General features: G+C 71.2%; 56 protein-coding genes and 3 pseudogenes (2 of these 59 cut by a window edge). 24 read left to right on the top strand and 35 right to left on the bottom strand.

Going from position 1 to position 54448, the window contains the following annotated elements:
• A protein-coding gene (locus IEY91_RS12655) for a LysR family transcriptional regulator (RefSeq protein WP_189174018.1) crosses the window boundary here: on the bottom strand, positions 1–99 show its start. It extends 1041 nt beyond the left edge of the window; only the first 99 of its 1140 coding nucleotides appear in the window; its start codon is at positions 97–99; its stop codon lies off the left edge, out of view.
• Between the two features lie 211 nt (positions 100–310).
• Between IEY91_RS12655 and snpA the strand changes: the two genes are divergently transcribed.
• Complete coding sequence (snpA, locus tag IEY91_RS12650) at positions 311–985, top strand: snapalysin (RefSeq protein ID WP_164322740.1); 675 nt, start codon at positions 311–313, stop codon at positions 983–985.
• 149 nt (positions 986–1134) lie between these two features.
• On the top strand, positions 1135–3267 hold the full coding sequence (locus IEY91_RS41760; RefSeq protein WP_229696911.1) for an FUSC family protein: 2133 nt from the start codon (positions 1135–1137) through the stop codon (positions 3265–3267).
• Positions 3268–3497: 230 nt separating this feature from the next.
• Here the strand turns inward: IEY91_RS41760 and IEY91_RS12635 are convergent, their stop codons facing one another.
• The gene (locus IEY91_RS12635) at positions 3498–3929 is read right to left on the bottom strand and encodes a hypothetical protein (RefSeq protein WP_229696910.1); all 432 of its coding nucleotides are present in this window, start codon (positions 3927–3929) and stop codon (positions 3498–3500) included.
• Between the two features lie 104 nt (positions 3930–4033).
• A complete protein-coding gene (locus tag IEY91_RS12630; RefSeq protein WP_229696909.1) occupies positions 4034–5263 on the bottom strand; it encodes a helix-turn-helix domain-containing protein in 1230 nt (409 codons plus the stop codon).
• Between the two features lie 109 nt (positions 5264–5372).
• On the opposite strand from IEY91_RS12630, the gene IEY91_RS12625 reads away from it, so the two are divergent.
• On the top strand, positions 5373–6044 hold the full coding sequence (locus IEY91_RS12625) for an HAD family hydrolase (protein ID WP_189174016.1): 672 nt from the start codon (positions 5373–5375) through the stop codon (positions 6042–6044).
• A 10-nt stretch (positions 6045–6054) separates the two neighbouring features.
• Here the strand turns inward: IEY91_RS12625 and IEY91_RS12620 are convergent, their stop codons facing one another.
• The 4 genes from IEY91_RS12620 to IEY91_RS12605 form a co-directional block, all read right to left on the bottom strand.
• On the bottom strand, positions 6055–7068 hold the full coding sequence (locus IEY91_RS12620; protein ID WP_373287933.1) for an endonuclease/exonuclease/phosphatase family protein: 1014 nt from the start codon (positions 7066–7068) through the stop codon (positions 6055–6057).
• 141 nt (positions 7069–7209) lie between these two features.
• Positions 7210–8184 (bottom strand): hypothetical protein, encoded by a 975-nt coding sequence (locus IEY91_RS12615; protein WP_229696908.1) that lies wholly within the window; start codon positions 8182–8184, stop codon positions 7210–7212.
• 113 nt (positions 8185–8297) lie between these two features.
• Positions 8298–9143, bottom strand: coding sequence for an ABC transporter permease (locus IEY91_RS12610; RefSeq protein ID WP_164322728.1), 846 nt, complete (start codon positions 9141–9143; stop codon positions 8298–8300).
• On the bottom strand, positions 9140–10204 hold the full coding sequence (locus IEY91_RS12605) for an ATP-binding cassette domain-containing protein (RefSeq protein ID WP_164322726.1): 1065 nt from the start codon (positions 10202–10204) through the stop codon (positions 9140–9142). The genes IEY91_RS12610 and IEY91_RS12605 overlap by 4 nt, the downstream gene beginning before the upstream one ends.
• Before the next feature lie 247 nt (positions 10205–10451).
• Between IEY91_RS12605 and IEY91_RS12600 the strand changes: the two genes are divergently transcribed.
• A complete protein-coding gene (locus IEY91_RS12600; RefSeq protein ID WP_164322724.1) occupies positions 10452–10865 on the top strand; it encodes a hypothetical protein in 414 nt (137 codons plus the stop codon).
• Here IEY91_RS12600 and IEY91_RS12595 read toward each other — a convergent pair.
• Complete coding sequence (locus IEY91_RS12595) at positions 10850–12286, bottom strand: MFS transporter (RefSeq protein ID WP_189174014.1); 1437 nt, start codon at positions 12284–12286, stop codon at positions 10850–10852. The two genes, IEY91_RS12600 and IEY91_RS12595, sit on opposite strands and share 16 nt — an antisense overlap.
• 47 nt (positions 12287–12333) lie before the next feature.
• Entirely contained in the window at positions 12334–13644 is a 1311-nt protein-coding gene (locus tag IEY91_RS12590; RefSeq protein ID WP_189174013.1) for an SGNH/GDSL hydrolase family protein, read from the bottom strand.
• Positions 13645–13832: 188 nt separating this feature from the next.
• Here IEY91_RS12590 and IEY91_RS12585 point away from each other — a divergent pair, with 188 nt between their 5' ends.
• Positions 13833–14741, top strand: coding sequence for a LysR family transcriptional regulator (locus tag IEY91_RS12585; RefSeq protein ID WP_189174012.1), 909 nt, complete (start codon positions 13833–13835; stop codon positions 14739–14741).
• A gap of 49 nt (positions 14742–14790) precedes the next feature.
• Complete coding sequence (locus IEY91_RS12580; RefSeq protein ID WP_164322718.1) at positions 14791–15420, top strand: MarC family protein; 630 nt, start codon at positions 14791–14793, stop codon at positions 15418–15420.
• Positions 15421–15430: 10 nt separating this feature from the next.
• On the opposite strand, the gene merB is transcribed toward IEY91_RS12580, so the two are convergent.
• The 3 genes from merB to IEY91_RS12565 all read right to left on the bottom strand — a co-directional run bounded on the left by merB (position 15431) and on the right by IEY91_RS12565 (position 17367).
• On the bottom strand, positions 15431–16051 hold the full coding sequence (merB, locus tag IEY91_RS12575) for an organomercurial lyase (RefSeq protein WP_164322716.1): 621 nt from the start codon (positions 16049–16051) through the stop codon (positions 15431–15433).
• Positions 16048–16506: a DUF7144 family membrane protein gene (locus tag IEY91_RS12570; RefSeq protein ID WP_189174011.1), complete on the bottom strand. Its 459-nt coding sequence runs from the start codon at positions 16504–16506 to the stop codon at positions 16048–16050. The genes merB and IEY91_RS12570 overlap by 4 nt, the downstream gene beginning before the upstream one ends.
• Positions 16507–16608: 102 nt before the next feature.
• Positions 16609–17367, bottom strand: coding sequence for a TetR/AcrR family transcriptional regulator (locus IEY91_RS12565; protein ID WP_189174010.1), 759 nt, complete (start codon positions 17365–17367; stop codon positions 16609–16611).
• Positions 17368–17539: 172 nt separating this feature from the next.
• Here IEY91_RS12565 and IEY91_RS12560 point away from each other — a divergent pair, with 172 nt between their 5' ends.
• A complete protein-coding gene (locus IEY91_RS12560; protein ID WP_164322710.1) occupies positions 17540–19090 on the top strand; it encodes an MFS transporter in 1551 nt (516 codons plus the stop codon).
• A 692-nt stretch (positions 19091–19782) separates the two neighbouring features.
• On the opposite strand, the gene IEY91_RS12555 is transcribed toward IEY91_RS12560, so the two are convergent.
• From IEY91_RS12555 to IEY91_RS12545, 3 genes are read right to left on the bottom strand one after another with little or no spacing between them, the layout of a single operon-like run.
• Positions 19783–20562 carry an SDR family NAD(P)-dependent oxidoreductase gene (locus IEY91_RS12555; RefSeq protein ID WP_189174009.1) on the bottom strand — a complete coding sequence of 260 codons (780 nt, stop codon included), beginning with the start codon at positions 20560–20562 and terminating at the stop codon, positions 19783–19785.
• Positions 20555–21043 (bottom strand): cupin domain-containing protein, encoded by a 489-nt coding sequence (locus tag IEY91_RS12550; RefSeq protein ID WP_164322705.1) that lies wholly within the window; start codon positions 21041–21043, stop codon positions 20555–20557. The genes IEY91_RS12555 and IEY91_RS12550 overlap by 8 nt, the downstream gene beginning before the upstream one ends.
• Positions 21044–21078: 35 nt before the next feature.
• The gene (locus IEY91_RS12545; RefSeq protein ID WP_189174008.1) at positions 21079–21465 is read right to left on the bottom strand and encodes an ATP-binding protein; all 387 of its coding nucleotides are present in this window, start codon (positions 21463–21465) and stop codon (positions 21079–21081) included.
• A 136-nt stretch (positions 21466–21601) separates the two neighbouring features.
• Between IEY91_RS12545 and IEY91_RS12540 the strand changes: the two genes are divergently transcribed.
• The 5 genes from IEY91_RS12540 (at position 21602) to IEY91_RS12520 (ending at position 24169) form a co-directional block, all read left to right on the top strand.
• Positions 21602–22450 carry a helix-turn-helix domain-containing protein gene (locus IEY91_RS12540; RefSeq protein ID WP_164328350.1) on the top strand — a complete coding sequence of 283 codons (849 nt, stop codon included), beginning with the start codon at positions 21602–21604 and terminating at the stop codon, positions 22448–22450.
• Complete coding sequence (locus IEY91_RS12535) at positions 22410–22691, top strand: DUF397 domain-containing protein (protein WP_189174007.1); 282 nt, start codon at positions 22410–22412, stop codon at positions 22689–22691. Before IEY91_RS12540 ends, IEY91_RS12535 begins: the two co-directional genes overlap by 41 nt.
• 126 nt (positions 22692–22817) lie before the next feature.
• On the top strand, positions 22818–23366 hold the full coding sequence (locus tag IEY91_RS12530) for a DUF2975 domain-containing protein (protein WP_229696907.1): 549 nt from the start codon (positions 22818–22820) through the stop codon (positions 23364–23366).
• A 25-nt stretch (positions 23367–23391) separates the two neighbouring features.
• Positions 23392–23616: a helix-turn-helix domain-containing protein gene (locus IEY91_RS12525; RefSeq protein WP_164322697.1), complete on the top strand. Its 225-nt coding sequence runs from the start codon at positions 23392–23394 to the stop codon at positions 23614–23616.
• A 97-nt stretch (positions 23617–23713) separates the two neighbouring features.
• Positions 23714–24169, top strand: coding sequence for a MarR family winged helix-turn-helix transcriptional regulator (locus IEY91_RS12520; RefSeq protein WP_164328349.1), 456 nt, complete (start codon positions 23714–23716; stop codon positions 24167–24169).
• A 61-nt stretch (positions 24170–24230) separates the two neighbouring features.
• On the opposite strand, the gene IEY91_RS12515 is transcribed toward IEY91_RS12520, so the two are convergent.
• Positions 24231–24890, bottom strand: a complete 660-nt coding sequence (locus IEY91_RS12515; RefSeq protein WP_189174006.1) for an NADPH-dependent F420 reductase — start codon at positions 24888–24890, stop codon at positions 24231–24233.
• 78 nt (positions 24891–24968) lie between these two features.
• Between IEY91_RS12515 and IEY91_RS12510 the strand changes: the two genes are divergently transcribed.
• Complete coding sequence (locus IEY91_RS12510) at positions 24969–25358, top strand: winged helix-turn-helix transcriptional regulator (RefSeq protein ID WP_189174005.1); 390 nt, start codon at positions 24969–24971, stop codon at positions 25356–25358.
• A gap of 179 nt (positions 25359–25537) precedes the next feature.
• Positions 25538–26410: an LLM class flavin-dependent oxidoreductase gene (locus tag IEY91_RS12505; protein WP_189174004.1), complete on the top strand. Its 873-nt coding sequence runs from the start codon at positions 25538–25540 to the stop codon at positions 26408–26410.
• Between the two features lie 20 nt (positions 26411–26430).
• Here IEY91_RS12505 and IEY91_RS12500 read toward each other — a convergent pair whose 3' ends face one another.
• Both IEY91_RS12500 and IEY91_RS12495 read right to left on the bottom strand, forming a co-directional pair.
• Positions 26431–26778 (bottom strand): DoxX family protein, encoded by a 348-nt coding sequence (locus IEY91_RS12500; protein WP_189174003.1) that lies wholly within the window; start codon positions 26776–26778, stop codon positions 26431–26433.
• 115 nt (positions 26779–26893) lie between these two features.
• Entirely contained in the window at positions 26894–27604 is a 711-nt protein-coding gene (locus IEY91_RS12495) for a TetR-type transcription factor C-terminal domain-containing protein (RefSeq protein WP_229696906.1), read from the bottom strand.
• A 196-nt stretch (positions 27605–27800) separates the two neighbouring features.
• Here IEY91_RS12495 and IEY91_RS12490 point away from each other — a divergent pair, with 196 nt between their 5' ends.
• Positions 27801–28799, top strand: coding sequence for an esterase/lipase family protein (locus tag IEY91_RS12490; RefSeq protein ID WP_189174002.1), 999 nt, complete (start codon positions 27801–27803; stop codon positions 28797–28799).
• Between the two features lie 59 nt (positions 28800–28858).
• On the opposite strand, the gene IEY91_RS12485 is transcribed toward IEY91_RS12490, so the two are convergent.
• Both IEY91_RS12485 and ctaD read right to left on the bottom strand, forming a co-directional pair.
• The gene (locus IEY91_RS12485) at positions 28859–29203 is read right to left on the bottom strand and encodes a hypothetical protein (protein WP_229696944.1); all 345 of its coding nucleotides are present in this window, start codon (positions 29201–29203) and stop codon (positions 28859–28861) included.
• Between the two features lie 5 nt (positions 29204–29208).
• Positions 29209–30855, bottom strand: a pseudogene (ctaD, locus tag IEY91_RS12480) (aa3-type cytochrome oxidase subunit I); the annotation flags it as partial.
• Between the two features lie 118 nt (positions 30856–30973).
• On the opposite strand from ctaD, the gene IEY91_RS12475 reads away from it, so the two are divergent.
• Complete coding sequence (locus IEY91_RS12475; RefSeq protein WP_164322683.1) at positions 30974–31516, top strand: RNA polymerase sigma factor; 543 nt, start codon at positions 30974–30976, stop codon at positions 31514–31516.
• On the top strand, positions 31509–32465 hold the full coding sequence (locus IEY91_RS12470) for a CU044_5270 family protein (RefSeq protein ID WP_229696904.1): 957 nt from the start codon (positions 31509–31511) through the stop codon (positions 32463–32465). The genes IEY91_RS12475 and IEY91_RS12470 overlap by 8 nt, the downstream gene beginning before the upstream one ends.
• A 7-nt stretch (positions 32466–32472) precedes the next feature.
• Here the strand turns inward: IEY91_RS12470 and IEY91_RS12465 are convergent, their stop codons facing one another.
• Positions 32473–33462, bottom strand: a complete 990-nt coding sequence (locus IEY91_RS12465; protein WP_189174001.1) for an SGNH/GDSL hydrolase family protein — start codon at positions 33460–33462, stop codon at positions 32473–32475.
• Between the two features lie 249 nt (positions 33463–33711).
• Here IEY91_RS12465 and IEY91_RS12460 point away from each other — a divergent pair, with 249 nt between their 5' ends.
• Positions 33712–34089, top strand: coding sequence for a nuclear transport factor 2 family protein (locus tag IEY91_RS12460; protein WP_164322679.1), 378 nt, complete (start codon positions 33712–33714; stop codon positions 34087–34089).
• A 73-nt stretch (positions 34090–34162) separates the two neighbouring features.
• On the opposite strand, the gene IEY91_RS12455 is transcribed toward IEY91_RS12460, so the two are convergent.
• From IEY91_RS12455 to IEY91_RS12445, 3 genes are all read right to left on the bottom strand, one after another.
• Positions 34163–34495 (bottom strand): putative quinol monooxygenase, encoded by a 333-nt coding sequence (locus tag IEY91_RS12455; RefSeq protein ID WP_164322677.1) that lies wholly within the window; start codon positions 34493–34495, stop codon positions 34163–34165.
• A 64-nt stretch (positions 34496–34559) separates the two neighbouring features.
• Complete coding sequence (locus tag IEY91_RS12450; protein ID WP_164322675.1) at positions 34560–34925, bottom strand: PH domain-containing protein; 366 nt, start codon at positions 34923–34925, stop codon at positions 34560–34562.
• 69 nt (positions 34926–34994) lie between these two features.
• Complete coding sequence (locus tag IEY91_RS12445) at positions 34995–35480, bottom strand: MarR family winged helix-turn-helix transcriptional regulator (protein WP_164322674.1); 486 nt, start codon at positions 35478–35480, stop codon at positions 34995–34997.
• Positions 35481–35613: 133 nt separating this feature from the next.
• Here IEY91_RS12445 and IEY91_RS12440 point away from each other — a divergent pair, with 133 nt between their 5' ends.
• The 3 genes and pseudogenes from IEY91_RS12440 to IEY91_RS12435 all read left to right on the top strand — a co-directional run bounded on the left by IEY91_RS12440 (position 35614) and on the right by IEY91_RS12435 (position 37782).
• The gene (locus tag IEY91_RS12440) at positions 35614–37134 is read left to right on the top strand and encodes an MFS transporter (RefSeq protein WP_373287932.1); all 1521 of its coding nucleotides are present in this window, start codon (positions 35614–35616) and stop codon (positions 37132–37134) included.
• Positions 37091–37267, top strand: a pseudogene (locus tag IEY91_RS41470) (PPOX class F420-dependent oxidoreductase); the annotation flags it as partial. The gene IEY91_RS12440 and the pseudogene IEY91_RS41470, both read left to right, overlap by 44 nt.
• An 86-nt stretch (positions 37268–37353) precedes the next feature.
• Positions 37354–37782 carry a pyridoxamine 5'-phosphate oxidase family protein gene (locus IEY91_RS12435; RefSeq protein ID WP_164322672.1) on the top strand — a complete coding sequence of 143 codons (429 nt, stop codon included), beginning with the start codon at positions 37354–37356 and terminating at the stop codon, positions 37780–37782.
• Here the strand turns inward: IEY91_RS12435 and IEY91_RS12430 are convergent.
• The 3 genes from IEY91_RS12430 to IEY91_RS12420 form a co-directional block, all read right to left on the bottom strand.
• Positions 37730–38434 carry a hypothetical protein gene (locus tag IEY91_RS12430; protein ID WP_189174000.1) on the bottom strand — a complete coding sequence of 235 codons (705 nt, stop codon included), beginning with the start codon at positions 38432–38434 and terminating at the stop codon, positions 37730–37732. The genes IEY91_RS12435 and IEY91_RS12430 overlap by 53 nt on opposite strands.
• A gap of 90 nt (positions 38435–38524) precedes the next feature.
• Positions 38525–40117, bottom strand: a complete 1593-nt coding sequence (locus tag IEY91_RS12425) for an outer membrane protein assembly factor BamB family protein (protein ID WP_268240864.1) — start codon at positions 40115–40117, stop codon at positions 38525–38527.
• A 76-nt stretch (positions 40118–40193) separates the two neighbouring features.
• Positions 40194–41801: an outer membrane protein assembly factor BamB family protein gene (locus IEY91_RS12420; RefSeq protein WP_189173999.1), complete on the bottom strand. Its 1608-nt coding sequence runs from the start codon at positions 41799–41801 to the stop codon at positions 40194–40196.
• Between the two features lie 89 nt (positions 41802–41890).
• Here IEY91_RS12420 and IEY91_RS12415 point away from each other — a divergent pair, with 89 nt between their 5' ends.
• Positions 41891–42487 (top strand): TetR/AcrR family transcriptional regulator, encoded by a 597-nt coding sequence (locus IEY91_RS12415; protein ID WP_189173998.1) that lies wholly within the window; start codon positions 41891–41893, stop codon positions 42485–42487.
• A gap of 9 nt (positions 42488–42496) precedes the next feature.
• On the opposite strand, the gene IEY91_RS12410 is transcribed toward IEY91_RS12415, so the two are convergent.
• The 6 genes and pseudogenes from IEY91_RS12410 to IEY91_RS12385 all read right to left on the bottom strand — a co-directional run bounded on the left by IEY91_RS12410 (position 42497) and on the right by IEY91_RS12385 (position 47345).
• A complete protein-coding gene (locus tag IEY91_RS12410; RefSeq protein ID WP_189173997.1) occupies positions 42497–42868 on the bottom strand; it encodes a helix-turn-helix domain-containing protein in 372 nt (123 codons plus the stop codon).
• 273 nt (positions 42869–43141) lie between these two features.
• A pseudogene (locus IEY91_RS12405) lies at positions 43142–43444 on the bottom strand (SCO5918 family protein); the annotation flags it as partial.
• A 171-nt stretch (positions 43445–43615) separates the two neighbouring features.
• Complete coding sequence (locus tag IEY91_RS12400) at positions 43616–45118, bottom strand: DEAD/DEAH box helicase (protein WP_189173996.1); 1503 nt, start codon at positions 45116–45118, stop codon at positions 43616–43618.
• A gap of 196 nt (positions 45119–45314) precedes the next feature.
• Positions 45315–45521 carry a cold-shock protein gene (locus tag IEY91_RS12395; protein WP_164322658.1) on the bottom strand — a complete coding sequence of 69 codons (207 nt, stop codon included), beginning with the start codon at positions 45519–45521 and terminating at the stop codon, positions 45315–45317.
• Between the two features lie 240 nt (positions 45522–45761).
• Positions 45762–46322 carry a tellurite resistance TerB family protein gene (locus tag IEY91_RS12390; RefSeq protein ID WP_189173995.1) on the bottom strand — a complete coding sequence of 187 codons (561 nt, stop codon included), beginning with the start codon at positions 46320–46322 and terminating at the stop codon, positions 45762–45764.
• Between the two features lie 117 nt (positions 46323–46439).
• On the bottom strand, positions 46440–47345 hold the full coding sequence (locus tag IEY91_RS12385) for a DUF4394 domain-containing protein (RefSeq protein WP_189173994.1): 906 nt from the start codon (positions 47343–47345) through the stop codon (positions 46440–46442).
• A 231-nt stretch (positions 47346–47576) separates the two neighbouring features.
• On the opposite strand from IEY91_RS12385, the gene IEY91_RS12380 reads away from it, so the two are divergent.
• Positions 47577–48848, top strand: a complete 1272-nt coding sequence (locus IEY91_RS12380) for a helix-turn-helix domain-containing protein (protein ID WP_189173993.1) — start codon at positions 47577–47579, stop codon at positions 48846–48848.
• A 78-nt stretch (positions 48849–48926) separates the two neighbouring features.
• Here the strand turns inward: IEY91_RS12380 and IEY91_RS12375 are convergent, their stop codons facing one another.
• A complete protein-coding gene (locus IEY91_RS12375; RefSeq protein ID WP_189173992.1) occupies positions 48927–49415 on the bottom strand; it encodes a hypothetical protein in 489 nt (162 codons plus the stop codon).
• 277 nt (positions 49416–49692) lie between these two features.
• Here IEY91_RS12375 and IEY91_RS12370 point away from each other — a divergent pair, with 277 nt between their 5' ends.
• Positions 49693–53727 carry an nSTAND1 domain-containing NTPase gene (locus IEY91_RS12370; protein WP_189173991.1) on the top strand — a complete coding sequence of 1345 codons (4035 nt, stop codon included), beginning with the start codon at positions 49693–49695 and terminating at the stop codon, positions 53725–53727.
• On the opposite strand, the gene IEY91_RS12365 is transcribed toward IEY91_RS12370, so the two are convergent.
• A protein-coding gene (locus IEY91_RS12365) for a condensation domain-containing protein (protein WP_229696902.1) crosses the window boundary here: on the bottom strand, positions 53709–54448 show its 3' portion. The gene runs 769 nt beyond the window's last position; 740 of the gene's 1509 nt are visible here — the last part of the coding sequence; its start codon lies beyond the right edge, outside the window; the stop codon is at positions 53709–53711. The genes IEY91_RS12370 and IEY91_RS12365 overlap by 19 nt on opposite strands.

Here is a 54448-nt window from a genome sequence, read left to right as displayed (position 1 = left end):
CGAGGGCTGGCTCATGCCGAGTTGGCGGGCGGCCTTGTGCAGGCTGCCCGTCTCGGCGATGGCACAGAGTGCGCGGAGGTGCCTGACCTCGAGCTCCATGGGCGTTGAGCGTAGAACGGCGGACGTCCTCACACCAGCCACCCAAACCCCTACGGACCCCCACGACTTGGCACGTATGACCGGTGTCCTGATGTGCGGCGATAGCCCCGTCCTATCGTCATCTGCCATCATCCGCACGCGGCGTGACTCCCCGACACTCACGGGTACCGAAACGTTCACCTTTCACCGAACGAGTAGGGAGCCCCCCACCATGCACAAGCGTTACCTCTCTGTCGCCGCCGCGCTCGGTCTCGCGGTAGCCGCGCTCGGTACGACCGCCGCCACGGCCGTCGACTCCCCCCGGGCCGGTGCCGACAGCGCCTCCTCGGTGTCCACGGCGGCGTCCGTCGCCAAGTACAACGGCTCCGGCGAAGAGGCCGCCGCCAACAAGGCGTTCTTCGAGGCGGTCGTGAAGGCGGTCGCCGAGAAGCGGGCCGCGAACCCCGGTGCCAAGGCCGTCACCGTGACGTACAACGCGTCGCAGGCGCCGACCTTCCGTCAGCAGATCGCGTCGTCCACGTCCATATGGAACGCGGCCGTCACCAACGTCAAGCTCCAGTCGGGCACGTCCGGCGCGAGCTTCTCGTACCGCGAGGGCAATGACCCGCGCGGCTCCTACGCCAGCACCGACGGTCACGGCCGCGGCTACATCTTCCTCGACTACCGCCAGAACCAGCAGTACAACTCCACCCGCGTCACCGCCCACGAGACCGGCCACGTGCTCGGCCTCCCCGACAACTACCGGGGCCCGTGCTCCGAGCTGATGTCGGGCGGCGGCCCCGGCACGTCCTGCCAGAACGCCCAGCCCAACGCGGCCGAGCGCGCCCGCGTGAACCAGCTCTGGGCGAACGGCCTCGCCAAGGCCATCAAGCAGGTCCAGAAGTAGCAGCCTGCCCGGCTCCGCCGGGTGAGACGGTGGTGGGGGGNNNNCATTCTGCTTCCGGCGCGTGCTCCCGGTGTGTGCTCCCGGCTTGTGAAAAACCACGCGGGCCCCGCGTACGCGCAGGTCATCCCGCCCCCGCGATAATGGGCCGCATGCGGAACCGTGCCCTCAGCCCCCTCGCCCCGCCCGACTGGCTGGTCCGCTCCCTCAAGCCGCAGCCGGCGCCCGTCCCCTGGGCCGCCGTGGCCCGCGCGGCGATCGCCATGTCGCTGCCCCTGGCCATCGGCATGGCGGCGGGCGAACCGGCGTACGGCGCGCTCGCCTCGATGGGCGCCCTCTCCGGAGTCATCGGCGACACCGCGGACGCGTACCGCATGCGCATCCTCAACATCGCGGTCCCCCAGCTCTTCGGCGCCCTCGGCGTCACCCTGGGCGCCCTGGTCTTCGGCCACGGCTGGGCGGCGGTGGGCGCGGTCACACTCGTCGCGCTGGTCTCCGGGATGATGTCGACGATCGGCGCGGTCGCCTCCGTGTCGGGACTGCTGCTCCTGCTCAACTGCGTGATCGGCGCGGGGCTTCCGCTGCCCGGCCAGTGGTGGCTTGCGCCCGCCCTGATGACGGGCGGTGGCCTGCTCGTCCTCGCCCTGGCGCTGCTCGCCTGGCCGCTGCGGTCCGGGGTGCCGGAGCGGGCCGCTGTCGCGGCGACGTACCGGAGTGTCGCCGCGCTCCTGGAGGCCGCGGGCACCGGTGAGGACGACGACGCGGCGTACGACAAGGCCCGCGCCGACGTCACCGCCTCCCTCAACCAGGCCTACGACCTCGTCCTGGCCCGCCGCACCCGCGACCACGGCCGCAGCCCCGACCTGGTCCGCCTCATCGCCGAACTCAACGCCATCACACCCGTCGTCGAGGCCGCGCCGACCGCCCACCAGTACGGCGAGAAGCTCCCGCCGGAACTGGCGGCGGCGATGCGGAGGCTGGCGGAGGCGGTGGGGCGGGGTGAACGCGGGCGGTTCGGCGCGGGCAGCGACCGTGGTGAACGCGGCAAGCTCAGCGCGGGCAGCGACCGTGGTGAACGCGGCAAGCTCGGCGCGGGCGGCGACCGTGGTGAACGCGGCAAGCTCGGTGCGGGCAGCGACCGTGGTGAACGCCCCCCGAACAACGCCTACGTCGACCTCGGCCTCCCCGACGAGCTCCCGCACCCCCACGGCCCCGCCGCCCGCGCCGTCCACCACGCCCTGCGCCACGCCGCCGACACCCTCGCCGACCCCGACCCCCTCACCGTCATCCACGCCGAGGACCGCCTCGGCCGCCCCGCCGCACTGCGCGTACGCGCGCGCCGCGCCACCCGCAACGTCATCCTGTCCGGCGCGTCCTGGCGCTACGGCCTGCGCCTGGCCCTGTGCATCGGCATCGCGCAGTGCCTGGTCTCCCTGATCGACGTACCGCGTTCGTACTGGGTGGCCCTGACGATCACGTTCGTCCTGAAGCCGGACTTCGGGTCGGTGTTCTCGCGGGCGGTGCTGCGCGCGCTGGGCACGGCGGCCGGTCTGGTGGTGGCCGCAGCGGTGCTGTCCTCAGTGGAACGAGGCTGGTGGGACGTACCGGTCGTCCTGATCCTGGCTACCCTCATCCCAGCCCTCACCCCCCGGGGCTACGGCTACCAGACGGCCGCCATCACCCCGGTCATCCTGCTCCTCTCCGACGTCCTCAACCACCAGGGCTTCGGGCTCGTCGTACCGCGCCTCGTCGACAGCCTCATCGGCTGTGCGATCGCGCTGGTCGCGGGCTATCTCCTCTGGCCGGAGAGCTGGCACACCCGCATCGGCGACCGCCTCGCCGACGCCGTCTCCGACACGGCCCGCTACGTCGAGTGCGCCTTCGGCGACGACCCCGAGGCCACGGCCCCCGCCGCCCGCGCCCGCATGCGCCGCCGCCTCTACCGCGACCTCTCCGACATCCGCACCGAATTCCAACGCGCCCTGACCGAGCCCCCGCCCACCGGCGCCCGCGCCGCCGCGTGGTGGCCCCTGGTCGTGGCCGTGGAACGCATCGTCGACGCGACGACCGCAGCACGCGTCCGCGTACGCCACGGCGCCCCCGCCCCCGGCCCCCACGAAGTCACCGAGGTCTCCCGCCAACTCCGCGAACTGGCCGAGGGCTTGCGCGAGGTGGAGGTCCTGGTGCCGGTGCCTGCGGCGTTCACGGGGCCCGAGGACGGCGTACTCGGCCCACTGCGCCAGGAAGTGACCGCGGCCCGCGCGGTGGCGTCACCGCGGGTGTAGCCCAGAGGCGGGCCCACACACTCAACGCGTTCCGCCGCCTGACGGCATGGTGCGCGGCCGTCCCGCCCGGTAGGCCTGGCTCGCAGCAGCCTGTGCTGCCTTCCATGCGGCCCGCATACGTGTGCCCGCTGGACAGTAATGCTCCTGCTGACAGGGCAGGCACCCAAACAGGTGCCCCATGTAGTCGGCGTACAGCTTGGTCGCTCGCTCCTCGAGCCCGGACGCACGGCTCACGACTCAACCGCCTTCAGGGGCTCGGCCACCGACAACAGCGCGCGCAGACACCCGACATCACACAGGTCGCCGGGGCGCTGCGGCTGAACCACCCAGGTCATCAGGTACGCGATGTGTCCCACTCGGGGGACACCGAGGTACGTACCGGTGCTGAGGCGCACCTCTTCGCCCTGCCATTCCGCGTCCGGGGCCACGAGCACGTAGTAGGGGCCGAGGCCGCTTCGGAGGTCCTGGACGACCGGGCCGCGCAGCCAGTCCTCCAGTGCCGCGGCCACCGTCGCCGACTCGTCACTGCCCACGGCCGCGTGGATGCGCTCGGCAGGCACGCGTACGGCGTCGAAGCGTCTCCCCAGAGGGATCATCGCCACATGGGCGTCCGTCCACTCCCGGCGGGCCTGGCCGGGCAGGGGATGGGCCAGCGCAGCCAATCGGCGATCCTTCTGTTCTCTGCCTGGGTGTTCACAGCGATGACGCTAAGGGCATGTGCGCACCGCCACCCGAACTGACAGTTCGGGTGAACTCCGAGTTCGGGTCAGGCCGCGATGCCTAGGCGTTCGGCGAGCTGTGCGACCTGTTGGCGGTACATGGGGCGTATACGGTGGAGCAGGCGAACAATGAGGTTGTGCGCGAGGGGACTGCGGGCCATGTCCTCGGGCGCGAGTACTTCGAGGTCCCGCAGGTGGACCAGCACAGCCGCGTCCTCGCGACGTTGGTCGTAGCACTCGGCGACCTCCAGGCGGAAGGTGAACGCCCGCTCGCAGGACGGCAGGCTGCTGGTGTCGATCGCGTCGGCGAGCCGTAGTGCTTCCGCGGCTTCCCCCGCCAGCATCTCGACGCTCATGGCGTGCAGGGTCACATTCGTGGGCCCGAAAACGGTCCACTGCCTGTTGCTCTCCCCGGCCAGCTCGGCCATCGGTCCGGCTCGCTCCCGCAGGCGTTCACGCGCCTGCCACCAGCGCTGTTGACGAGCTTCGGCGACGACGGACACCAATTCCAGAGCGCCCTTGAGGGCGGCGGCTTCCGGGCCCGGGGAGACGCTGTCCAGCCGCGCGATGCCGTGGGCGGCGGTCTCGGCAGCCTCGGCAGCGGCATCCGCACGGTCGGTGGACAACAGCACGTGCCCCAGGTTCCATTGCGCGGCAGCCACGCGAATGGGGTCGTCCGCGTCCTCGGCCGCGCGCATGGCCCGGTCCGCAACGAGCAGGGACAGATCATTGCGTCCGGTACGTCGACAGTACGAGCGCAGCAGTCCGTACAGGTCCGCGGCGGCACGCAGCGCCTCGCGCCGCACAGCGGCTTCGCCGGGCGGCTGATGGGCGCGTACGGCATGTTCGGTGTCGGCGATGAGCGCCGGAAGAACCGACTCGGCATCGGTGAAGCGGATAGGGCTCGACTGCCAGGAGGACCACGCTGCTTCGACTCGTTCACGAAGGTCCGCCGGGCTCACGGGGTTCGCCGGGACCGAACTCCGGTCCGCCTGATGGCCCATGAGTGCGCGGACGATGTCGGGGGAGGACGTCAGGGGAGCCGAGGGAGTCTGCTGGGGAGCCTCGTCCGACAGGAGCGCGGCGACGGGCACCCCGAGTTCGGACGCGAGGCGCGCGAGCACCTCGGGCGACGGCACCTTGTGGCCGTTCTCGATCTGGCTGAGATAGCGCTCGGTGATACCGCACAGCCCAGCGACAGCGGCCTGCTTCCGGTTACCGTTCTTCCGTCGGTAGTACCTGACGCGCTCACCGACGGGGAGCCTCGGCGTCTCCACCGTGTGCCTCTTTCCCTGGTGTGCTTGCCTGGTCAGGGTAGGGGCGACTGCGCTCGGCCGACACCCGCTGTCACCCGTTTGTGGAAGCCGGCCGGGAGATGGGAGACCTATGACACGGCTCGTTCTGTGGGACATCGACCACACGTTGATCGACACGCGAGGCGTGGGAAGGCAGCTCTCGGCGGCAGCCTTCGAGCAGGCCACCGGGGTGCCCCTGCGGGAGCAGGCCACGATCGACGGGATCACGGAACAGGTGATCTTCCGCGAGACGGCCAGGCTCCACGGCATCACCACCGGCCGAGCCGACTTCGAGCGGTTCGCGTCCGCGCTTGCCGAGCAGCACGTGAAGCAGGCCGCGGAACTCGGCGAGCGGGGACAGGCGCTGGAGGGAGCAGCCGCCGTCCTGCACGCTCTGGCCGAAGTGCCGGGCGTACGGCAGACCGTCGTGACCGGGAACGTCAGAGCCGTCGCCCGGACCAAGTTGGCCGTCTTCGGCTTGGACGGTCCGATCGACTGGGCCATCGGCGCCTACGGCGAGGACGGCGAAGCGCGGGCCGACCTCGTCCGCCTCGCGTTGAGCCGCGCCTCAGCCGACCCCTCGGAGGCTGTACTGATCGGGGATACCCCGGCCGACGTAGAGGGAGCGTTGTCCGCCGACGTGAAGGTGATCGCAGTGGCTACCGGTCGCAGCACAGCAACCGACTTGCACGCTGCGGGTGCCGATCATGTGCTGCCTGACCTGAGCGCGACAGAGTCGCTCGTCAGCTTGATCACCGGCTAGGGAGCCGGGGTCACTCCGGCTTGCGGTGCAAAGTCAGGTCGACCAGCAGTGCCCTGTGGTCCGTGTTGCCGATTTCTAGGAAGCGGGCGTTGTGGGCGGCGAAGTCGTCCGTGGACAGGACGTGGTCGATCTGGGTGCCGAAGGGGCGGGGGAGGGATGTGGGCCAGCTCGGGGTGCGGGAGGAGCCGGCCAGGCGGGCGCCGTCGCGGAGGCCCGTGTCGAGGATGCGGCGGAACGCGGCGTGGTCCTGGGTGGCGTTGAAGTCACCGGCGATGATCGTGGGCTGGTCGGTGTTCGCGGCGGCGTAGTCGCGCAGGCGGCCCAGTTCGGTGCGCCACAGGTCGACGTCGCCCGGTGTCGGCGGCATGGGGTGGGCGAGTTGGAGGCGTACGGGAATGCCCTTCACGTCGGCGGTCGCGCCGGGCATGCCGAGCGTGCCCCGTACCCCGTCGGCCGGCTTCAGCGGCAGGTTGCTGAGGATGAGGGAGCCGTCGGCGCCGTTGCCGGAGACGGCGTGCCGGTAGGGGTACGCGGAGTGCGGCAGGGCGGCCGCGAGCTTCGCCGCGCACGCTCCGTCGCACTCCGACGCGAAGACCAGGTCCGGCTTGCGTTCGCGGATCGTTTTGATCAATCCGGGTGCTCCGTGGCCGAATTCGACGTTGGAGGCGAGTACGCGGATCTCCGCGACCGGCGGGCCCTCCGGGTCGGACACCTTTCCGTACGGCTCGATGAACCAGGCGAGGCCGCCGAGCACCGCCACCGCCCACACCAGGCCGACGCGGAACCGCCCGAGCGCCGCCAGCAGCAGCGCCGCCACGCCCGGCACGAGCAGCCAGGGGAGGAAGGCCAGGGCCTGGGGGACGGGCGTGACGCCGTCGGTGTCGGCGATGCGGCAGCCGAGTACGGCGCTCACCGCGGTGAGGAGGAGTCCGGCGGTCCAGGCCGCGACCCGGTGGCTCTGTGGCCGCCGTTCGTCGACGGAGACATCGGGTTCGGCCTCGGGGGGCGTCGGCGGTGCCGTCACGTGCTCCAAGGGGCGCCCTTTCGTCGCCGGGGTGTGCTGCAGCGTCGCCCGTGCTTTGTCGCCGGGTGTGCTGCAGCGTCGCCCGGGCTTCGTCGCCGGGGTTTGCTGTCTCGTCGCCCCGGCTGCGTTGTCAGGGCGCGCCTACAGATCCTCTCTCAAGGACGCCGGCGACCTGGGGGCGGGTTGCGGAGCGGTCGGAGCGGCGGGAGCGGTGGGAGCGGCGGGTCCGGCCCCCGGCCGGAAGGGGTGGGACGGGCGCGGCGGACGCGGCACCCCCGGCCCGCCCCGCCGCAGCCGCCCGCTCAGCCACGCCCCCAGCGCCACCGCGAGCCCGACCCCGACGATCACCCAGGCCGCCGTGCGCAGCGTGTCGGTGAGCGCGTCGTAGACGGCGCCCGCGGCGGCGCGGGACACGTCGGGCGGCAGGTCGTCGAGGGTGAGCCCGCGGCCGACCGCGACGGCGGCGGCGAGCACGCCCGCGCCGAGGGCCGCGCCGAGCGCGGTCGCGGTGACCGCACGGCGGCGGCGCACCGCGAGGAGGATGCCGCCCACGGCGAGCAGTACGGCGGCGACGGGCAGCCACACACCGGCGATCTGGAGCATGCGGAACCCCTTCCTGAAGTGACTGAGGTCCTGCGCCTTCATCACGGTGACCTCGGTGTGCCGCACCGGGATGCGGTTTGCGAACGGCGTTCCCTCTTCGGAGAGTTGGCGCTTGACCTGCTCGGTGATGGGCGCGAGGTCGATGGTGACGGCGCCGTCGGAGTCGTGGGTGAGCGCGGACTGCACGGCGTCGTGGGCGGCGCGGTTGGCGGCGTTCCACGCGGCCTGGAAGGCGCCGGTCTCGGTGAAGGAGCGCACGGCGTCACGGAGGAAGGACTCGACGGCCGACTGGAGCGGGCCCGCGTCGATCTCCTTCGCCACGGAGTCGGTCACCGCGGCGGTGACGGCGTCGCGGACGGCGGGGTCGGACGCGAGGGGCGCCATCGTGGCGACGTACGCGTCGGCGTCCTCGATCTCGTACTTCGCCCACGTCGAGACCACACCGACCGGGACGAGCAGACAGGCGAGGACCAGCAGCACGGCGGACAGGGCGGCGCGAGGACGTCGGTGCACGCCCACAAGGCAAGACCCCGGCCGCGCCGGACGCGACCGGGGTCACCACGTTTCACTGCATATGGGGGCAGGAAACCCTACTTGCGTGGGGGCGGGAAACCCCTACAGCGGCATCACTTGCGGTTGTACAGCCGCATCGTCACCGGCCCGAACACCGCCACCAGCAGCCCCGCCCAGCCCAGGCTCCACGCGATGTCGGCGGCCGGCCACTCGCCCTCCATCAGGCCGCGGACGCCGGAGGCGACGTGCGTGACGGGGTTGTTGTTGACGAAGGCCTGCAGCCAGCCCGGCATGGTCTCGGGCTTCACGAAGATGTCGCTGAGGAACGTCAGCGGGAACAGCACCATCATGCTGACGCCCATCACGGACTTCTCCGTACGAAGGAGCAGCCCGAACATCGTCCACACCCAGGAGAAGGCGAACGAGAAGACGATCAGGAGCAGTACGCCGCCGAGGACGCCCAGGAAGCTGTCCGGGCGGAAGCCCAGGATGATGCCGACGGTCAGCATCACGGCGGACGCGAGCGCGTACCGCAGGGCGTCGCCGAGGAGGTAGCCGACCATCGTCGAGGGCCGCCAGATCGGCAGCGAGCGGAAGCGGTCGAAGACGCCCTTCTCGATGTCGGTGTTGACGGAGACGCCCGTGTACATCGTGATCATGACGACGGACATGACCAGGATGCCGGGGAGCAGGTACTGGATGTACTCGCGCGGGGATCCGGCGAGCGCCCCTCCGAAGAGGTACGTGTACATCAGCACCATCATGATCGGGAACGCCGTGACGTCGAAGAGCTGCTCCGGCACGTGTTTGATCTTGAGTATGGCGCGCCAGCCGAAGGTCAGTGACGTGGAGAGGGCGCTGGGGCGCGGCGGGCGCTCCTTGGCGATGAGCAGTTCGGCCAGCGACTCCGTACGGACGGGCGCGAGGTCCTGGGCCTCGGTGGTGGTCGCGGTGCTCATCGGGAGACCTCGGCTTCCTTCAGGTCCTGCGGGGTGTCCGGGCCGGTCCCGTCGGGGGACCCGGGTTCGCTGGTGTGGCCGGTCAGGGCGAGGAAGACCTCGTCGAGGCTGGGCTGGCCCAGGGAGAAGTTGTCGACGGTGATGCCGGCGCGGGCCAGCTCGGCCAGCGCCCGGGAGGCCTGCTCGGCGGCGCCACGGCCGTTGGAGGAGCCCTCGCCGACGCGGGCGGTGAGCGCGACCGGGTCGGGTTCGAGCTGGATGGCGGCGTCCAGGGCGAGCCGGAGCACGTCCTGGGCCTCGGCGCGCTGGTCGGCGTGGCGCAGGCGGACGTGCACGGAGCCCGCGCCGACGGACGCCTTCAGCTCGCCCTTGGTGCCCTCGGCGATGACCTTGCCCTTGTCGATGACGGCGATGCGGGCGGCGAGCTGGTCGGCCTCGTCCAGATACTGCGTGGTCAGGAGCACGGTCGTGCCGTGGGCGACGACCGCGCGGACGATGTCCCAGACCTGGTTGCGGCTGCGCGGGTCCAGGCCCGTCGTCGGCTCGTCGAGGAACAGCAGGTCGGGGGTGTTGAGGATGGACGCGGCGATGTCGATGCGCCGCCGCATGCCGCCCGAGTAGTGCTTGACCTGGCGGGACGCGGCGTCGCCGAGGCCGAAGGCGTCGAGGAGCTGCTCCGCGCGTGCGTACGCGGCCTTCTTGGGGTGGCCCGTGAGGCGGGCCAGGAGCACCAGGTTCTCGGTGCCGGTGAGGTCCTCGTCCACCGACGCGTACTGCCCGGTGAGGCTGACCAGGCGACGGACGGCGTCGGCCTCGCGGACCACGTCGTGGCCGAAAACGTGTGCTTCGCCGCCGTCCGGGCGCAGCAGCGTGGCGAGCATCTTCACGGTCGTCGTCTTGCCCGCGCCGTTCGGCCCGAGGACGCCGTAGACCGTGCCGGCCGGGACGGCCAGGTCGACGCCGTCGACCGCGCGGTTCTCGCCGAACGTCTTGACCAGGCCCGCGGTCTCGATGGCCAGACCACCGGGCCCTTGGCCCCGGTGCGGCTGCTTGCTGCTCATGTCCCTACGCCCTCCGATTGGGGATCGCCAGCGGATCGTCATGAGGGGAGACCGGACCCGGGGCGGAAACTCATCGCTCCGGGCCGGGCGGGGGTGGCTGATTTCCAGAGATTTCCAGAGTGGCACGCCGAGATTTCCAGAGTGGCACGCGCTCCGGTGGAGCGTGGGGTCGAGCGGGTGTTTCCTTGACTGAGACGCCTGCGGCGTGACCTGAGGCGCTGCCGGGCGTGAGCAGAGAGGAGCCGTCATGGCTCAGACCGCACATGGCTCGCCCGCAGCACCCGGCACACCCGGCGCACACGGCCTTCCGGACCTCCGCGCACTCTCCGGCACCTGGGCGGTCCCCGCCCTCCTCGCCGTCGTCTACGGCCTCTGGGCCGCCGCCATCCACCGCGACGGCGGCCCGATCACCGGTTGGAACGTCCTCTACGGCGTGGTCACGGGCGTGGTCTTCGGCGTGCTGTACGCGGCCGTGCGCCGCGTCGCCCCTGCCCTGCCCCGCGAACTGCGTGCCGCGGCCTGGGCCACCTTCGCGGGCGTGACCTTCGGCTTCCTCTACAGCCTCACCGACGCCACCGTGCTGCGGTCGACCGGGATGGCGGCGACGGTGGCCGCGAGCGTGTTCGCGGTGTCGTTCTACCGCTACTACACGCGGGAGTGACGGCTTTCGTCCTGGTGGGGGCGGGTGCGCCCGAGCAACCGCCACGCCAGCACCGCCCCCACCAGCACGATCCCCGCGTTCACGGCCACCGCCGTGGTCACCCCGGGCAGTACCGACCCGCCGTCGGCGCCGCCCGCCCTCGCCGCGACCAGGGCGCTCATGACGGGGATGCCGAGGGTGATGCCGACCTGCTGGGTCATCGTGGCGAGCCCGGTCGCGAGCCCCTGCTCGGAGTCCGGGAGGCCTGACGTCGCCGTCACCATGAACCCCACGATCATCAGCATGTTCCCCACGCCCCCGGCGAAGGTGGCGACAAGCACCAGCCAGATCCACCCGCCGCCCGAGCCGAGCGCGACGAGCGACCCCGTGGCGACGGCCTGCGCCACACCCCCGGCGAGGATCGCCCCCCGGCTGCCGATCCGCCCCACGACCCGCCCGCCGAGCGTCCCGCCGACCACGGTCCCCGCGCCGAGCACCCCGAAGGCGAGCCCGGTGGCCAGCGGCGAGTAGTCCAGGATCTCCTGCAAGTACAGCGTGATCAGGAAGACCAGCGAGGTCTCCGTGGCGAAGGCGACGAGCCCGGCCACGTTCCCCCACACCACGCTCCGCCGCCGCATGATCCGCACCGGCACCAGCGGCGCCGCCGCCCGCTGCTCCAGGAACCAGAACCCGACGAGCAGGACCAGGCCCGCCACCAACCCCGCCAGGGCCACGGGGTCCGACCACCCCGCCTCACCGGCCCGCGTGAGCCCGTACACAAGAGCCAGCAGACCGCCGGTGACGGCCACCGCGCCCGGGATGTCGAGGCGGTGCCTGCACACGATCTTCGAGTCGGTGATGACGGACGGCGCGAGGGCCACGACGACCGCCGCGACCGGCACGTTGACGAGGAACGCCCACCGCCAGGAGAGCAGGTCGGTGAGGAGCCCGCCGAGGACGGCGCCCGCCGTGAACCCGGCGGACATCAGCGCCCCGTTGAGCCCGAGCGCCCGCTCCCGCAGCGGCCCCTCACGGAAGGCCGTGGTGAGCAGGGCGAGCCCGGCCGGGGTGACGGCGGCGGTGGCGAGCCCTTGCAGGACCCGCGCCACGATGAGGACTTCGGGCGAGGTGGCGAGCCCGCCGAGCGCCGAGGCCAGGCCGAGCAGCGCCATGCCGCCGATGAACAGCCGCTTCCTGCCGAAGAGATCGGCGATGCGGCCGAAGAGGAGGGTGAATCCGGCGGCGGCGAGTGCGAACGAGGTGGCGATCCACTGGAGGTGGCCGAGCGGGAAGCCGAGGCCTTCGCCGACCACAGGCAGCGCCACGTTCAGGATGGAGAAGTCCACGGCGATCATGAACTGGGCGCCGAGGAGGAGCGTGAGGACGAGCTTCTGCCGCCCGGTCATCCGGACCGGGACGGCGGTGCTCTCTGTGACAGGCATGACAGACATGGCGTACGTGACTCCCGTCGGCTCAAAGCGAGTTCGGCTCAGAGCGAGTTCAGGTCGGCGGCGCGGGCCATGGCCCGGTATCCGGCGTCGTTGGGGTGCAGGTGGTCGCCGCTGTCGTACGCGGGCCGGATCCGCTCGGGGTTCTTCGGGTCGGCGAGGGCCTTGTCGAAGTCGATGTACGAGTCGTACTCACCCGACGTACGCACCCACTTGTTGAAGGCGTCGCTGACGGCGGCCGCGTGCTTGCCGTAGTGGTCGGAGCCGCCGAGGGGGAGCAGGGTGCCGCCGACGGCCTTCAGGCCCTTGTCGTGGGCGGCGCGGATCAACTTGCGGTGTCCGGCGATGAGTTGGTCGGCGCTGATGACGGGGGCGGGCTTGTAGGTGGGGGTGTCGGACTCGCTGAAGCCGATGTCGTTGAGGCCTTCGAGGACGACGACGGTCCCGGCGCCCGGCTGGTCGAGCACGTCGCGCCCGATCCGGTTGGTGCCCTTGTCGCCGTACCAGGCCGAGTCGTTGAGTACGAGGTTGCCGCCGATGCCGGAGTTGAGGACGGGGCGCGGCGTGCCCGCCTTGGCGAGGCGCTCGGCGAGGGCGTCGGACCAGCGCCGGTTCCGGTCGGTGGAGGAGGCGAAGCCGTCGGTGATGGAGTCGCCGAAGAGGACGATGCCGTCGCGGCGCGGGGCCCGGCCCTGCCCGCCCTTGTCGGAGCGTACGTCGACGCCCGACAGGTAGTACCAGGACTCGGTCGACTCCTTGAAGGCACCGGCGCCGGTGTCGCCGACGTGGTTCCCGGCCGCCCGGTAGCTGGTCGCGAAGGACTGGGCGTGGAAGGTGGCGGGCCCGGTGGTGCGGGCCAGGTGCAGGGTCACGGTCACGGACTCGAAGCGGTCGAGGTCGAGGCCTGCCTCGTCACTGGCGAGCGAACCGCCCGCCGGGACGGTGGCGGAGGTCTTCCCGCCGAAGGTGAGCCGGCGCACGGAGCCCTTCTCGACGCCCGCGCCCTTCGTGCCCTCGGTGCGGGCGACGGTGGCGCTCGCGATGTGCAGCGGGGACGCGCCGTACGCGTTGGAGAGGCGGATGCGGGCTCTGTCACCCCCTTCCGTGACGCGGACGACCTGTCGCACGGTCTGGTCGTCGAAGCCGTTCTCCGACCAGTTGGCCTTGAAGCCGGTGCTGGGGCGCTGCGGCGCGGCGGCCCAGGCGGCGGTCCAGGCCTGCGCGGCCTTCTTGTTCTCGACCTTGTTCTCGACGCCGTGGCCGCCCTGCGAGGCCTGCGCGGTGGTGACGGCGGCACCGGCGGTGAGGGCGAGGGCGACGGCGACGGCGGTGGTGCGGGCACGCGAAATCATCGAAAGCTCCAGGAGGTTGAGGAGGTGGGGTCCGGTCCGGCGGTGCGCCGTTCCGACTCCTCTAAGATCCGCCGATCGCGATGGCCCATCAACGGCGATCCGTGAAACGATCGCTGCGTACGGGCTTATCGATGCAGGTCAGGGCGTTGTGGCAGGCCGACACCGGTCTGCGTGAGGGGGAGCGTGCCGTGGAAAGACAAGAGCTGGAGACCTTCCTGACCCTCGCCGAGGAGCTGCACTTCGGCCGCACCGCCGAGCGGCTGCTGCTCTCCCAGGCGCGGGTCAGCCAGACCGTGAAGAAGCTGGAGCGCAAGATCGGCGCACCGCTCTTCGAGCGCACCAGCCGCGTGGTGCGGATGTCCCCGCTCGGCCGTCAGCTGTACGACGACCTGGAGCCGTTGCACCGCGGCATGGAGGAGGCCGTGGCCCGCGCGAAGGACGTGGCGCGGGGCGTGGAGGGCGAGTTGGGCGTCGGCTTCCTCGGGTCAGGGGCCGGGACGCTCACCCAGCCGATCCTGGAGCTGTTCCGGGAGCGGGTGCCCGGGTGCGGCGTACGGATGCGCGAGGCGCAGTTCAAGGACCCGCTGGGCGCGCTGCGCGCGGGCGACGTCGACGTGCTCTTCACCTGCCTGCCGGTGGAGGAGCCCGACCTGACGGTGGGCCCGATCGTCATCAACGAACCCCGCGTCCTCGCGATGCCCCTGCGCCACCCCCTCGCCGGCCGCACCTCGCTGGCCTGGGAGGACCTCGCGGGCGAGACGTTCTTCGGGGTGGTCAACGGCGCGCCCGCCTACTGGTGGGACTTCCACGTGCCGCCGCGCACGCCGAGCGGCCGCGTGATCCGGCGGGGCCAGGCGGTGGCGTCGTTCCAGGAAATGATGACGCTGGTGGCGACGGGGCAGGGGGTCTCGCCGGTGATCGCCTCCGTGGAGAAGTACTACGCCCGGCCTGACATCACCTTCGTCCCCGTCCACGACCTGCCCACGGCCGACGTCGCCCTGATCTGGCGCACGGGCGACACGGGGCCTCGCACGGAGGCGTTCATCGGGGCGGTACGGGACGTTGTCGCCGCGAACGGCGGCCCTGCTGCCTTCTAGTCCGCGCGGCTGACCAGGACCGGCCGGTCGCGGGGGCCAAGATGCCCCCGTGAACGCCCTGACCTATTCAGCCGCCTTCGTCACCTTTTTCTCCGTCGTCGGGCCGCCCAAGGTGCTGCTCGCCTTCGCGGCGCTCGCGCAGGCGCATCCCACGGCCGAGCTGCGCCGGATCGCGCTCGCGTCCACGGCCGCCGCGATCCTGGTCGCGCTCGTCGTCGGCTTCACCGCGCCCTGGCTCCTGGAGCTGTTCCACATCAGCACGCCCGCGCTGCAACTCGCGGGCGGTGTCATCTTCTTCGTGTACGCCGTCGGGCTCGTCCTCGGCGTCCACATCGGCTCGGAGGACCCGGGTGACGCCCCGCCGAGCCTGGTGGGCGGCGTACGGGACCTGCTGATGCCGTACATCGTCAGCCCGCTCGCCATCACGGCTGTCCTGATCGAGGCAGCGGCCCGGGACACCTGGTCGTGGCGGTCGACGGTGGTCGGCGCGTACGTGTCCGTCCTCGCCCTCGACCTGCTCTGCGTGGTCGTCCTCACCCGGCTCCTCCGCCGCACCCACCACGCCGTCATCGAGCTGTCCGGGCGGCTGCTCGGCCTGCTCCTGGCGGCGGTGGGCGCGGATCTGGTCCTGGACGGGCTGTACTCGCTGGGCGTGGAGAGCCTGGGGCGCCGCGAGTAGTCGCCGCCGGTCAGAACAGGTCGGCGAGCCGCCTGCCCACCGCCCACGCCTCCGCCGTCGAGCACACCGCCAAGTCCGAGTCCCGGCCGGTGACTTGGTTGGCGAGGGCCTCGTCGGCGTAGAAGTTGACGCGGTTGCAGAAGACCTCGCGGATGTCGGCGCCGGTGGCGGGCGCGAGGGTGACGGCGGCCGTCGCGGGGTGGACGTCACGTACTCCCGAAGGGGTGACCGTGGCGCGGACGGGCTCGCCGGTGGCCGCGCAGCGGGAGGTGATGTGGGAGACCGCCTCGTCGAGGGCGAGGGGGAACATCAGGGTGTCCATCGCGCACCAGCCGTACACGGTGCGGCCCCGCAGCTCCATGGAGTGCGGGCGGGCCTCGTTCAGGGAGACGCCCGCGCCGATGATGTTGCCGTCGGGGTCGGTCTCCAGGCGGAAGTCCATCGCCTCGAAGCGGGGCAGGACCTCCTGCGGCGGCCAGCCGAGCATGCGCCCGGCCCGCTCGTGGGTGAGCGGGCCGAGTTCGAGCAGTCCGTCGACGATCTTCGCGCCCGCGGCCATAAGCCGGGCGCCCTGCGGCGACGTCCACTTGGCGACGAGGTGGTCGGAGAGGGCGGAGACGGGCGGGGTCATCGGCCGGAGTTCGCGCCGCCGCGTGCACCGCTGGTGTCGGCGCCCCCGCTCGCTGAGTCCCCGCTGTCCGTGCACAGCGCCCAGATCACGAAGGCGCTGAGCGCGAGCGAGATCAGCGCCCACAGCGGGGTGTACGGCAGCCACAGGAACTGCGCCACCATGCCCACGGCGGCGAGCCCGACACCCGCCGCCCGCGCCCACTCCGCGCCCTTGAGGATGCCCCAGCCGGTGACGGCGATGAGCACGCCGAGCACCAGGTGGATCCAGCCCCAGGTGGTGAGGTTGAACTTGTAGACGTAGTCGCCGAGGCGCGTGTACACGTCGTCCTTGGCGATGCCCGTGATGCCCGCGAGGACGCCGAGGACGCCGTTCACGAGCATCAGGACCCCGGCGAACATCGTGCCGCCGGACGCCCAGAGGCTGCTTCCGGAGGGTCCGGACTTTGCTGAATCCATGGCCCGAGCCTCTGGGCGACAGTGCGGGGCGGCCACTTGGGCGGGCCATCCGGGTGGGTACGTCCGGTGGGCACGCCGAGTGGGTACGCCGGGTGGGTCCGGCTACGCGCCGCCGCGCTGCGCCTCCAGGCCGTCGAGGATGCAGTCGAGCCCCAGGTCGAAGTTGCTCCGGCGGGTCTCGTCCACCTCCGTCTCGGTCTGCAGCGCGTGCAGCCCCCGCACCCGCGGGTAGGGCTCCATGGCGGTCTCGGCGGCCGCCGTCACCACCTCCACCCACTCCTGCTCGCTGCGTCCGCTGCGGGCGAGCATCGTCAGCCAGGCGGCCTCGGTGGCGGAGGTGCCGATGACGTACGACCAGATGGTGTTGAGCGCCACGTTGGAGCGCCGCAGGTCGAAGCCGCCGGTCTCGAAGAGGCCGAGCATGCTCTCCGAGAGCCGCATCATGTTCGGCCCCAGATAGGCCATGCCCATCTCGCCGAGCAGGGACGCGATCCAGGGGTGGCGCAGGATCGCGGCGCGCACGTTGTTGCCGCATGCGACCGCGGCCGCACGCCACTCCTCGGGCGAGGCGGGCGTGGGCACCTCGATCTCACCGTAGATCTGGTCGACGACCAGCTCGATCAGCTCGTCCTTGTTGGCCACGTGCGTGTAGAGCGAGGTGGCACCGGCATTGAGGCGGGTGCCCAGCTTGCGCATGCTCAGCGCCTCGATGCCGTCGGAGTCGAGCAGCGCGATCGCCTCGGCCACGATCTGGTCGCGGCTGAGTGCGGGCTGCTCGCGGCGCGGGCGCTGGGGGCGGGTCCAGACGGACCCGATCGGTTCGCCGGTCGGCTGCTTGGTCGGCTGCGCGGCGCGTGGCATGCGGCCACCCCATTTCTGCTCGGTGTCTCTGCTCGGAGCGAGTGCGTCTCGGGCCCCAGCCTAGCGCAGTATGCGCACGGCGTTCGGGGGTTGCGAACGCTGTGCGGTGTCCGTACAGTGTGCGGAGACGGCGAACACCGTACCGATGAAGTGCTCACAGGGGAGGTCCGCGATGACCGGGTCGGAAACGAAGACAGTGGATGGGAAAGGGCAGGCACGCGATCCCAAGCGCTGGCTGATCCTGGTCGTGCTGTGCCTGAGCACGCTGGTCCTGGTCGTGGACAACATGGTCCTGACCGTGGCGGTGCCGCCCATCGCCCAGGACCTGGACGCGAGCGCCTCGGACCTCCAGTGGATCCTCGACTCGTACATGCTGGTCTTCGCGGGCCTGCTGCTGACCTCCGGATCGCTCTCCGACCGCTTCGGCCGCCGCAGGGTGATGCTGATCGGCCTTGTGGTCTTCGGCGCGGCCTCACTGCTCGCGACCGTCGCGGACAGCCCCGAGCAACTCATCGCCGGGCGCGTCCTGATGGGCGTCGGCGGCGCCCTGATCATGCCGAGCACCCTCTCCATCCTCATCACCGTCTTCGACGAGGACGAGCGGCCCAAGGCGATCGCGGCCTGGAGCGCGGTGGCGATGGTCGGTCTGGTCGGCGGCCCGGTCCTCGGCGGTGCCCTGCTCGATCACTTCTGGTGGGGCTCGGTCTTCCTCATCAACATCCCCATCGCGGTCCTCGCGATCGTCGCGGCGCTCGCCCTGATGTCCGAGTCCAAGGGCCCCTGGCGCAAGGCCGACCCGGTCGGCATGGTCCTGTCGGTCGTCGGCATGGTGGCCCTTGTGTGGACGATCACCGAGTGGCCGAAGGAGGGCTTCGGCGACCCGAAGGTGTACGTCGCCGCGATCGTGACCGTCGTCGCCCTGGCCGGCTTCGGCCTCTGGGAGACCCGGGTCGCCGAGCCGATGGTCCCGCTCTCCCTCTTCCGCAACCGCGTCTTCACTGGCGCCAGCTTCTCCATCGTCCTGCTGACCTTCGCCAACGGCGGCCTGATGCTGGTCCTGACCCAGTACCTCCAGTTCGTCCTCGACTACTCGCCGACCGACACCGGCTGGGCCTTCGCCCCGCTCGCCGTCGCCTCGCTCGTCTTCAACACCCTGGGCGCCACGCTCGGCCAGAAGCTCGGCAACCGCGTCATGCTGGCGACGGGTCTCGCGATCATCGCAGCGGGTTTCTTCACCCTGACGACTCTGGAGCGCGGCGACGGCTTCGGCATCGTCACCCTCGCCATGGTCCTCATGGGCATGGGCGGCGGCCTCGCGATGCCGGCCGCGCAGGCCGCCCTGATGGGCGCGGTTCCCACCGAGCACGCGGGTGTCGGCTCCGCCCTCAACGACACCGTCCAGCAGGGCGGCGCGGCTCTCGGCGTGGCGGTTCTCGGGTCCATCCTCTCCAGCACGTACGGCAACGCGATGCCGGCGGACGCGCCCGGCAAGGCCGACGAGTCCATCGTCGAGGCCTTCGCGGAGGCGGCGCGCAGCGGTAACGCGGCGCTGCTCGACACGGCTCGGGACGCCTTCACCGACGCGATGTCCGCGAGCTTCGTGGTCGGGGCGAGCGGTGTCCTCGTGGCCGCGGCCCTCTCCGTCTTCCTGATGCGGCCCCGGCCGGAGGCCGACACCCCGGCGCCCGCGCCGGAGGACGCGGTGACCCCGGTGGGCCGCTGATCTTCCCCCCCACCCACCCGCCCTTCCCTGGAGCCGCAGCCCCAGCCCTCACCGGGTATGGGGCTGCGCCCCTTTCCCCTCATCGGCGCTTCGACTTCCTCGCCTACGCGCAAAGGTGAACGAGGCCGCCCGGGGTAAGCAGAGTGGCGCTTCCGGGGCGGAAGTCAAGGGCGCCCTTCGGGCGTCGGCTTCGCCGATTGCGCTGCGCTCCACCCTTGACTGCCGCCCCTACAGCGCAAGTTGACGTAGTCCGGGCGGCCCAGGGGTGGGGCGGCGGGCAGCCTCCGGTGGAGGCGATACGGCTTCGTCGCCGGGTGCCGCCCGGCACTGGCTTGGTGAACCCTCGCGGACAGGGCAGCCATGCGGCTCCGGTGGCGAGGGGGCCAAGCCCGCCCGCCGAGCGCGGCTGTGCTCGGCAGGGATCGGCAGGGATCGGCTGGGTCCCAGACCCTCCCCAACCACCTACTTTGGAAAAGTTGCGAGCGGCGTACAGAGGTAGCGCGCCCGAGCAATTCACGCCCCCTCCCCACCTGCACCCACGGGCGGGGGTGCACGTCTTCCCACTCGCACTACCCCGCGCGCCTCGCACAACTTTTCCGAAACAGGTCACTGGGCCCGGCCCCGCGCACCGACAACCGGTCGCCGCCGCACCCGGCGAGGCAACGTACGGGCGCCGGGTCTCCGGGCGTTGCTCACCACGTGGAACGCGCGCTCACCCCGCCGTCGACCACCAGGTCGGTCCCCGTGATCCACGACGCCGCGTCCGACGCGAGGAACACGCACGCGGATCCGATGTCCTCGGGACGCCCCAGGCGGCGCAGCGGTGCGGCTCGCCCCCAGCGCTCGACCCCCTCGGGCCAGTCCGAGGCCAGCGTCGGATGGCCGACAAGGCCGGGGGAGACGCTGTTCACGCGCACCCCGCGCGCCCCGTATTCCACGGCGGCCGCCCGCGCGAACATGATCAGGGCCGCCTTGGACGCGCTGTAGTGCGCGTGGCCGACGGCGGGCTGGTGGCCCTCGATGGACGCGATGTGCGTGACGCTGCCGCCGGGCCGCTCCTGCCCCGCCATCACCTCGGCGGCGGCCTGCGTACAGCTGAACGCGCTGGTGACGTTGGCGTCGTACAGACCTCGCCAGTCATCAGCCGTCATCCCCTCCAGGCCCTGCACAGGCTGGATCCCGGCGTTGTTGACGAGCGAGTCGAGGCGCCCGCGCCAGCGGAATGCCTCCTCGACGAGGCGTCGGCACTCCTGCTCCTCGCTCAGGTCCGCGGATACGACGACTGCCTCCCCGCCCGCCTTGGTGATCTCCTCGGCCACGACCTGGGCCCGCTCAACCCGTTGGTTGCAGTGCACGACGACTGCGGCGCCCGCGCGGGCGAAGCTGCGTGCGATGCCGCCGCCCAGCAGTCCGCTCGCACCCGTCACCAGGGCCACGCGGCCCTCCAGAGAGGGGAGTTGAGGGTCAGACACGACACAGCCTCCGAATCAGTTCCGCCTGTTGCGGGTAACGTGCCGCCAACTCGTCCGGATCCCCGCCCTCGTAATCCGACTCCAGGAACCCCGGCGCCATCGTCGTACCGAACAACGACCACTCGCCCCCGTTCCGCACCCGCGCCCCCATCCACGTCCCCGCGGGCACCACGAGCTGGAACTCCTCCCCGTCGCCGTCCCCGAGGATCCGCAGCTCGTCCCGGCCGTCGGGCCACAGGAGCAGCAGGTCGAGCGGGTCGCCCTGGTAGAAGTGCCAGACCTCGTCGGTGGGGAGGCGGTGCATGGCCGAGAAGTCGCCCGCGGTGGCCGTGAGCAGCATGATGATGGCCGTCCCGGCGGGGTGTCCCGACGCGTCCGGCGGGGCCGCCCACGTCTGGCGGAAACGGCCGCCCTCGAACGGCAGCGGTTCAAGCCCGTACCGGGCGGCCAGCTCCTCCGCGGTCACCGGTGACTTGGCCATGCCACGCCCACCTCTCTGTCGTCGACGAGTCGTCGTCACACATCGTCATACTCGAACCAGATGGTCTTCCCCGCACGCTCCGGCAGCACGGTAACTCCCCACCGCGTGGTTGCGGCCTCGACCAGCAGAAGACCCCGTCCGTCTTCGGCCAGTTCACCCCCGTCGGGCGAGTGTCCCGGCGGGGCGGGCGGAGTGGGCAGTTCCGGGCTGGCGTCCGAGACCTCCACGCGGATCCCTCCGGGGCGGCGCAGAATCAGTACGGCACACCGTCGGTCCGGTACGTGGCGTACGACGTTCGTGACCAGTTCGGAGAGCGCCAGGGTGGCGCCCTCGGTGAGGGCGGCCAGGCCCCAGCCCTCCAGGTACATCGTGAGGATGCGGCGCAGCGGTTGCACAGAGTGTTCACCGACGGTGAAGCTCATGCGGTAGCTCCGGCCAACTCCAAGGTCAAGCGGGGCAGTTACGTGATTCATGTCACCAAAGTGGAGTCAGTTGGTTACGCTCGGCCACAAGTTGAACTTCACGCCCTGCGGCGTGGGCTTGGGGGTGACCCGGACGATGGTCAACATCCGCGACCTAGACCCCAGCGCGTCGCCGCTGGACTACTACGGCTCCGAACTGCGCCGCCTGCGAGAGGCAGCCGACCTGAAGCAGGCCGAGTTGGCGTCGTGCATCTTCTGCGTGCCGTCGCTCGTCGGCCAGGTGGAGACGGCCAGGAAGGTCCCGACACGGGAGTTCTCGGAGCGGCTTGATGCTGCGCTGGGGACGGATGGGGCGTTCTCACGGTTGGTGGGGTTGGTTCTGCGGAGTCAGTTGCCGAGCTGGTTCCAGGCGTACGCGGAGATGGAGGCCAAGGCGACCTACATCTCCACGTTCCAGGCTCAGTACGTGTACGGCCTCCTCCAGACCGAGGAGTACGCCCGAGCGGTGCTGGCCACGGGGATGCCTAGCAATCTCGACGACCTGGTTGCGGCACGGATGGAACGCCAACGGATCCTGGAACGCGAGAGCCCACCGCTGGTGTTGGTGGTCCTTGATGAGGCGGCCTTGCACCGACCGGTCGGCGGTCGAGAGGTCATGCGAAAGCAACTGCGGCACCTGTTGAGCTGCGGACAGCGGCGCTGGGTGCAGATCCAAGTGCTGCCCTACTCGGTGGGCGAACACGCGGGCTTCATCGGCTCGTTCAACCGGCTGCGCTTCGAGGACGACCCGGAGATCGTGTACACGGAAGACCTGATCTCCGGCCATATGACGGCCAATCCGGAGACCATCCGTGAAGCGGCCCTCCGTTACGCTAACTTGCAGGCCGCCGCGCTCTCCGTGGAGGACTCGGCGGAACTGATCACCCGCGTGATGGAGGAACGCTATGGGGAGCACCCTGGACCTGACGAACACGCGGTGGCGTAAGTCCTCGTACAGCGGAAACACCGGAGGCGACTGCGTCGAGTGCGCGCCCCTCAGCGGCGAGGCGTGGCGTAAGTCGTCGTACAGCGGCAATACCGGCGGCGAATGCGTCGAAGTCGCCGAAATCGGCGAGGACCCCCACATAGCCGTCCGCGACAGCAAACGCCCCCACGGCCCCCACATCACCCTCACCGCAACCGCCTTCACCGCCCTCGTGGCCGCAGCCGCCCGAGGCGAACTCTGACCGCAGGCCCCCAGGCCAGCGCCCCCCGACTTGTCGATTATCGATATGTGCGGCTAGTGTCGCCCATATCGATAATCGATGGGAGGCTGTGCGGTGAACACGCGACTCACGAGGACCCTGTCCTCGGTGACCTTTGCCATGGCGGTGCTCTGCGGGCTCGTGTTCCTCGGCACGGGGCTCTCGCACATGCTCGACGACGGCGCGGTCTGCGTAAAGACGAGCTTCTGGGCCAACGCGTCACTGGGGAAGCTGCCGATCGGCGAGGGTGTGGAGGCGGGCAGCAGCACCACGCGCCTCTGCCAGAACGACCCGTCCGTCGGGCAGCGCGCGGCCGACCTCGGGGGCGAACTGCCCTGGCTGCTGTTCGGCGCGCTGGCGCTGCTGCTGTTCTCGCGGCTGCTGGACGCTGTCCTGGCGAAGGGCCCGTTCACGGACGTGGTGGCGCGACGGCTCTCCGTACTCGGCTGGGTCGTCGCGGTGGGTACGCCGCTGGCGGGGCTGGTCGTCGGCTGGTCGAAGTCGTGGCTGGCCGGGAGCATGGCGCCGGTGATCGGGTCGGGGCCGGAGGTGGCGGGGCCGCAGGCGCTGATCCTCGCGGGCCTGGCCGCGGTGATCATGGGGAAGATCATGCGGGAGGGCGTACGCATGCGAGAGGACCTCGAAGGGACCATCTGATGCCCGTAGCCGAAGGGGCTGTCTGATGCCCGAAGAGGAGATCCACGGCATCCGGATCCACCTGGACCGGGTCCTGGCCGAGCGTGGCATGACGCTGACGGAGCTGTCCGCGAGGGTGGACATCACGGTCGTCAACCTGTCCGTGCTCAAGAACGGCCGGGCGAAGGCGATCCGCTTCTCGACGCTGTCGAGGATCTGCGAGGTCCTCCAGTGCCAGCCGGGCGACCTGATCACCCACGACTCCGTTTGACCTGAACAGCAGTTGAGGTTCTACGGTCGCTCGTGACGGAAGTGAACCAGGGCCGGACTCACCTCGTGTGGTGTCCGGGGCGACGGAAGGCGGCGTGATGGAGTACTCGCACGAGGACGCGGGGCTGGTGAACCAGCCGATCGGGTACTGGACGTGGGCTGCGAACAAGACGCTGATGGCGTACGTCAGGGGGCGGCTCGCGGCGATCGGCATCACACAGCCCCAGTGGTGGATGCTGCACCAGGCCCTGCACAGCGAGAACGGTGTCACCCGGGACGAGGTGATCAGTGCCCACCGGGCCAACCTGGACGTCGGCGCCGGTATAGCCCCCGACCTCGACCTTCTGGTGGAGCGGAAGCTGCTCGTCCTGGACGCGGACAGCAGGCTCCACATCACCGACGAAGGCCGGGCGCTGCATCAGCGCGCCGCCGAGACACAGCAGGCCAGTCGGAGGCATGTGCACGCGGATGTCTCGGACGAGGAATACCTGATCACCCTGAAGGTTCTGCAGCGCATGATTCGCAACGCGGGTGGAGACGTGTCACCGGGCTGACGGTCGGCGGTGCGCCGCCCGCAGCGACCTCGACTCATCCACGGCGCGAACCGGGAAGGCGTCACGCACTCCCGGCTCGCGGCCCCGTCGCGTACTCCAACGGCGGCGCGATCGCCCGTACATCCGCCTGCTCCGCCACCCACAGCCCGATGAACAGCGCGGCGGTCGCTTCGAGCAGCCCGGCGCGGTCGATGCCGCCGCCGGCCACCGGCTCGCAGCCGACGTCCCGTACCAGCGTGCCCGCCAGCGCGAGCGCCGCCGCGTCGTCCCCGCAGACCGGAACGGCCAGGGGCCGGCCGTCGAAGACGGGCGGGTTCATCCGCCATACGTCCTCGTGGCAGAGGTTGAACGCCTTGACGACGTGGGCGTCCGGCGCCGCCGAGGCCAGTTGGTGCGCCGCCGAGGGCCCGCCTTCGGTCAGCAGCCGGAAGCCGGGCCCGACCGGGTTGGCGCAGTCGAGGAGCACCGTCCCCTCCAACTCCGCCCGAAGCTCCCGGACGACGTCGGCGCCCGCGCCGTAGGGCAGGGCGACCAGCACCACGTCGCCGTACGCGGCCGCCTCCCGCAGACTCCCGTGCCGCACGTCGCGCCCCATGCGGGCCGCGAGCAGCCGGGCCTTCTCCGCATCCCGTCCCCCGACGAACACGTCGTGCCCGGCCCGCACCCAGTGGGTGGCGAGCGCGTCGGCCATGTTCCCTGTCCCCAGCACACCGATCTTCACCGATACATCCCTCTCGGTCTCACCGCTCCAACTGCTTACGGGACGACACTAGGAACCCCCTCAGGCACCATTTGGTACGTGAAGCCCAACGCGTCCGACGCCTCCGAAGCCGCCCCCGACGCCTCCGAAGCCTTCCTCGCCGACTGCCGCGCCCGCCTCGCCTTCGACCTCCTCTCCCACACCTGGAACCCGGTACTGATCTGGGTCCTGCGCCACGGCCCCCTGCGCCCCGGCGAACTGCGCGCACGCATCGGCGGCATCAGCCCCAAGGTCCTGACCGAGACGCTGCGACGGCTGGAGTTCAACGGCCTGGTGACGCGGATCGCGTACGACGAGTCGCCGCCCCGAGTCGAGTACGAACTCACCGTCCTGGGGCGGACGTTGCTCGCCCCGATCGACGCGTTCGGCGCGTGGGCCTTCGAGCACGGGGACGAGGTCATGGCGGCACAGGAACGCATGGGCGGCTGAGCTCCCCCCGGCCAGGTGCGGCTGCCGGTCATCCGTCGACGGTTGTCGGACGGGTATCGACGGCTGTCGGGCCGGTGTCGGGGGCCTGTCGGCGGGGCCTGGCACCTTTCCGGAGACGGCCGCCGTAGATCACCGGGCGCCGTATTGCCCACGCCCCCGCCCCGCGTGAGGATGCCCGCATGCGCTTCTCGATCAACATTCCTAATTTCGGGGACTTCGCGGACGCGAGGACCGTCGCGCGGGTCGCGGTCGCCGCCGAGGAGGCCGGGTGGGACGGGCTCTTCGTGTGGGACCACGTCGTCCACGACAAGGTGGTGCAGCGCGGGAAGCCCTTCGGGGATCCGTGGATGCTGCTCACGGCGGCCGCGCTCGCGACGGAGCGGATCCGGCTCGGGACGCTGGTCACGCCCGTGGCCCGGCGGCGGCCCCAGCAACTCGCCCGGCAGGTCGCCACGTTGGACGTCCTCAGCGGTGGGCGCGTGACCTTCGCGGCCGGTCTCGGCGGGCCCGTCGCCGACGAGTACGCCAGCTTCGGTGAGCCCACCGACCCCCGGGTGCTTGCTGGGCTGCTCGATGAGGGGCTCGGTCTCCTCGACCGGTACTGGTCCGGTGAGCCGGTCACGCATCAGGGCACGCACTTCCGCGTCGACGACGTACAGCTGCTCCCCGCCACCGCGCAGCGGCCCCGCCCGCCCGTCTGGATCGCGGGCTTCTGGCCCAACCGGCCACCCATGCGCCGCGCCGCCCGCTGGGACGGTGCCGTCCCCCTCTTCGAGTCGGCCAAGCACGGGGAGATCCCGCCGCTGGGGGAGTTCCGGGAGTTGGTGGCGTACGTGGAGGGGGAGCGGGAGCGTCTCGGTGCGCAGGGGGCGTACGAATTCGTCCTCGGCGGGGCCACCCCCGGCGACGCCGACCACGCGGGCGAACTGCTCGCCCCGCTCCACGACGCCGGCGCCACCTGGTGGGACGAGCGCCAGCTCCAGACCGGGCCCGGCATCGACCGGCTCGACCCGGTCCTGCGCCGGATCGAGCAGGGGCCGCCCCGGCTCTAGTGGAGCCGGTGCGCCGGTGTTCAGGAGCCGAACCCCAGGACCAGAGCGCCGACCACCGGCGCCGCGTACACCAGCGGGAAGGGGATGTGGGCGTACCAGCGGGCCCGGACCACCGCGACGACGGCCCCGGCGAAGTACAGCACCAGCGCGACGGCGGCCGCGACCCCGACGACGGGCAGGAACAGGCCCACCAGCAGGCCGATCGCCCCCGCGGCCTTCGCCGTGCCCAGCCACGGCAGCCACGACATCGGGATGCCGTAGTCGGCCATGGGCTCGACGACCCACTTGGCGCGCAGGAAGACGGAGGTCGCCGAGAAACCGGTCATGGCGGCGGCGACGAGGGTGACGGCGACGTGGGCTGTGGACATCGGGGACTGCTCCTCATCAGGCTGGCGCCGGTGCGGACCCGCCCCGGCCGGGGCCCTTTCGGCCCGTCACTGCCATGACGCGCCGCGCCGCGGGAATGTGACCGGTGACCGGAATTCATTTTCTGGGCGCGGCCGGCTCCGGCGGCTGCAGCAGTCCCATGAACATCAGCAGCAGCTCCTCCACGATCGTGTCGAGGCTCGCGTCGACGTACCCGGCCGTCCAGTCGTACAGAAGGCCGTTGACCGCCGCGACGAAACCCAGCGCGGCGATCCGGTAGTCCCGTGCCCCTATCTCGCCCTGCGCCACGGCCTCGTCGAGGGCGGCGACCAGGAGGTCCACCCAGCCCCTGCGGGCCTCCAGGCGCTGCTTCTCCAGCTCGGGGCTGACGCCCGTGACCTCCACGAAGGCGATCCGGATGAGGTGCGGATTGGCCGTGAGCACGCGTGCGTACGCGTGGAACGCGACGTCGGCGCGCTCGCGCACGCTGCCCTCCGTCGCCGTGGCGAGCGCCTCCACGATGGCGCCCTGCGCGGCCTTCTGTATGTGGCCGTGCAGCACGGCGAGGACCTCTTCGAGGTTGCGGAACTCCTCGTAGAACTGCCGTGTCGAGAGGTCCGCCCGCGCGCACAGCGTCGCCACGGACGCGGCGCGGTACGCGCCGGGGCCTGCGCCGAAGAGTTCGACGGCCGCCTCCAGGAGGCGCCGTCGGCGCTCGGCCCGGCGCTGCTCGGCGGACTTGCCCCCGTACGCCCTCGCCGGCCGCCGTGCGTTCCGCACCTCTTCGGACACCACAGATCCCGCTCCCTTCGTCTCTTCGTGCGTCAACGCCCCGATCCTGCACGGGAATTGCCGTACGCACGACACTTGCGCCCGGTCCGCGCTCGCCCTACTTTCAAGTAACCAAATCTGAAGCGGTGTCGTTTCAGATTCCTCGGTGTCCATCTGTCATGCCTATGACAGGCGTAGTGGATCGACGGATCGTACGCCGAGTCCGTGCACGGCAACCGAAGGGACCGGAACCGTGAACACCCCCTCCGCACCCACCCGCCCGCGGCGCGCGGCCCACCGCCGGGCAGCAGCCGTCCTTGTGCCCCTCGCCCTGGCGGCCACGGCGCTCACCGCCACCGCCGCGCCCGCGCAAGCCACCTCGCAAACCGGCGAGCAGCCGCGCAAGCAGTACCCCGTCGGCGGCGTCGCCGAAGGCGTCAGCAACTTCCTGTTCAGCCCGAACGCCGTGTCCGGCGTGAACGACTGGAACTGCAAGCCCACCGCCGCGCACCCGAACCCCGTCGTCCTGGTGCACGGCACCGGCGTCAACCTGGGCGCCAACTGGGTCAAGATGGGCCCGACCCTCGCCAACGAGGGCCACTGTGTCTTCGCCTTCAACTACGGGATGGGCAGCCCGTTAAATCTCGGCGGGCGCGTCGGCGGGCTCACGTCGATCGCGAAGTCCGCCGAGACGATGAGGGACTTCGTGGACAAGGTCCTCGCGGCCACCGGCGCCAAGAAGGTGAACGTCCTCGGGCACTCGCAGGGCGGCATGATGCCGAACTACTACCTGAAGCGGCTCGGCGGCGCGCAGAAGGTCGACCGGCTCGTCGCGCTCGCGCCCACCAACCACGGCACCACCCTCAGCGGCCTGGTCAACCTGGGCAAGGCGCTCGGCCTGCTCGGCGTGGTCAACTCCGCCTTCGACCACCTGAACCTCTCGGGGCTCAAGGACCAGGAGGAGGGCTCGGATTTCCAGAAGGCGCTGTGGGCGGACGGCGACACCGTGCCGGGCGTGCGCTACACGGTCATCGCCACCAAGTACGACCTGGTCGCGAGCCCGTACAGCAACGGCTTCCTGAAGGGTGACAAGGTCCGCAACATCGCCCTGCAGGACCAGTGCCCGAAGAACCCGGTCGGGCACGTGGGCCTGTTCACGGACGGGCCGACGACGCAGAACGTCGTCAACGCCCTGGGCGCGGACAAGCCCGACTTCAAGCCGGCGTGTCAGGACTACGGGCTGCCGTTCTGACACCGGTCGGTTCTCAGCACTGACTTGACCCGGTTCTCAGCTCTGACTCGACCCGGTTCTCAGCGCGCGGTGAGTACGACGACCACGCAGGCCACCATCCCCGATGCCGCCAACAGGCCCCCGGCCAGGACCCGTTGGCGCAGCATCCGGTAGCGGTCCTCGTACTCACCGCGCACGTCCAGGCAGCGGCCCGCGATGTGCCGCCAGGCCTGGCGGGTCAGCGTCAGGTGGTCCTCGGCGTACAGCCGCTCCACCTCCGCGCGTTCGGCGGGGGAGAGCCAGTCGAGGCGCTGGGCGAAGGTCTCGGCGGCGGCGCGGCTCTCGGCGCGGGCGGACTCGGCGAGGAGGTGGCCCTCGATCTCGCTGATGAGGGTGTGGGCGGTGGACACCGGCCGCTCGTCCATGGCGGTCACGGCGCCACCGCCTCGTCGCGCGCGGCCGGGACATCAGGGACGGCCGTCGGGGCCGTCAACTCGCCGCCGCCCGCCGCGATCTCCGGATGGTGCAGGTCGAATGCCGGGGACTCGCTGCGAATGCGGGGCAGGGAGGTGAAGTTGTGGCGCGGGGGCGGGCAGGAGGTAGCCCATTCCAGGGAGCGGCCGTAGCCCCAGGGGTCGTCGGCCTCGACGGGTTCGCCGTACTTCGCCGTCTTCCAGACGTTGTAGAAGAACGGGAGCAGGGACATGCCGAGCAGGAAGGAGAAGATGGTCGACAGGGTGTTCAGGCCGGTGAAGCCCTCCACCGCCAGATAGTCCGGGATACGGCGCTGCATGCCCGCCGTACCGAGCCAGTGCTGGACGAGGAATGTGCCGTGGAAGCCCACGAACAGCGTCCAGAACGTGATCTTGCCGAGGCGTTCGTCGAGCATCTTGCCCGTGAACTTCGGCCACCAGAAGTGGAATCCGGAGAACATCGCGAAGACCACGGTGCCGAAGATGACGTAATGGAAGTGCGCGACGACGAAGTACGAGTCGGACACGTGGAAGTCCATCGCCGGTGACGCCAGGATGACGCCCGTCAGGCCGCCGAAGACGAACGTGATGAGGAAGCCGACCGCCCACAGCATCGGCGTCTCGAAGGACAGCGAGCCCTTCCACATCGTGCCGAGCCAGTTGAAGAACTTCACGCCCGTCGGCACGGCGATCAGGAACGTCATGAGGGAGAAGAAGGGCAGAAGGACCCCGCCCGTGACGTACATGTGGTGGGCCCAGACGGTGACGGAAAGGCCCGCGATGGCGATGGTCGCGCCGATCAGGCCCATGTAGCCGAACATCGGCTTGCGCGAGAACACCGGGATGACCTCGGAGATGATGCCGAAGAACGGCAGCGCGATGATGTAGACCTCGGGGTGGCCGAAGAACCAGAAGAGGTGCTGCCACAGCAGCGCCCCGCCGTTGGCGGCGTCGAAGATGTGGGCGCCGAACTTGCGGTCCAGCTCCAGGGCGAAGAGCGCGGCGGCGAGCACGGGGAAGGCGAGCAGCGCCAGGACGGCCGTGAGCAGCACGTTCCAGGTGAAGATCGGCATCCGGAACATCGTCATGCCGGGCGCGCGCATGCAGATGATGGTGGTGATGAAGTTGACCGAGCCGAGGATGGTGCCGAAGCCGGAGAACGCCAGACCCATGATCCACATGTCGCTGCCGATGCCCGGCGAGTTCACGGCGCCCGACAGCGGGACGTACGCGGTCCAGCCGAAGTCCGCCGCCCCCTGCGGGGTGAGGAAGCCGCCGACCGCGATCAGCGAGCCGAACAGATAGAGCCAGTAGGCGAACATGTTCAGGCGCGGGAAGGCGACGTCGGGCGCGCCGATCTGGAGCGGCATGATCCAGTTCGCGAACCCCGCGAACAGGGGCGTCGCGAACATCAGCAGCATGATCGTGCCGTGCATCGTGAACGCCTGGTTGAACTGCTCGTTCGACATGATCTGCGTGCCGGGGCGGGCGAGTTCGGCGCGCATGAACAGCGCCATCACCCCACCGATGCAGAAGAACGCGAACGACGTCACCAGATAGAGCGTGCCGATCGTCTTGTGGTCCGTGGTCGTCAGCCACTTCACGGTTGACCTCATGCCCCGTACGTGTCCGAGAGCCCCTCTGGCATCACGGTGCACCCCCGCCACAAAAATCACAGCGACCCGGTGTGAGGATCGGGGGCATGCCGGACACCTACGGTCCATGAGCACGGACGATTCCTTCGCGGCCGCCTACCGCGAGCACTACTGGGCGGTGAGCCGGTTCGTCGCGCGCCGGCTCGACGCGGGGGAGGCGCACGAGGTCGAGGAGGTCGTGGCGGACGTCTTCTCCATAGCCTGGCGGCGCCGCGCCGAGCTCCCCGCCGCGCCGCTGCCCTGGCTGTACGCCGTGGCCCGCAACTGCCTCGCCAACACGGTGCGCGGGCTCGGCCGCAGGCGGCGGCTCCTGCACCGGCTCGGCCACCACGAGACCGCGAACGGCCGCCAGACCGTGGACAGCCCCGACGCCGAGCGCCCCGGCTCCTGGGTGCACGAGGCCCTGGCCCGGCTCTCGCCCGCCGACCAGGAGGCACTGCGCCTGACCAGCTGGGAGGAGCTCGGCATCGACGAGCTGGCCGTGGCCCTGGAGTGCAGCAGCGGCGCGGCGGCGATGCGGCTGCACCGCGCCCGCCGCAGACTCCGCGCGGAGATCGACCGGATGCAGATGCACGTACGAGCGGGACGAGCGGGAGACGACCGTGACTGACGACCACCTGGACGACGTGAGCGACCTCGACCTCCTCCGTGCCGCCAACCCCGTCTCCGCCGTCGAAGGGCCCTGGCGCGACCGCCCCCTGAACGCCGTAGCCGAGCGCGGGCTCAACCAGCTCCTGCACCGCACCCGCACCCGCCGCGCCCGGCGCCGCGTCGTGCTGTGGGCCGAGGCCGCCGCCGTCGCCCTCGCCGCCGTGCTCGCCCTGACCGTGCCCGACCTGGGCGCGGCGACCGCCACCGCCGCGCCGAGCGCCCTGCACCCGCGCGGCGGTTCGGCCGCCGTGCCGCTCGACCGGGTCGTCGCCCAGGCCGAGGCCGCCGCCCGCGACGGTGAGCCGCGGCTGCGCAGGGGCGCCCACGTACAGACCTGGAGCCTCGCCATGGAGTCGGGTCCCGGCGCCGACCGGCCCGTCACCCTCCCCGAGGAGCGCGAGGTGCGCTGGCGGGCGGACGGCTCCCGCACCGAACGCGTCTCGTCCGACGGCGAGTTCGTGAGCGAGCGGATCTTCCCGCCGAGCCGGTCCGACGCCCCGCCGCAGGCCCGCCCGCCGCACACGCCCGCCGCCCTGCGCGCCTACCTCACCGAGGTCCACGAGCCGGGCTTCCCCCGCCGCACCACCCCCGCCACCGCCCAGGAGATCCTCGACTCCCTGCCCTCGCTCCTGGAGACCTGGACGCTCGGCGCCCGCGAGAGCGCCGCCCTGGTCGAAATCCTCGCGGACACCCGCGGTCTGCGCCCCGAGGGCGCCGTCACCGACCGGCTCGGCCGCCCCGGGCAGGCGTACGTCCTCGACTCCCCGGGCGAGCACATGCGCTACATGCTGATCCTCGACCCGTCGACCGGCGAGGCGCTCGGCCTGGAGCAGACCTTCACCAAGGACCAGCCGGACTTCGCGGTCGAGGCGGGGGACGTGATGCAGTACAACGCCTGGCGGCGCTAGCAGTCGCCTAGGTGCTGTGGGCGCGGAGCGTGTCCGTCACCGCCTGGCCGATGCGCCGGATGCCCGGCGAACGCACCGGGCACGGACGGGACTTGGGGGTCGTCGGGGCCAGGCAGAAGTGCAGGAAGTCGTCGTCCTGCCCGCGGTGCAGGGCGGTGCGGCCGTTGGCCCGGTCGGTGCAGTACTCGGGGTGCGCCCGCTCCCACGCCGTGCACGGCAGCTTCTCCGCCCAGGTGTAGCGGGCGGACGCCGGGCTGACGGCCTTGCCCGCGTCGGACACCAAGTCGCCCGTGGCGGTGGCCTGTTGGCGGTAGATGCCGTTGACGTGACGGACCCGGTCGGGCGTGATCGCGTCCGGGCCCTGCGACACCCACACCACCTTCGGCCGCTTCACGCCCGCGTCCCGCGCGGCCTCCGTGATCTGGTCCGTCAGGCGGCGCGCGTCCGCCTCGTACCGCGCGAGGTACTTCTCCCGCGCCTTGTCGTACGTGATGCCCTTCATGCAGGGCGTGTAGCCCCACGCGTTCCCCCAGAACTGCAGCACCACGTAGTCGGGGCGCAGCTCGCGGACCAGGGTCGCCGCCTTGTCCTTGTCCGGTACGAGGGAGTCCTCGCCGGTGCCCTCCAGGTAGTCGCAGAGGGTGGTGCCGGAGTAGGGGGCGCTGGTGTAGCGGGCGCCGAGCTGGTCGCGGAGGAGGGTGCCGAGGACGTCCTGGTTCTCCATGGCGAGGGAGTCGCCGAGGTAGAGGACGTCGGGGCGGGGCTTGCCTGCGGGGGCTTTGGGGGCGGGGTCGTCCTGCTTGCGGCCGGGGGCGTCCCGGTCGGGGGCGGCGTCGCGCTCGCGGCGGTCCGCCTCGGCGCGCTGGCGGGTGGTCTGGGAGGGGGTGTCGCCGGGGGCGGGGGGTGGTGGCGCCGCCTCGTCCCCCGAGCCGGGGTCCCCGCAGCCGCCGAGCAGCACCGCGCCCAGCAGTAGGCCGACGCACCACGTCCTGCGCATCCGCAACTTCCCTCCCGCACCCCGGAATCGGCTCACCAGGCAAGCACAGTCGGGGTCGGGGCGGTAGTCACGTGGACGCCGACCGTGGCTGAGGTGGGTGGGGTGGGTTGCCCGCGCATTACCTCGCGCGTAATCGACCCCCCTCCCCCCGCCCGGCAGTCTTGTGTTCACCGGGGCCCGGGCGGCGCACTCCGCCCGGTCTTCGGGTCAGCACCCCCGATGTTCACGACCACGCAGGAGGCGAACCCCATGCCCGCTCAGGACGTTCACGAGACCGCTGTCGCCCGCTACTTCGAGGCCTGGAACACCGCCGACGCCGCCGACCTGGCCAAGGCCGTCGCCGCCGCGTGGACCGAGGACGGCACGTACACCGACCCGCTGGCCGACGTCAGCGGCCACGAGGGCGTCGCCGCCGTGATCGCCGGGGCCCGGGAGCAGTTCCCCGGCTTCTCCTTCCGGCACACCGGCGAGGTCGACGGCCACCACGGCATCGCCCGCTTCACCTGGGAGCTGGTGTCCGACACCGACGGCACCGCGCCCGTCGCGGGCTTCGACGTGATCGCGCTCGCCGAGGACGGCCGGATCCGTACGGTGCACGGGTTCCTGGACCGCCTCCCGGCGGCGTAGGAGAGCATTGCGCAGAAGGGGCCCCGGACCATCACGGTCCGGGGCCCCTTCACGTACGACTACAGGTCGCCGCTCACGCCTCGCGCGGCGAGACCTCGCCCATCACGCCCCACCCGTCCATGCCCGGAATCTCCGTGCTGACGATCTGCGGGGTGCTGGCGATGGCGTACGACATGGTCTCCATCGCGGCCTTGAAGTGCGCGGACTCCACGTGCGCCGCGCCCGCCTCGCCGTCGCGGAAGGCCTCGACGAGGATGAACTGGTGCGGGTTGTCGACGCTGCGGGACCACTCGTAGAACAGGTTGCCCGGCTCCTCGCGGGTGGCGCGCGTGAAGTCGTCGACGAGGTCGAGCCATTCGTCGCTGCGCTCGGGGCGGACGGTGAACTTTACGGTGATGAAGATCATGGAGGGTCGTTCCCTGGTCGCTGTGCAGTGCACCTATGAACGTACCCCCTCGCCCAGGTATGTACTACCTGGCCACGAACTGCGTGAGGATCGCCTGCACCTCGTAGATGTCCACGCCCTTGGTGAAGGTCTTCTCGATCGGCACCGGGTTGCTGGAGATCCATATCTTCAGCTCCGCGTCCAGGTCGAAGTGACCGGCCGTCTCGACGGAGAAGTGCGTGATGCTGCGGTAGGGCACCGAGTGGTACTCGACCTTCTTGCCGGTCATGCCCTGCTTGTCGATGAAGACCATGCGGCGGTCGGTGAGCAGGATGGTGTCGCGGATCAGCTTGTACGCGGCGTACACCTGCTCGCCGTGGCCCATGAGCCGCGCGTAGTCCTGCTGCGCCGACGCCGGGTCGACGGTGTGGGCGTTTCCGAACAGCGCCATGTCAGGCCCCCCTCGTGTGACGATGCGTCCAGCCACCGTACGGGAACACGCGTGCGCGGGGCCTAAGGCCTAGCCCCGCTGACGCGCCCTGCGGGCAGGGCGCGGGCTCTCCGCCGGGGCCGCCAGATGCCCCTCGACCAGCCGGTTGAGCGCCCGCAGCAGCGCCGTGCGGTCCGTGGCCGAAAGTGAGCCGAGCGCCTCCTCGTGCACGCGGTCGACGATCACCTGGCTGCGCGCCGCGACCTTCGCGCCCGCCGCCGTGACGGCGATGATCCGGGCCCGCCGGTCCTGGCTGGAGGGCCGCCGCTCGGCGAGCCCGGCCTGCTCCAGGGCGTCGACCGTCACGACCATCGTCGTCTTGTCCATGTCCCCGAGCTCGGCGAGCTGCGCCTGCGTGCGCTCCTCCTCCAGGGCGTGCACGAGCACACAGTGCATGCGCGCCGTCAGGCCGATCTCGGCGAGGGCCGCCGCCATCTGCGTACGCAGGACGTGGCTCGTGTGGTCGAGCAGGAAGGAGAGGTCCGGTTCCGTGCGGGCGGGCGCCATGGCGGTCATGTCGCCAGCGTAACGGAGAAGAGGGATGTGCGCCCGAGATAGATAGTCTGTAACGAAACTATCTGCTACGGTCCTGAGTATCGGACGGCCCGCGCCACCACGCCGGGCCGCGCCTTCACCAACGGGAGAGCCCATGTCCGCCACCACCACCGGTTCCGCGACCGCACCAGCGACCGCAGCCCCCGCAGCCTCAGCAGTCACGGAACCGGAACCCACCGCCCGCCAGAAACGCCTGGCCCTCGGCGTCATAGCCACCGGAATGCTGATGATCATCCTCGACGGATCGATCGTGACCGTCGCGATGCCCGCCATCCAGCAGGACCTCAACTTCACTGCGGCGGGCCTGAGTTGGGTCGTGAACGCCTACCTGATCGCGTTCGGCAGCCTGCTGCTCCTGGCGGGCCGCCTGGGCGACCTCATCGGCCGCAAGCGGATGTTCCTCGCGGGCATCTCGGTGTTCACGGCGGCCTCCGTGCTCGCGGGCTTCGCCGCCGACCCGGCGACCCTCATCGCCGCCCGCTTCCTCCAGGGCATCGGCGGCGCGATGAGCTCGGCGGTGAGCCTGGGGATCCTCGTGACCCTGTTCACGGAGCCGAAGGAGCGGGCGAAGGCCATCGCGGTCTTCAGCTTCACCGGCGCGGCGGGCGCCTCCCTCGGGCAGGTGCTCGGCGGCGTCCTCACCGACGCCCTGAACTGGCACTGGATCTTCTTCATCAACCTGCCCATCGGCCTCGCCGCCCTGCTGCTCGCCGTGCCCGCGCTGCCCGCCGACCGGGGTCTCGGCCTCAAGGCCGGGGCGGACGTCACCGGCGCGGCCCTGGTGACCGGGGGCCTGATGGTGGGCATCTACAGCGTCGTCAAGGTGGAGGCGCACGGCTGGCTCTCCGGCCACACCCTCGGCCTCGGCGCCCTGGCCCTCGCCCTGCTCGGCGCGTTCACGTACCGCCAGACCAGGGCCCGCACGCCGCTCCTGCCCCTGCGCATGTTCCGCTCCCGCAGCGTGACCGGCGCGAACGTCGTCCAACTCCTCATGGTCGCCGCGCTGTTCGCCTTCCAGGTCCTGGTGGCCCTGTACCTGCAGAACGTGCGCGGCTACGGCGCCTCGGGCACCGGCCTCGCGATGCTGCCCGCGGCCGTCGTCATCGGCGCGGTGTCGCTCGGCGTCTCGGCCCGGCTCAACGCCCGCTTCGGCGAGCGCAATGTCCTGCTGGCCGGACTGCTGCTGCTCATGGCCATGCTCGGCCTGCTCGCCCGCGTCCCCGTGCACGCGAACTACGCGCTCGACCTGCTCCCCGTCATGCTCCTCGCCGCGGGCTTCGGCCTGGCCCTGCCCGCCCTCACCACGCTCGGCATGTCCGGCGCCCGCGAGGACGACGCGGGCCTCGCGTCGGGCCTTTTCAACACCACCCAGCAGATCGGGGGTGCCCTGGGCGTGGCCGTCCTGTCGACGCTGGCCGCCTCCCGCACGGAGGGCCGCCTGACCGCGGGCGACCCCCGCGCCGAGGCCCTGACCTCCGGCTACCACCTGGCGTTCACCGTCGGCGCGGGCCTCCTGGTGGCGGCGTTCGTGGTGGCGGCGACGGTGCTGCGGCGCGACACGGCCGACGCCGGTGTCGGAGCCGTCGGCCGTGCCGGGGGACGCCGTCGGGCGTGAACTGCTCGGCATGACACCGGGGTTCGAGGATCCGTCGGACGAGGCGGCGTATCTGGAGCAGATGGTGGAGGATCGCAGGGTGGTCATCCGCATCCGGGTGTCCCGCGTGTACGGCACGGCGCTCGACGTGTAGGCAGGTGGGGCGACCACCCGACGCACGTGCCGTACTTCATGCGACGTACGCACGCGACGTACTCATGCGAAGTGAAGGAGACCGACATGGCTCTCACCCGTGAAGAGCGCGAACAGTTCCTGGCCGAGCCGCACATCGCGGCGCTCGCGGTGAACTCGGGGCAGGACGACCGGGCGCCGCTGACCGTCCCCATCTGGTACCAGTACGAGCCCGGCGGCGACGTGTGGATCATGACGGGGCGGGACTCGCGCAAGGGCCGCCTGATCGCCGCCGCGGGCCGCTTCTCGCTGATGGTCGAGCGCCTCGATCCGACGATCCGGTACGTCGCCGTCGAGGGCCCCGTCGTCGCCACGGAGCCCGCGACCCGCGAGCTGCTGCACGAGATCTCCGCCCGCTACCTTCCGGCCGAGAAGGTCGACGGGTACGTCGAGATGGCGTGGAAGGAGCACGGCGAGCAGGTGGTCATCCGGCTCCGTCCGGAGCGCTGGGTGTCGTCGGACCTCGGGGCGCTCTGAGCTCGCCGGGCCTGCGCCGCTCCTGCACCAGGGCCACGGCGGCGACAAGCACGAAGGCGACGATGTGCTCGCGCCCGGCCAGGTTCGGCTTCAGGAACGAGCCCACGACGGTCGGGACGACGGTCACCAGGCACAGGACCGGCGCCCGCAGCCGTACCGACAGATAGGTGAAGAGGCCGAGCACGGCCGCGGACGCCCCGGTGTCCACGTCGTGCGCGTACGCGGCCGGCACCCCCGCGAAGTGGTCGGGCCCGATGGCCACCATGACCCGCGCGCTGAGGGTGCCGGCCAGCGTCGCCGCGTACCCGACGAGAACCGTCCGCTTCCAGCCGAGCAGCAACTGGGCGAGACCGAGCGACAGGATCAGGCGCGGAAGGCCGCCCCACGGCAGCTGGTCCCGCGTCGGCACGAGCACCGAGACGGGCGTGCGAAGGAGCGAGACCCACAGCGGCTGATCGGCGCGGACCTCGCCGACAAGGCGCACGTACCGGTCGGTGGCCGCCAGCTCCTGGAGCCCGTGCAGACCGATCATGGCGACGCTCGCCGCCACCGCGAGCGCGACCCCGGCCAGGCGCCGCGCCCGCAGCTCCCGCCAGGAGGCGAGCGCCACCGTCTGCCACTCCGCGCGCAGCACGCTCTGTACGCCGAGCATCGGCCGACCATCCCTTTTTCCCCGGTTTTCCGGGCTTTCCCCGGTTTTCCCCGGGACAAGGCTAGATCACGGGTGCGAGCAGCTCGACGCCTACTTGGCGGCGAATCCGTACACCATCACCGGCTTCGGGCCCTTGCTGCTCGGCCGGGAGATCAGGTCGGTGCTGAGGTACAGGTTGCCGTTGGTGTAGAGCAGCTCGGACCGCAGGGCGGGCACCCCGCCGGGCCGGGCGCCGGCGTCGAGGAGCGTGGTCTGCTTCCGCGTCCTGCCGTTGACGGAGACCACTTGCGTGAACGGGGAGCTCTTGTAGACGAGGAGGTTCCCGCCGTCCATGCGGATGGGGAAGACGGGGTGGTTGTCGCCGCCTTCGAGCCGCTCGCCGGTGGGCTTCCCGGTGGCGAGGGAGAACGACACGATGTCGTTCGTCGACGTGTACTCCTTCGCGCCCTCGCGCCTCGCGGTCGGGACGTACAGCTTGCCGTTGCCGGCCACGATGCCCCGGCAGTCCTGGATGATCGACTGGGTGCCGCAGGCGTGCATGTACTTGCCCTCGGTGAGCGCGATCTTCGCGCGCAGCCTGCCGCGCTCGTCGAGCGAGAAGGCCTCCGTCGCGCCGGACGCGGAGATCTCCCCGGCGTCCAGGGCGAACACCACCGGCCTGCTGGAGACGACGCTCGGCTTCTTGACGCCCGCGGGCAGCTTGTACGTCCACTTCGGCTTGCCCGAGGCCTCGAGCGCCTGCACCTCGTACCGCTCGGAGCCGATCTCTCCGCACGCGCGGACCGCGACGAGCTGATCGCCGCCGCCGTAGCCGAGGTCCGCGCACTTCTCGCCCGTCTTCGGCTTCCACAGGAGCTTGCCGGTGCGCAGGTCGAAGGCCGCGCCGCCGTAGATGCCGCCGGCGGCGACCGTGTCACCGCTGATGGTGACCTGGTTGAACGCCGTCTTCTCCTTCTGGTAGCCGACGTTGACCGACTTGGTCCACAGCTTCTTGCCGTTGTCGACGTCGAAGGCCATGACCTCGGTGCAGGGCATGCGGTACTCGTTCTCGTCGGTCCGCTTCTCCTGGACGACCACGACGGCGATGTTGCCCTTGCCCAGGTCAGGGGAGCCCGCGCAGGACATGCCGTGCTTCGGCAGCTTCCACACGTCCTTGCCGGTGGCGGGGTCCATGCCGGTGATCCGGTCGACGGAGGCCTTCGCGTACACCTTGTCGGTCAGCCAGGAGCCCTTCACCTCCCAGGTGCTGAACTCGCCCTTGGGCAGGTCGGGTTGCGGCGCGGAACCCTTGAAGAAGGCCTTGGGGTTGGTCGGCACCCGCTCCCGGGGCTTCTCGTACGCGGGTCCGGCGCCGTCGTCGCTCGGTTTGGCCGCGGTCTTGTCCTTGTCCTTGCCGTCGTCCCCCTGCGTGGCGGCGTACCAGACACCGCCGCCGACTATCAGGCCGATGGCCAGCACGGCGGAGGTGATGATCGCGAGACGGCCCCGGGAGCCTCCGGACCTACCGCCCGGGGGCGGCGTGGGCGCCGACAGGTGGGGCCCCGGCGGCTGCGAAGGCCCGTAGCCGCCGGGCGGCGGGGCGACGGGCGGCCCGAAACCGGCCGGATGGCTGGGCGGGGGCGGGCCGAAGGAGCCCGGAGGAGTCTGCTCGGGCGGGGGCGGCGGTGAGGACGGGTGGGTCATCGTGGCTCCATGAAGGGGACGCGAGGGGTTGCGGGGACTGTCGGCACCGTGGGCGGGACGGCTCGTGGGCGGATCGTCACCGCCCGTACGAGAGCATCCGCCCCTTCTGCGCGTCCCGGCTTGTGCCGACGGCGTTGCCGTCCATGCGGGAGTGGGCGACGTAGAACCGCCCGTCGGCGTACAGCGTGTGCCCGGCGAACATGTAGGTCTCGATCTTCCGGGCGGCCGAGGTGTGCCGAAGGAGCACGTCCGGCTTGCCGCCGCGGGGGCCGAACCGAAGGGTCCGCCCGTTCCCCGTCTCGCCCTTGGGCTTCGCGTACACGACCACACCGGGCCGGTCGTCACCGCTCACGGACACCGGCAGGAGCTGCCGCCCGGGGTACGAAGCGGTCCACTTGACCTTCCCGTTGCGCAGGTCGAACGCGGTGATCTTGTTGGGCCCGAGGATGTCCTTGGGCCTGCTCGCGAGGTAGAAGGTGTCGCCGTCGCTGTCGGCGATGCCGCCGGGGCAGTTCTGCGTGCCTTCGCCGGAGTCCCCGGACTCGTTGCACATCCCGAACTCGGTCTTGCCGTCGCGGGGTTCGAACCAGGAGCGCTGGCGGCCCCGTTCGTCGATGGCGACGACGGCCCAGTCGTCGACGCCGCCGCGGCTGCGCAGGGCCAAGACGATCGGATCCACGGAGTAGACCTTGTCGATCGACCACTTCTTCTTGGTCTTGTACGTCCACTCGACCTTGCCGGTACGGGGATCGACCTTGCGGAGACGTCCGCTCTGGTCGGACGTCGCGGGGGCGCAGATCTGCGTCTGGAGCAGCTTGCTGCCGCCCGCGACCCCCGTCAGGAGGCAGCCTCCGTCAGGGTTCTGTTTGGTGGTGAACAGGCGCTTGCCGTCGCGGACGCGGTAGGCGTGGGCGGTGGAGTCCTGGTCGACCACGACGGTGGAGCCGGAGATCGAGACGTGCGTCATGGTCGTGCCGTCGGACAGGTCGTGCTCGACGAGCTGCTTGTGCCAGCCCTTCTTGCCGGTCTTCAGGTCGATCATCTGGAGCTGGTTGCACTTCTTGCTGCTCTGGGACTTGCTCACCGTGTAGGCCACGACGACCTTGCCGTCGGACGAGGGATTCACGGGGGTGTCGCACAGCTCTCCGGGCAGCCGCACCGCCCACGCCTTGGTGCCGTCGGCGGATTTCCACGCGGTGACCTCGTTGTACATCCCCTGGGCGACGATGCCGCCCCAGCGCCACAGGTCCTGCACGGTGGTGCCCTTGCCGGGCAGCTTCACGTCATTGGCGGCGAGCCAGGCCTTGGCCTCGCCGGGCTTGCGTCCGGCGTTGACGTCGACGACACCGCCGTCGTCGTCCTTGCCCTCGCCGTCGGCCTCGGGAGACTTCCGTCCGGCGTCCGCCGAATCCCGTTCCTCCTGCGACCCCTTGGACGCCGCCGCCGCGGGCTCGCGGGAACCACCGTCCCCTCCGTCCCCGTCTCCCCGCGTGACGAAGAAGACCCCGGCACCGACGACCGCCAGGGCGAGGACCCCGGCACCGATGGCGAGCGCGCGGGTGCGGGAGGTGCTCCCCGTGGGGGCCGGGGGCTCGGGCTGGGCGTAGGGGTTCCCGGGCAGGGGCGTGTGCACGGGCTGCTGTGGGGGCTGCTGCGGCTCCGGCCGGGACTCGTGACTGACCATGGCAGAGAGTGTGTCCCAGGGAGCCGCTCTTTTAGAGACTTTTTCTAGAAAAAGTCTCTGCTGCTGGGTCCTGGACTACGCTGTTCCGCATGGCGCCCAAGCAGCAGCGTGGCGAGGCCACCGTCGATTTGCTCCTGGACACGGCTCTGCGGGTGTACGCCGATTCGGGCCGCCCCGGCTTCACGGTCAACGCGGTGACGGCGGCGAGCGGAGTCAGCTTCGGCAGCCTGTACCACCACTTCGGCAGCTTCGACGGCCTCGCGGCGGCGCTGTACATCCGCTGTTCGGACCAGCTCTGCGACCGGGTGGTGCCCGAGGTGATCCGCTCCCGCACGGCCCGCACCGGCACCCGTGCCCTGGTCCGGACCTACCTGGACTTCACCCGCCAACACCGCGACGTGGCCCTCTTCCTGCACGCCAGTGTCCACTCCCGCTATCTCGCGAACCACGCCCAGGAGGTCATGACCGCCAAGGAGGCGGCGTTCGCCCCCATCGCGGCCTGGCTGCACGGCCGCATCGCCGCCGGTGAAATGGCCCCGCTCCCCGCCCACTTGATCGAGATCCTCGTCATGGGCCCGGTCGTGGAGGTTGCCCAGCGCTGGCTGTCGACGGCGTACGAGGTCGACCTGGACGAGGCGGTCCGTGTCCTGCCGGACCGGATCTGGCGGTCGCTGCGCGCGGACTAGCGGTCGCCTTCAGGGGACCGGGGACTGGCCGTTGCCGTTGCTGCTCTTCTTCTCTCCCGCCGATCCTCCCGCCGCCCGCCGGTACTCCGCGTTGATCCGCTGGGCCTCTTCGAGCTGGTCCTCGAGGATCACGATGCGGCAGGCCGCCTCGATCGGGGTGCCCTTGTCCACGAGCTCGCGGGCGCGGGCGGCGATCCGCAGCTGGTAGCGGGAGTACCTCCGGTGTCCGCCCTCCGACCGGAGGGGCGTGATCAGGCGTGCCTCGCCGATGGCCCGGAGGAAACCCGGGGTGGTGCCGAGCATCTCTGCGGCCCGGCCCATCGTGTACGCGGGGTAGTCGTCGTCGTCCAGACGACCACTGAGCGGGATATCTGCTGTCATGTCACCTCGTTGTGCAACGCGTCGAAGGGCCCCGATGCCGTACGGCACCTGGGCCCCGGGGGAAATTCAACACCATGGGGCGCCCCCGCCGCCGCGCCGCAACGAACGAGGGGCCCTGCCGATGTCTCTCGGCAGGGCCCCTCGTCCGTACGTGGTGTCGGCTTTCGCCGCGTCTCACCCTTCCAGCGGGTCGATGCCGCCCAGGGGCGCGGAGCCGCCCAGCGGGGCCTGGGGACCGCCCAGAGGGGCGGAAGGGCCGCCGAGGGGCGCCGAGGGGCCACCGAGCATCGCGGACGCGGCCTGGACGGGCGGCAACGCGGCCTCGGGCGCCGCCGTCTCCTGCCCGCTGCGGCAGGTGAAGCCGAGGCGGGTCATGGCGCGGGTGACCTCACCGCTGGTGAAGTCGCGGCGGTCCTGCCGGGTGATGACCGCGCCGACCTGCTTGGCCGGGTAGTTGCGACGGCCGATGATCACGTACTCGCCGCCCGTGACGGGCTCGGGCACGACGTCCTTCATCGTGGCCAGTACTTCGGCCTTGGAGAGGTCGAACGGGAACCTGGCGATGACGCAGCGCATGATGCCTCACAGAGTCGAGGAGGGGTGCTGAACGGAGCACTGGGCCGACGCCGTTGGGGGTGGCGCGTGCCCGGTTCTGGCGGTCTTGGTGGAGGACCCTTATGCAGACCTTAGGCCCTCGGCCGGGCCGGGGGCTGCCCGGTCGGGCTTCCGACCGCCCCCGGCCGGCGCTCAGGCCTTCGGCTTGGCGGTCCGCCCCTGGCCGCCGCGGCCCCGCCGCCCGCGCTGCGAGGAGGAGGCCCCGCGCTTGGGTCGTTCGGCGGCCGGCGCGCGGATCACGACCGGCACGCCCGAGGGCGCCTGCGCTCCGGTGATCCGGGTCAACTCGGCCTCGCCGGACCGTACTTCGGTGGTCTGCGCGGACACGCCCGCGTCCGCCATCAGCCTGCTCATCGCGCGCCGCTGGTCGGGCGTCACCAGGGTCACGACGCTGCCGGACTCGCCCGCGCGGGCGGTGCGGCCGCCGCGGTGCAGGTAGTCCTTGGGGTCGGTGGGCGGGTCCACGTTCACGACCAGGTCGAGCTGGTCGACGTGGATGCCGCGCGCGGCGACATTGGTGGCCACGAGCACGCTCACGTGCCCGTCCTTGAACTGCGCCAGGGTCCGGGTGCGCTGCGGCTGGGACTTGCCGCCGTGCAGCGCGGCCGCGCGGACACCGCTGGTCAGCAGGTGCTTGGTGAGCAGGTCCACCGCGTGCTTGGTGTCCAGGAACATGATCACCCGGCCCTCACGGGCGGCGATTTCGGTGGTGGTGCGGTGTTTGTCCGCGGTGCGTACGTGGAGTACGTGGTGCTCCATCGTCGTGACCGCGCCCGCCGACGGGTCGACGGAGTGCACCACCGGGTCGGTCAGGTAGCGCCGGACCAGGAGGTCGACGTTGCGGTCCAGGGTGGCCGAGAACAGCATCCGCTGGCCGCCGGAGCGCACCTGGTCGAGCAGCGTGACGACCTGGGGCATGAAGCCCATGTCGGCCATCTGGTCGGCCTCGTCGAGGACGGTGATGTCGACCTGGTTCAGCCTGCAGTCGCCGCGTTCGATGAGGTCCTTGAGCCGTCCCGGCGTCGCCACGACGACCTCGGCGCCGCCGCGCAGCGCGCCGGCCTGCCGGGCGATCGACATGCCGCCGACCACGGTGGCCACCCGCAGCTTCACGGAGCGTGCGTAGGGCGTGAGCGCGTCGGTGACCTGCTGGGCGAGCTCGCGGGTCGGTACGAGGACCAGGGCGAGCGGCTGGCGGGGCTCGGCACGGCGGCCGGTGAGCCGGGTGAGCAGGGCGAGGCCGAACGCGAGGGTCTTGCCGGAGCCGGTGCGGCCGCGGCCGAGGGCGTCGCGGCCCGCGATGGTGTTCGGCAGGGTCGCGGCCTGGATCGGGAAGGGCACGGTCACGCCCTCCTGGCCGAGGGCGGCGAGCAGCTCCGCGGGCATGGCGAGCTCGGCGAACGTCTCGACGGCGGGCAGCGCGGGGGTGATGGTCTTCGGCAGGGCGAACTCGCCCTGCGGGGCGCTCGGTCGGCGGCCGTAGCCGCCGCCCCGGGAGCCGTTGCCGCGAGCCGGGGCGCCCGAGCGGCCGGAGGCCGGGGCGCCGAAACGGCGGCCGCCCCTGCCGGAGCCGGCGTTACCGGCGCCGCGGGTGCGGGCATAGCGATCGCGGTCATTTGTGCGTGCGCGGTTCAACGGGGAACCTTCCTTGACGTGGCACGTACCAAGGAATTCCCGCAGAAGATGAACAGCGCAGAGAATTGCAAGAACGAGCCGGGGGTGATGCAGGGGTGAAACGGGGCCTTTTCAGGTGGACCCCGGAAAACGCAGCGAGCTGGGGCCCGCACCCCAAGGTGCGGGCCCCAGCTGCGAAGTATGAATCGCTGTCGCGTTACGACTGGGGAACGATGTTCTCCGCCGTCGGGCCCTTCTGGCCCTGCGCGATGTCGAAGGTCACCTTCTGGCCCTCGAGCAGCTCACGGAAGCCCTGGGTGGCGATGTTCGAGTAGTGGGCGAAGACGTCCGGGCCGCCGCCGTCCTGCTCGATGAAGCCGAAGCCCTTTTCCGCGTTGAACCACTTCACGGTACCAGCAGCCATTTTTTTCTCCTTCGGGACGGTGCTCGGAGTCCACCCTGTGCGGACCCCGTGTCGCCGTGATGATTACCCTCGGAAGAGAACAACCTTTTTGGGAACCACGACTGCAACTACCCTCGACAGTAGCACGGCGCGATCGTCGGGACGTGATAAGTGAATTTACGCTCACTGTCCGGTCGCTGTCGGGCGAGGAAACTTCATCGCGCCTCGGACCAAATTCTCATGTCCCGACGACAGATATTTTCAGAGGCCGAACTCCTGCGGGGACACCCCGAGGGCGGCGCAGGCCTCGCGAAGGACCTGCTCCTCGGCCGGCGCGACATAGCCGTCCGCGCCGGCGACGACGAAGCCGGTCTGCACGACCGCCCGCGCCTCCGTCGGCTTCTTCGCGGCCTTGGCGATCTCCTGCATCACGCCGGCCTTGCCCTGCTGGAAGTTGAAGGAGAGCTGGTCGACGTGCTTGTTGAAGCGCTGGCGCAGCTGCTCCGGCGGGAAGTTCTGCAGGACGTCGTTCTGCAGGATCAGGGATTCCACGTGCTGGCGCTCCGCCGGGTCGACGGTGCCGTCGGCGGCCGCGACCAGGGCGCACATGGCCATGCTCGCGTCCCGGTACGAACCGCTCTTCAGCTCGGTCTTCAAAGACGTGAGCTGGGTCTTGAGCATGCTCACGAGCTGGGCCTTCGAGCCCTTCGACCCCGACCCGGGCCGGCTGTGCCCACCGGCCCCGTGCCCGCCGGAGCCGTGCCCCTGCTGCCCCTGCTGGAGACCCTTGGCCTGGTCCTTGATCCGATCCCACATCGCCATGCGTGCCACCTCGGCTTCTGCCCATGTCGTTCCGGTCACCCGCACAGGAACCGCGGGTCTACCTGCCAACGCCTTCCCGCTCCCCGAAGTTCCAGGCCTGTGGTCTCGTACGCGGGCTCAGCTTCCGGTGAGGCTGATGGCCAGGTCCGTGATGTCGAGGGGGAACTGGCCGACGGAGGTGGCCTCGCCGGTGAGGAGGTTGACGGTGTAGAGGGACGAGGTGCTCGCGCCGGACGGGATGAGCGTGGCGAAGGCGGCGTTGTCCTTCGTCTTGCCGCCCGACAGCGTGGAGTAGATGTCCAGGCCCGCGTTGGGGCCCGCGTTCAGGCCGAGGGCGCCGGTCGGGGCGAGGGTGCCGTTGTTGGCAGGGGACTGGATGACGACCTGGTCGGTGGTGGTGTTGATGTCGAACAGCGTGGTCGCGGTGGCCGCGTTCAGGTCGTTGTTCGTGTAGGCGGCCGCGGTGACGCCCCGGGTCAGGCCGGCCGGCGGGGTGGTCAGGTTGGGGTCCTCGATCGTGGTGTCGTCATTGAGGTTGTGCCGCAGGTTCTGCCCGTTGTCGCTGATCACGCGGAGGCGGTCGGCTGCCGGGTTGAAGTCGACGCCGAAGTTCGTTCCGTACAGCGCGACTTCCAGCTGGGAGACCTTGGCGAGGGTCGGTTCCGGGACCGCCGGAGGGGTCTTGATCGTATAGATCCCGCCCTTGTCGCCGAGGCCGTACAGCAGTCCGTCCTGGACCCGGAAGTCGATCCCGACCAGCTTCTGGTCGCCGGTCAGGCCGGTGACAGCCCTGACCCAGTCGAGCTGCTGCGGCTTGTCGGTGGTGAAGGTGGCCATCAGGGTGCCGTTGCCGGTGATGCCGAAGGCGCGCAGGCTGGGGGCGGCGGCGTCGGCCTGGGCGGGTGCGGGCTTTTCGGGTGGGGGCGCGGCCGAGCTGCCGCCCGGCGCCGTCACCAGGAGTGCCGCCGATACGGACATGACGGCGACCGCCGCCGCGCTTCTCCTTTTGATTTCCGCTCTCATCGGAGTTTCCCTCCCTTGGGCTTGCTGCTCGGGACTTGGGACATTTGCATTAGTCCCATGCCGCCGCGGCCCCCACAACAGGATCGAACGACAAGAGCTGCTCGTTCCGGAAACTTTGCGCACGATGACAAAAGTGGCGATGGTATGGCCTTCATCGATTCACGCGAAGTGATAAACCCCGTCCGGTTTTCATCTGTCGATCAATTCTGCCGGAATGGCATGCTCCCGCGCATGGGCAGCCTCTTCGAGGAACTGGCCCGGCGGGCGTCGGCCAGTGCCCGCCGGGAGGTGGAGGCGTACGTACGCGAGATCCCGGAGTTCGCCCGCCTGGACGCGGACCCCCGGACCAGGGCCGAGACGCTGGAGTACGCCGTGTGGCTGCGCCGCCGCACGATCGAACTCTCCCCGCACGGCGGCGAGTTGACGGAAGCCGACCTCGGCTTCATCGCGTCGATGGGCGAGTCGCGGGCCGGTACGGGACTGTCCCTGGAATCACGGCAGCGGATCCTGCGCCTGCACACCGCCCTCATGCTGCGCGAGATCAACGAGGCGACCGACGCCCAGCGCGGCGGCGGCGCCGACGAACTCCTGCGGATGATGGGCTGGTTCGCCCCGCAGGGCGAGCGCGGGATCGGCGCGTACTGCGCGGGATTCGCCACGGGGCTGCGGCGCCGCCTTCCGTACGGGGAGCAGGTCGCGCTCCTTGCCAGGTCGCTGCTCGCCGGGGACCCCGTGGCGGTGGAGCTCGGGCGGGGGATGGGCATGGAGGTGCCCGAGTGGTGGGTGGTGACGGTGATCCGGGTGCCGGAGTGCGGGGCGGCCGGGGAGCGTGATCTGGGGGGTGAGGTCGAGGCGCTGGTGAAGACGTATCAGGTGCCGGTGGTGTGGTGCGGGGTGGAGGGCGGCGGGGGTGGGGAGCTGATCGCTGTGGTTCCGGTGGGTTCGGTGGAGGGGGGTGGGTCGCCCGTCTCGCCTGTCCCGCCTGCCTCGGCCTCCTTGACCTCCTTGTCCGGCCCTGTGCCCGGCTCTGTGCCCGACCTCGTCTGCGATCTCGTACGTGACTTCGCCGGCGCCCTCGGCCGCCCCTGCGCCGCCGGGGCGGCCACCGCGTCCCGGTCCGACCTTGCCGACGCCCTCGACCGGGCCCGGCGGATCAGCAGGGCCGCCCCGCTGCGGCGGGCGCCCGCGTGGCCGGGCCCGCACACCCTGGCCGACGTCTTCGTCGAGCTCGCGGTGGCGGACGTCCCGCCCGCCGACGACTGGCTCCACACGGTGGCCCGCCGACTCGACCCGGGCCCTGACCTCCTCGCCACCCTCGACGCGTACTACCGCCACGACATGAACCGCGCGAACGCGGCGGCAGCCCTGAACGTGCACCCCCGCACCCTGGACTACCGCCTCCGTCGCGTTCGCGAACTCACGGGCATCGCGCCCGCGTCGACGCACGGCGTGCGCGTGCTCAGTTCGGTGGTGACGCGCCGCCTGTCGGGGGCGTGGAACTGAGCACGCCGGGCGGGGGTGCGGGCCTTCGCCGACCCCCGTCCGGCGAGGGCCCACGCCCAGCTCTGGTCCGACGCGGGGTCAGAACCGCCAGGCGCGGCAGTTGATCAGCTTCTTGCTGTTCTTGTGGCGGTCGCAGGCGTACGCGGTGACGTTCGCCTTGTTCTTGAAGCTCCACGACTTGCTGCCGTTGACCACGGCCACCCGGTTCTTCACGGTCCGCCAGCCGCCGCCGACGAAGTCGTCGTACTTGAGCGCGAGGACGGCCTGATACTTGTCGCCGGGATTGCGGTCCCGCGCCGTGGCGCCCGAGAACTTGCCGTCGTAGAACGGACGGCCCGCGGTGTCCTTGCCCGCGTACCAGTACTGGTACGTCCCGCTGATCCTGGCGTTGCCGGTGCTGGACGCGCCGTGGAAGCCGATGGGCGCGGCGCTCGCCGAGCGCGTCCCCGTGTCGTCAGCCCCCGCGGACGGCGCCCCGCCGAGCAACAGCCCCGCGAACGCCCCGGCGACGCCGATGCCCGTGACCGCCCTGCGCGGGCGGGTCCCCCGAATCGTGGTCGCAGACATGTCTCATCCCTCCCTGCCGCGGGCCGACCCCCGCGGGGAGGTCTGGGAAACCCGCGGAACGACGGTGCGACCGGGCCGCGCGGAGGCGGGCCGCGGTCGTGCCGACGACGAAGAGTCCACAGCGTGCGGCGTTGTTCAGCACCCCGTTCCGGTGCCGCTGAACAATCCCGGTGCGCACCGCCGGGCCCCGGGCATTCCTTGCCGGGCCGGTCGGCGGCTCGTAGGTTTGGCCGGGCTGATCAACGGGGCTACGGGGATACGGGGGACGGGGACCAGGGTGGGGCGTCGGGAGAAGCCGCTCGATCCGACGGACGGGCCGGCGGCTCGGTTCGCGGCGGAGCTGCGCAAGCTGCGGCAGGAGGCGGGTGCCCCGTCGTACCGGGTGATGGCGCGGCAGGCGTCGTACTCGGTGACGGCTCTGTCGCAGGCCGCCGCGGGGGAGAGGCTGCCGTCGCTCGCGGTGGTACGCGCGTACGCCGAGGCCTGCGGGGCCGACCCGGAGGAGTGGGAGCGGCGCCTGCGCGAGGCGGTGCGGGAGCAGGACGAGGAGCCGCCCGCCGACACCGAGGACGACGCGGCGCGGTCGCCGTACCGGGGCCTCGCGCGCTACGAGCCCGACGACGAGGGCCTGTTCTTCGGCCGCGAGCGGCTGACCGACGACCTGCTGCGGCGCGTCACCGAGCGCCGCTTCACCGTGGTCTTCGGCCCGTCCGGCAGCGGCAAGTCCTCGCTGCTGCGCGCGGGGCTCATACCCCGCCTGCGCCGCTCCGACGACGCGCCTTCCGAGGGCATACGTCCCGAGGGCATACGTCCCGAGGGCGTACGTCCCGAGGGCGTACGCTCCGCCGCCATCCGGATCCTCACCCCCGGCGAACACCCTTCGCGTACGCACACGCACGTGTTCACGCCCGCCGCGCGGGACGGCGACACCTGGCTGATCGTGGACCAGTTCGAGGAAGTCTTCACGCTGTGCCGCGACCCGCGGGAGCGCGCGGAGTTCATCGACGCGCTCCTGGCCGCGCGGAATCCCGAAAGCCGACTGCGTGTCGTGCTCGGCGTGCGCGCCGACTTCTACGGCCGCTGCGCCGAACACCGCGAGCTGGCCGACACGTTGTCCGACGCCGGTCTCCTCGTCACCGCCATGTCGGACGCCGAACTGCGGCAGGCCGTCGTGCGACCCGCCCAGACCGCGGGCCTCCTCGTGGAACGCGAGCTGACCGCACGCCTCGTGAAGGAGGCGGGCAGCGAACCCGGCGCGCTCCCCCTGCTGTCGCACGCGCTGCGCGAGACCTGGCGGCGCAGACGCGGCAGGACCCTTTCCCTCCAGACGTACGAAGCCACCGGGGGCGTGCACGGCGCCATCGCCCGCACCGCCGAGGACGTACACACCCGGCTCTCCGACGACCGCAAGGAACTGGCCCGCCTCATCCTGCTGCGCCTGATCGCCCCCGGCGAGGGCGCGCAGGACACCCGGCGCCCGATCCGCCGCGCGGAACTCGACTTCGGCGACCGCGACGAAGTCGACGCCGTGGTCGACGAGTTGGCACGCGCCCGGCTCATCACCCTCGACGACGACACCGTCGACCTCGCCCACGAGGCCCTCATCACCTCCTGGCCCCGGCTCGGCGCCTGGGTGGACGCCCACCGCGACCGGCTGCGCGCCCACCGCCACCTCACCGAGGCTGCGCACATCTGGCGGGAACTCGCCGACGACCGCGGGGCGTTGTACCGGGGTACGCGGCTGACCACCGCGGACGAACACTTCACGGACACCGGCACCAATCCCGGAACCAGCACCGACTCCAGCCCCGGGACCGCCGACCTCACCCCCCTCGAACGGGACTTCCTCACCGCCAGCCGCCGGTCCCGCACCCGCGCCCGGCGCCGCCGCCACGCCCTGACCGGCGCCCTCTCCGTCCTCGTGGTGCTCGCGGTGGTGGCGGGCGCGATGGCGTGGCGGGAGAGCCGCACGAGCGAGCGCCGGCACGTCGAGGCGGAGGCCCGCCGCATCGCCGCGGCCGCCGCCACCATGCGCGACCACGACCCGGTCACCTCGATGCGGCTGAGCGTCGCCGCCTGGCGCCTCGCGCGGTCCACCGAGACCCGCGCGGCGCTCGTGGGCGCCATGGCGCAGGCCGAGGTGTCGTCCTTCACCCGCCCCGGCGCCGAATCCGAGGCCGTGGCGACGGAGTTGACCGCCGACGGCCGCACGCTCGTCGCGGTGGGAGCGCAGCGCGTCCGCACCTGGGACATGCGCGGCCGCGAGCCCGCGGCGCGTACGTATCCGGGGCTCGGCAAGCTCGTCACGGACAGGCCGGACGTCACGATGAGCCCGGACGGCCGGATCCTCGCCGTGCAGCGGGACGACCGCACGGTCCTGTGGGACGTCCATGCCGGACGCGTGCTCAGCCGCCTGCCCGTGACCGCACCGGACGGCCTGGCCTTCTCGGCGGACGGCAGGCGGGTGGCGCTGGACGAGATGTGGGGACCGGACGGCGCGGACGGCCCGCCCGAGTCGGACACCACCGCCACCAAGCTCTTCGACGTACGCAGTGGCCGCACCCTGCTCAGCATGAGGAAACGGCAGCCGGACGAGTCGCAGACCGTGGCGCTGAGCGCGGACGACCGCCACCTCGCCAGATGCGGCGAGGAAGGCCCCGTGGAGCTCTGGGACATTGCCAAACGCTCCCGGATCACGCGCCCCTGGATGGCCCTGGCGAAGAACAAGAAGCTGCTCGACTGCGACGACGCCACCTTCGTCTTCACGCCGGACGGCCGTCACCTGGCGCGCGCCGGCGAACGCGAGATCCGCCGCTGGGACCTGCGCACCGGCCGGCAGGCGCCACGCGTGGCGAGCGAGGGCATGGAGGACGTCCGCTTCAGCGCGGACGCGAGGTTCGCGGTGGCCGCCACGCGGGACGGGATCGAGCTGTGGCGCCTCGCCGCACCGGACGCGCCCGTCTTCCGCCACACCACCGCGGGCAGCGCGTCCCTGGGCTTCGAACTCGACCTCGACGCGGGCGCCGTCCGCTACTTCAACGAGTCGAGGGCGGTCGTGCACTCGCTGAGCGTGCGGGCCGCGACCCGTGCGGCATGGCGCGAGGACTACTTCTCCGAGGGGAAGTCGACCCCGGACGGCCGCACCCAGGCCGTCGTACGCCACACGGACACGGATACAAGTGGAGGCAGAGAGCTGCGGCTGATCGACACCCTGACCGGCCGGACCGTCTTCAAGCCGCCGGTGGAGCCCTGCCCCAGGGCCACCGAGGAGCCGCCCTCGCCCGGCGGTCCCGTCGACCCCGGCGACATGGAATCTGATTCCGTCGAGTCCAGCGGGGAGTCCGGCGAACTCAGCACCGACACGGACGAGTCGGGCGAGCTCGTCGCCGAGCCGCAGCAGGCCGAAGAGCAGTCCGACGAGTGCTCCGACGCCATGGCGTTCAGCGCCGACGGCGCGTACTTCGCCTACGGGCAGGCGCAGACCATGATGAGCAGCGACTCGCCACAGCGGGCGCGGGTCACCGTCTGGGACGTCAGGGCCCGCCGCCCGCACGCGGTGGTCGACGTGGGCGTCGACGACATGGGCATGAGCGGCATGGACGACATCGTGCTCAGCGCCGACGGCGGCCGCCTGTTCGTGTCCCGCACCACGATGGGCGAGTCCACCGAGGTGTGGGACATCGGTTCCGGACGCCGGCCCAAGAAGGTCAGGACGCTGCCCGGCATCTCCGGCGTCGGGCTCGCGCTACGCCCGGACTCGGCCCTGCTCGCCTCCGGGAACGCGATCGCCGACCTCCGCTCGGGCAAGACCGTCGCCAAGTCGCTGAGCGGCACCGTCGCGGGCGAGCTGGCGTTCAGCCCCGGCGGGCAGTACCTCGCCGCCGGGGACGACTACGGCCGGGTGACCGTCTGGGACGGCGCCGGACGCAGGCGCCTCGCCGTGCTCACCGCCGCGGACGCCGACGCCGCGCCCGCGCCCGAGGACGACCTGGTCAGCGCGCTCGCCTTCTCCCCGGACAACGACACGCTCGCCGTCGCCACCCACTCCGGCACCGTCCGGCTGTGGGACGTGCCGTCCAGCCGCCCGCTCGGCTCGCCCCTGCCCACGCCCGGCGACTCGATCACGTCGCTGGCCTTCAGTGCCGACGGCAAGACGCTGTACGCGGGCGGCGCCCATGTCCCCACGCAGAAGTACGCGCTCGACCCCGAGCACCTGGTGGCCGCGGTGTGCGACCGCACGGGTGGCTCGGGTCTGTCCCGGGAGGAGTGGCGTACGTATCTGCCGGACCTCCCCTACCGCACCACCTGCTGACCGGGCACGCGGCCCGACTGACCCGACCGACCCGACTGTCCCATCTGGCCCGTCTGACTCATCTGACCCGGCACCCGGCCCACCGCACCCACGGCGCCCGCCGTAGACGCCCCCGACCGCCCCACCCCCACAACCCGCTCCCGCAGCAACTCCATGCACACCCGCATGTTCTTGTACGCCTGATCCGTGTCCGGGTGGCGGCAGGCGAACTGCAGGCCCTCCTGGATCCGGGTGACCCACGCGCACACCTGGTCGCCGTACGACACCCGGATGAGGCCGTACGCCTTCAGGTCCTGCCAGCGCTCGGAGCCGGCGATGCCGCGGGAGTCGACGTACGACACGATCGAGTACAGGTCGGGCGAGGTCGGCCGGAAGTCGTTGCCCAGGAGCGCGAGCACGCGGGCGATGGGCATGCGGGACAGCGGGCGGGCCTCGCGCAGCGCGGCGCGGACCATGCGGAGCACGGAGTCGAAGTCGGTCGTCCGGGCCACGGGGATCTCGATGGGCGCGCCGCCCACGTACCAGCCGACCGAGTCCGCCCACCGGGACTTGATCCGGGTGTGGAAGGGCACGACCGTGCGGTACACCTCCAGGCCGCTGATCTCGCGGGCGGCGAGGGCGACGGCCGCGACGATGCCGACGAGGCTGCCGCCGTAGGGGCGGCAGTGCGCCTCGAAGGCCGCGGCGTCCGCGTCGTCCACCAGCATCTCGTGCAGGAACT

This window comes from Streptomyces lasiicapitis, from assembly GCF_014646335.1.
Taxonomy (GTDB): Bacteria; Actinomycetota; Actinomycetes; order Streptomycetales; family Streptomycetaceae; genus Streptomyces; species Streptomyces lasiicapitis.
Note: the sequence above shows the minus strand (reverse complement) of the source record. Positions and strands in the feature narration are given on the sequence as shown.

Coding starts and splice junctions, on each gene's coding strand:
- snpA (WP_164322740.1), top strand. CDS start 311: ATGCACAAGCGTTACCTCTCTGTCGCCGCCGCGCTCGGTCTCGCGGTA.
- IEY91_RS12610 (WP_164322728.1), bottom strand. CDS start 9,143: ATGAGCACCGCGACCACCACCGAGGCCCAGGACCTCGCGCCCGTCCGT.
- IEY91_RS12540 (WP_164328350.1), top strand. CDS start 21,602: ATGGTCAACATCCGCGACCTAGACCCCAGCGCGTCGCCGCTGGACTAC.
- IEY91_RS12605 (WP_164322726.1), bottom strand. CDS start 10,204: ATGAGCAGCAAGCAGCCGCACCGGGGCCAAGGGCCCGGTGGTCTGGCC.
- IEY91_RS12545 (WP_189174008.1), bottom strand. CDS start 21,465: ATGAGCTTCACCGTCGGTGAACACTCTGTGCAACCGCTGCGCCGCATC.
- IEY91_RS12535 (WP_189174007.1), top strand. CDS start 22,410: ATGGGGAGCACCCTGGACCTGACGAACACGCGGTGGCGTAAGTCCTCG.
- IEY91_RS12525 (WP_164322697.1), top strand. CDS start 23,392: ATGCCCGAAGAGGAGATCCACGGCATCCGGATCCACCTGGACCGGGTC.
- IEY91_RS12420 (WP_189173999.1), bottom strand. CDS start 41,801: ATGGTCAGTCACGAGTCCCGGCCGGAGCCGCAGCAGCCCCCACAGCAG.
- IEY91_RS12425 (WP_268240864.1), bottom strand. CDS start 40,117: ATGACCCACCCGTCCTCACCGCCGCCCCCGCCCGAGCAGACTCCTCCG.
- IEY91_RS12415 (WP_189173998.1), top strand. CDS start 41,891: ATGGCGCCCAAGCAGCAGCGTGGCGAGGCCACCGTCGATTTGCTCCTG.
- IEY91_RS12445 (WP_164322674.1), bottom strand. CDS start 35,480: ATGACCGCCATGGCGCCCGCCCGCACGGAACCGGACCTCTCCTTCCTG.
- IEY91_RS12560 (WP_164322710.1), top strand. CDS start 17,540: ATGACCGGGTCGGAAACGAAGACAGTGGATGGGAAAGGGCAGGCACGC.
- IEY91_RS12625 (WP_189174016.1), top strand. CDS start 5,373: ATGACACGGCTCGTTCTGTGGGACATCGACCACACGTTGATCGACACG.
- IEY91_RS12475 (WP_164322683.1), top strand. CDS start 30,974: ATGAGCACGGACGATTCCTTCGCGGCCGCCTACCGCGAGCACTACTGG.
- IEY91_RS12440 (WP_373287932.1), top strand. CDS start 35,614: ATGTCCGCCACCACCACCGGTTCCGCGACCGCACCAGCGACCGCAGCC.
- IEY91_RS12430 (WP_189174000.1), bottom strand. CDS start 38,434: ATGCTCGGCGTACAGAGCGTGCTGCGCGCGGAGTGGCAGACGGTGGCG.
- IEY91_RS12505 (WP_189174004.1), top strand. CDS start 25,538: ATGCGCTTCTCGATCAACATTCCTAATTTCGGGGACTTCGCGGACGCG.
- IEY91_RS12465 (WP_189174001.1), bottom strand. CDS start 33,462: ATGCGCAGGACGTGGTGCGTCGGCCTACTGCTGGGCGCGGTGCTGCTC.
- IEY91_RS12460 (WP_164322679.1), top strand. CDS start 33,712: ATGCCCGCTCAGGACGTTCACGAGACCGCTGTCGCCCGCTACTTCGAG.
- IEY91_RS12565 (WP_189174010.1), bottom strand. CDS start 17,367: ATGCCACGCGCCGCGCAGCCGACCAAGCAGCCGACCGGCGAACCGATC.
- IEY91_RS12485 (WP_229696944.1), bottom strand. CDS start 29,203: ATGGACGAGCGGCCGGTGTCCACCGCCCACACCCTCATCAGCGAGATC.
- IEY91_RS12550 (WP_164322705.1), bottom strand. CDS start 21,043: ATGGCCAAGTCACCGGTGACCGCGGAGGAGCTGGCCGCCCGGTACGGG.
- IEY91_RS12590 (WP_189174013.1), bottom strand. CDS start 13,644: ATGATTTCGCGTGCCCGCACCACCGCCGTCGCCGTCGCCCTCGCCCTC.
- IEY91_RS12375 (WP_189173992.1), bottom strand. CDS start 49,415: ATGTCTGCGACCACGATTCGGGGGACCCGCCCGCGCAGGGCGGTCACG.
- IEY91_RS12435 (WP_164322672.1), top strand. CDS start 37,354: ATGGCTCTCACCCGTGAAGAGCGCGAACAGTTCCTGGCCGAGCCGCAC.
- IEY91_RS12570 (WP_189174011.1), bottom strand. CDS start 16,506: ATGGATTCAGCAAAGTCCGGACCCTCCGGAAGCAGCCTCTGGGCGTCC.
- IEY91_RS12385 (WP_189173994.1), bottom strand. CDS start 47,345: ATGAGAGCGGAAATCAAAAGGAGAAGCGCGGCGGCGGTCGCCGTCATG.
- merB (WP_164322716.1), bottom strand. CDS start 16,051: ATGACCCCGCCCGTCTCCGCCCTCTCCGACCACCTCGTCGCCAAGTGG.
- IEY91_RS12410 (WP_189173997.1), bottom strand. CDS start 42,868: ATGACAGCAGATATCCCGCTCAGTGGTCGTCTGGACGACGACGACTAC.
- IEY91_RS12395 (WP_164322658.1), bottom strand. CDS start 45,521: ATGGCTGCTGGTACCGTGAAGTGGTTCAACGCGGAAAAGGGCTTCGGC.
- IEY91_RS12380 (WP_189173993.1), top strand. CDS start 47,577: ATGGGCAGCCTCTTCGAGGAACTGGCCCGGCGGGCGTCGGCCAGTGCC.
- IEY91_RS12600 (WP_164322724.1), top strand. CDS start 10,452: ATGGCTCAGACCGCACATGGCTCGCCCGCAGCACCCGGCACACCCGGC.
- IEY91_RS12595 (WP_189174014.1), bottom strand. CDS start 12,286: ATGCCTGTCACAGAGAGCACCGCCGTCCCGGTCCGGATGACCGGGCGG.
- IEY91_RS12520 (WP_164328349.1), top strand. CDS start 23,714: ATGGAGTACTCGCACGAGGACGCGGGGCTGGTGAACCAGCCGATCGGG.
- IEY91_RS12455 (WP_164322677.1), bottom strand. CDS start 34,495: ATGATCTTCATCACCGTAAAGTTCACCGTCCGCCCCGAGCGCAGCGAC.
- IEY91_RS41760 (WP_229696911.1), top strand. CDS start 1,135: ATGCGGAACCGTGCCCTCAGCCCCCTCGCCCCGCCCGACTGGCTGGTC.
- IEY91_RS12450 (WP_164322675.1), bottom strand. CDS start 34,925: ATGGCGCTGTTCGGAAACGCCCACACCGTCGACCCGGCGTCGGCGCAG.
- IEY91_RS12390 (WP_189173995.1), bottom strand. CDS start 46,322: ATGGCGATGTGGGATCGGATCAAGGACCAGGCCAAGGGTCTCCAGCAG.
- IEY91_RS12500 (WP_189174003.1), bottom strand. CDS start 26,778: ATGTCCACAGCCCACGTCGCCGTCACCCTCGTCGCCGCCGCCATGACC.